Genomic DNA, 57,671 nt, shown 5'->3' on the forward strand with positions numbered 1-57,671 from the left:
TTCGGCCCGGTTGCCGCGCGAGACAGGTTCGGAGATAGCGCTCTACGACGCTGGTGGGCGACGAAGGGTACACCGCCGCGTTGGCCGCCGAGTTCTGATCAGTGGGGGACCGCGGAAGCAGTGGCGACGGGGAGGGGACGTTAGGCGGCGACGCGACTGGCGGCGAGACGGTGACACAGTTCTGGATCCCCAGTCACCTCGCCCTGCAGTCGGTGCTCTGGTTAGGAACGGACGAAGGGGGTCACCGTGCTGCTCTCGGACAGTCAGCGGGAACTCCTCTACCTCGGCACTGCGAGTTCCGACGCGTGGCGACTACTGAACGTCCCGAAAGTTGCACAGGAGATGGACATCTCGCTGCCCGCGTGGTACAGCGAGCAACTCTTCCGGTCACAACTGGCGCAGAATATCGGCCTCCTTCGCTCGTACATCGACGCCGCTCTGCTCTACCACTCTGAGCGCTCCGAAGCGAACCGTCAGGGCATCGTTCGCGTGTTGACGGACATCGTCTTCGAACTGGAGTTCCACGCGGCGGTTTTGGAGGGAATCAGAGCCGACACCTCGCTGGTCGGCCACTGGGTGTATCAGTTGCTCTGGCCGACGCCGCGACCGGAGGGGTTGGCAGAGGACGAACAGCCCGAACCGCGACAAGCGCCGGAGAACCGCGCTCCCCACCCCTCGATAGCGTCGCAGTTCCTCTCGTTCCTTCACAGCCAACAGTCGCTGGTCGATCGGTCGTGGACCGAGACGGAGGCGAGACGCGAGTTACTCGACCGGTTCGGTCGGTTCTTAGAGCGGAGCGTGAGCGGACCGCCCTCGGGCGACCAGCAGGTCCGTGACCAACCCGCAACGGCCAACACGCCGCCCATCCCGGCCAAGATGAGCGTCTCGCCGACACTCTCTGGCCCACCGGGTGGACCCCAGTTCGAGGCGTCCTCGGAAGCCGACTACCGCTTCGTCATGAGCATCCAGTTCCCGGACGTGTTCGCGGCGTTCCAGTCGTACTACTACGAGTGGAACTACGTTCGGATTCCCGAGGGCGAGCAGACGGCCTCGTTCGACGAACTCGACCCGCAGACCCCGTCGGGATGGGACGTCGCGGGCCAGCGATTCGGTCGCGCGACTCGATACGCGGAGGAGGACTTCGAGACGGTGTTCGAGGAACTCGGCCCGCCGGGCGTCGCGGCGACGTCCCTCGTCGCGGCGAACGCGATACTCCGGTACGTCGGCGAAGGCATCAGACTCGGCATCGAGATACTGACGACGCCGGCGAGCGAGAAGAACATCGCGTTCCCCGGCCCGGGCACCTACCTGGTCCGCTGTAAGGCGATTCCGTACACCGGTGAGAACGCCGAAGTCGTCCGCCCGCCGAGCGTCGCGTACTACCCCATCATCGTTCGCGACCCGGTCCAACTGGTCGAGAGTCGCAATCGAGAGCGGGGAGCGACCACTGCGTGGGAGCACGAGCGGATGGCGGAACTACGGGACCTGTTGAGTCAACCGGTCAGTCACCTGAACGAGGAACAGTTGCGGCAGGAACTGGACACGCTCGAACGGTCGCTGAGTTCTGTCGGTGGCGCGCTGAGCGTCCAACGCGAGAAGTTGGTCGAGTACCGAAACTCGCTCCCCGTCGGGAGCGCCGACCGGGCCCGGGTCCAGACGCAACTGGAGCGACTCGACGTCATCATCGCGTTGCGCGCGGACCGCGGCGAGGAGCGTGACCTCACGGCCGCCGAACCGCTGGTCGCCACGTTCGTCAGCGACAAGGGAGAGTCGATTCAGCTGACGATGGAAGCGCTCTACCGCGGTACCGAGGACGGTCAGGTCGAGTACTGGGTGTCGGACCTCACGACGGCGAACAGCGGTGAAGACTACGGCACCGGCCGCAACCGCGCCGAGGCTATCATGAACGCGGTGGTGGACATCCTGAGCGGCTACGCGGGGTACGGCCGCGGTTACGTCGCGGTTCAGATAGACGGCGAGACGGTCTCGAAGCGCATCAAAGCGAGCGCCGGGGCGTTGTTCATGGAAGCCGTCGAGAACGTCGCCATGGTCTTCTCGATAGCGGCCGTCGCGGCGGCCCCGTTCACGGCCGGTTCGTCGATCTCGCTGCTCCTTCCCATCGGTGCCGTCGGCGCGATTCCATCGGGCTACCGAGTTATCAACAGAGCGATAGACGACACCCTCCGATTCGACATGGCGACGGCCATGGACGTCGTCAACGTCGTCGGAGGGTTCACTGGCGTCGGACACGCTGTGACGCCGCTTCGGATGGTGAAGACCGGTCGGGCGTTCTACGTGATGGGTCTCGGTGCCGACGGTCTGAGCGGGCTGTTGGTTCCCGCCCAAATCGCCACTCAAATCGCCGCGCTGGAAGGTCTCCCGGAGGGTGAACGCACTGCACGAATCATGGAGATTCTGGGGCAGGCGATGCTCGAATCGGGCATCTCCGTGGGACGCGAACTGTCACAGCGTGCCCAGCAGCGTCGCATGGGGACTTCGGAAGCGCCGACCGTCGGGGAAAGCGTCTCCCGGCCGGAGACTAGGGACGTCGGACCATCCGGGGAGGCGGTCCGGCCGGGGGCGCGAGAACCCGACGTCGCCCCGGAACGCCGACCCGACGACGGCGAACCTCGACGGACGCCCGAGGCCACGGGGGGACGCTCACCGAGTCGAAGTCTCGGCGGCGAACCGGTGACCCGAAGGACGCAGGACGGCGACCACACGCTGACGCTCACGAAACGCGGACAGATCATTCGCTGCTCGAAGGTGTGTCAGACGTTAGGCGCACGGTACGCTCACATACTCGACGACCACCCGGAGTTAGTCCGTCGGGTGGCTTCGCTCGAAGAGCGTGCACGGGAGGCGGTCGCAGCGGACGACCGAGGGTTGGCCGACCAAGTCGCATCTGACGCGCGAGTGCTCGAAGCCGACCTGCGGGCGGTCGAACGCGCGTGGATGGAGGAACTCGGGTTTGACCCCGACCGGATAGAGTTACTCCAGCACTTGGCCGAAGAACGCGCGCTACCGGTCGGCTACGACCCTGCTGCGGAGGCGTTCGACGAGTTGGGCCTTCACTACACACGGATGGACCTCGACAAAGTGCCGGAGGTGTACGACAAGGAACTCGGTGCCAACGTTCCGATGGACATCTCCAGCGGCTATCCGGCGAAGCGGGGCAACCTGTTCGACGACCAGGTCGTCGAGAAACACGAAGCGGCCGAGGGGAAGGGCAGCATCCACGCGGAGGTGTACGTCGATACCGGGAGGAAGACCCGGAACGATCGGCCGCTCTACTGGCGTGCCGATAGCTGGGTTCCGGGCGAGGGGTCGCCCGCGGGAGAGGGGTCGTCGAGACCGCCCGAGATTCGCGAGCACAAGTTCACGCAGTTCTCCGAAATCGGCTACGACAGGGCCGTGGACTACCTCATGCAACTGTGGAGTAAGTATCCCCCGGGAGCCGTTATCGCGGATGTCCCCTCTTCGAGGGCCCGCCAGATCGAGGGAATGAAGCTCACTGGCCAGCAGGTGCTCATCGTCCCCGAGCAGATAGCGCCGATTCCGAGGGACGTCCTCGACGCCGCGGAGGGATTCGAGATCACGATCAGAGACATCGACGGTCACGTGTACACCTCGAAGTAGTCCGGAACCCCACGCACCCGACCGTCCCGATTCGAGACAGTTGGGAACCGGTGCCCGTCAATCGACTGCGTCCGTGGCCCGAACGACGGTCCGCGGACTCGAGGACCCGAAGTGTATATGACCGCTCCCCGACAATAGAACTCGTGAGGAAGACGAAGACCGTGGCGAGAGACTGAAGCTACCGAAGCGGTCACGTCGGAACGAACAGATGCCGACAGATACCACCGACATCGAACTACCGCGGGTCGCACGTCCGATAGCGGTCGGTCGGTGGCACCGCGACGAACGGGACGAACCGGAGGGAAAACCGAGAGCGACCGCTCGGTACGGAGTCGCTCGGTTGACTCCGTTCTTCGGCGTGTTGCAGGGACGGGTACCAACGACCAGTTGGCGACGGTCTGCGCTCTCGTATCTCGTCCACCGTCCGGTGGTCGCCGAGAGCACCGACCGGAGTCGGGACGTCCACCACACCTCGACCCGAGTCGTTCGGGAACGCCGCGAGGTCAGTAACTCGCGGACGAACTCACCCGCCACTCCGACGCTGGAGACGCGCGGACCGCTGACGCGCGAACAACAGGCAGGCGAATCGGAGAGGAACCGGCCGCAGACGCACGTTCTGGCGACCCACGAACTGACGAGGCGAACGGTCGGAGCGGGTGCGAGCGACTGGCGTGGGGCCACTCTGCATCCCGCCGGCCCACCGGGAGCGCCGTGGGTCTCCCGCGAGCATCGACGCCGTACCGACGACGGAGCGGAGTCTCCCCTCGCCGGCGGTGAACCGACGGCCCGACGGGTCGGACCCCGGCCGCGCCGCGACGGGCCGGCGGAGACGGGAGAGCGGCGTCCCCGTCCGGACGACACGTGGCCGCGCTCGGCGGCGGATTCGAGCAACCGCCTCTCGATTCACAGGGTCGTCGTCCCACGGAGTTCGGCGTCGCGGATTCCGCTCACCTCGTGACACGCGTCGGAGCACGGATGCACCTCGGAGAGGACACGACTACCGTCGCGTACGGGAGTCGGGAGCGCCCGCCCGCGTCACCACCCGCCCGGACATCGACGAGGGTCCGCGGTCCATCCGCGGCCGAATCGTCTCCGACGCAACCCGAACGTTCGCCGGTGACGGGACCGAAGCGCTCGCCGAACGCGGACGACCCGAGTCCAGCGAAAGCCTCACCGGCACCTCCAGAACGGCGGGTCCGGGAGGTGTTGGACAGACCCGCCGACGACTCCCTCGCTGCTGGACAGATGACTCCGCCGCGGTCCCCGGTTCGACGGCGCCTCGTCACGAGAACGACGAGCGCGGAGCGGCGAACCCCATCGACTCGCGAACGGCGTCGGTCCACCGTCTTGTCGCGTGCACCGCGGCTCTCGGTCACCGCTCGAAGCGACCAGCGGACCGGGGCCGTCGAAGCCGCGAAGCGAAGGGAGAGCCGGGGTGGTCTACGCTTCGGAGACCGCACGCTCCAGTGGACCGAGGGGGACGTGGGGTCACCTACGGGTGCCGAACTGACGGCCCAGTCGACACTCGTGCCGCCGGGTGGCGACACTCGACGGTTGACGTACAGACGGTCGGAGGCGTCGCAGTCGGAGTTAGCCAAGGGTACGACCTCCGATGTCGGAGGCAGCGACGTGGCAGCGACTGGAAAGGGGAAACCGACCGACCCGGGAACCGACCGACGTTACAGTTCACCAGAACAACATATATCACCTCTGGAATCGATTGTTAGCCGTCACATGGACGCGGACCCGACACTCGACAGATTGGTTGATACTCTGTTCGACAAGTTCGAACGGAAGCTCCGCATCGAGCGCGAACGGCGGGGGCGCTGACGGCGATGCCCGACGGGACGGACTCGAACCTGGTGAAGGCCGTCGTCGTCGCCGGCGGCGAGGAGATTCCCGTCCGGTTCAACCCGACGGAGTACAACCTCGACAAGTCGATTTCGTACGCCGACCAGTCGCTCCCGGGGTTCACCTCGCCCGTAACGCAGTTCACGAGCGGTGAGGCGGAGACGCTCTCGATGGAGTTGTTCTTCGACGCCTACGAGGAGGACGAACGGGACGTTCGGACGTACACCGACCGCGTGCGGGGGTTACTGGAAGTGGACGGCGACCTGCACGCGCCGCCCATCTGCCGGTTCGTCTGGGGCGGACTCGACTTCAAGTCCGTCCTCCAGAGCGCGAACACGCGCTTTACGATGTTCCTGCCGACCGGCGTGCCGGTCCGCGCGCGGATGGATGTGACGTTCAAGGAGTACAGACCGCCCGGCGAACAGGCCGAACAGGTCCGTCGGAGTTCGGCCGACAAGACGAAACTGCGCCGGGTGACCGAAGAGGAGACGCTGTGGTTGCTCGCCGACGCGGAGTACGGCGACCCGACGCGGTGGCGACCCATCGCGGAGGCGAACGACATCGACAACCCGCGCCGCCTCCGACCCGGAGACAGACTCGTGGTGCCGCGGGTGGAGCCGTAGATGAGTCTCGCCGACGTGCGCGAGAAGTACGGCGACTTCTACGTTCCCCGATTCGTCGTCGAAGCGGGGGATACCACGTTCACCGAAGCTAGCGGCGTCGTCTCACAGTTGTCCGTGAGCACGAGCGTCGACAGCGCCGAGCGGTTCTCGTTCTCGTTGAACAACCTGTACGACCAGGAGAGCCGGGAGTTCGAGGGCATCGACTGGGGGCTGATAGACTCGGACAGCCCCGTGACCGTCTCGTTGGGGTACGGCGACACGCTCGTACCGATGGTCGTCGGAACCGTCGAGTCCGCGGAGCCGAAGTTCCCGGCCGACGGCGTGCCCACCGTCGACGTGAGCGGCTACGGCCGCCTGCACGAACTCATGACGGGGACGAACACGGAGACGTGGGACCGTGATACGGTCGAGGACCGTGTGACCGACTCGAACGTCGTGAGGAAGGTGCTCGAACGTGGCGGCTACGGCTTCAGCGAGGTGGTGATAGACGAAACCGACCTGGAGTTCCCCCGCATCGTCCAGGACAACAAGACCGACTACCAGTTCGTCAAACAGCGCGCGAAGCGGTACAACTACGAGGTGTTCGTCACCACCGACGCGTTCCACTTCCGCGAACCCCGCGAGGACAGGCCAGCAGACTTCGAACTCGCGTACGGCGAGTCGTTGCGGTCGTTCTCGCCGCGGCTCAACCGAGCGCGCGACGTGAGTCGAGTGAACGTCCGGTGGAACGACCGGAACGGACGGGAGGTCATCGAAGGGTCGGCCGAGGGGGCGGACCCGAACGGCGACGCCCGGGACCTTCGGATGCCCGTCGAGTCGCCGGCGGAGGCGGAGACCGTTGCGGCGTCCGAAGCCGCGCGCATCCGTCAGGGCCGCCTCACCGGACGGGGCGAGACCATCGGCGTGCCCGAACTCGTCGCCGGAATCACCGTCGAACTCGACGGCGTGACCGAGACGTTCAACGGGCGGTACTACGTCGAGAGCGCAGACCACCAGATCAGTACGAGCGGATACACGACCACGTTCCAGGTCAGAAAGCGGAAGGGAGGAACGACGTGAGCTACAGCGAATTCACCGACGACGTCGACGACGCCATTCGCGGCGTCGCGACAGCTATCGTCACCGACAACGAGGACCCCGAGGGGATGGCGCGGGTGAAAGTGCGGTACCCGTGGCGCAACGAGGACGAACAGAGCTACTGGGCGCGCGTCGCCCGGACGATGGCCGGAGGGGACCGCGGCACGTACTTCCACCCGGAGGTGGACGACGAGGTGCTCGTCGCCTTCGAACAGGGCAACATCCACTACCCGTACGTCATCGGTGCGCTGTGGAGTTCCGCCGAGCGACCGCCCGAGGACAACGCGGACGGCAACAACGACGTGCGGATGATTCGCTCCCGGAGCGGTCACCAGATTACGCTGAACGACAACGGCACGGCCGGCAAAGTCGAGATTACGACGAACGCCGGTCACTCGATACTCCTCGACGACGCCAGCGGAAGCGAGAAAATCGTCGTCGCCGACAAGAGCGGACAGAACACCGTCGAACTCGACTCGAACAGCGGAGCCATCAACGTCTCTAGCGGGGCGACGGTGAGCGTCGAGTCGAAGCTTATCGACATCAAGGGACAGGGCAACGTCACCGTCGAAGCCGGCGGAATTCTGACGTTGAAAGGCTCACTCGTCAAGATAAACTGAACCATCATGCCACCAGCAGCACGCGTACTCGACCAGACCAGTCACGGAACACCGCTCCTCGGCGCGGGGAGTCCGACCGTCCTCATCGGCGGCATGCCTGCGTGGCGGGCCGGGGCGGACATGCACACGTGTCCGCTCGTCCTGCCGAGCACGACGCCGCACGTCGGCGGCGTCGTGGCGATGGGGAGCACGACGGTGCTGATAAACAGCATGCCCGCGGCGCGGCAGGGAGACACGATTCCGGAGGCCGGCCCCCCAAACACCATCGCGATGGGCTGTCCGACCGTCCAGATAGGGTGAGAACCAGATGAATCGCGAGTTCCTCGGCACTGGGTGGACCTTCCCCGTCGAAACCACGGACGCCGCGGACGTGGCCGTCTCGACCGGTGAGACCGACATCGACGAGGCGATCAGAATCATCCTCGGCACGGCGAAGGGAGAGCGCGTCATGCGACCCGACTTCGGGTGCGGCATCCACGACTTCGTGTTCGCAGCCGTCAACACGGCGACGGTGACGATGATTCAGACGAGCGTGGAGGAGGCACTGCGGAAGTGGGAGCCGCGAATCGAGGTCAGAGACGTCTCCGTCGACATCGACGACATCGGCCGGGGGCGACTGCTGGTGAGCGTGGAGTACAGGGTGCGGCAGACGAACGCCACCGGGAACCTCGTCTACCCGTTCTACATCAACGAGTGAACTGCGATGGAGTGACAGATGACAGATAGTGAGACGCCGACGATAGACGGACGCCGACGCGCGGCACTGCGGGCCGCCGCCGCCGAACGGGCACGAAGTTACACCCCTGCGTGGGACCCCGACGAAGGAGACGTCGGAACCGCGGTCCTCGACCTGTTCGCGGAGATAACCGAGGACGTCCTCGAACGCGTGGACCGCGCGCCCGAGAAGCACCGCTTCGCGTTCTTCGACGCGTTGCGTTCGACCGCGACCCTCCCCAACCGGCGAAACTCCCCCTCGTCTTCGACGTCGCTCCCGGACTCGACGCGAACGTCGGGATACGCCCGGGACGCAAGCGCTCGCACCGCCACCCGGCGAGGGGTCCGAGATAACGTTCGAGATACCCGACGGAGCGGGGTTCGAGGCGACCCCAGCGCGACTCGACTCCGTGGTCAGTGTCAGTCCGGCCGACGACGCGATATTCGTGCACCACGACGCACTCGCGGACGAGGCGGAGACGAAACTGTTCACCGGAGCAAACCGGCAGGAGCATCTGCTGTACGTCGGCCACGCGAACTTCTTCGAACTATCGACCGACACGGAGTTCGAGGTGACCGTCGAGGGTGTCGGGACGGGCGCGTTCGAATCGCTCGGCTGTCAGTTCTTCGGCGTGAAGGAGGTCGGCGGCGAGGAGGTCGAAGGGTGGCACTCGCTCGGGGAAACCGTGGACGGGACGGTGGAGACGGCCGACCTGAGCGATGGTGCCGAGGACGGCGTCCGGATTCGGTTCAAGCTGAGCGAGGCGGAGGCGGAGGCGTTCGCGGCGACGACGCTTCCGACGGACGAGTTGCGACTCGTCGGCGCGGAGGCCGAAGCCGCGGCGGCCGAGGCGGAACCGGCGGAATCGCCGCCGGTGACGGACGTGGAGACCATGTGGATTCGGTTCGTGGGGCCACCGACCCTCGGCGACGCACTGTTCGAAGCGTCGGTGTCGAAGCTGAGCCTGTCGCTCGTCGAATCGGACACCGGTGTGAAACCGCAGATGCTGCTAGCCAACGACGTACCGCTCTCGACGACGGGACCGATACGTCCGTTCGGAGAGATGCCGCTTCCGTTGGACACGTTCTACATCGCGTCCGACGAGGCGTTCTCGAAGACGGAGACGCCCGTCGAACTCGGGTTCGAGACGACGGACAGGCCGTCGCTCGCGGACCTCGCGCCGCCCGACTACTCGTGGGAGTACTGGAACGGGTCGGGGTGGGCGCGGTTGGAACTGAGCGAACGGAAAGAGGAGGTTGGCGAGGGGGCGGTTCGGTTCGTCGTCCCCGAGGACGCGGCGGCGACGTCCGTCTCGGGGCACGAACACCACTGGATTCGAGTTCGCCTCCTCGAGGACAACCCCATCCGGTTCCGACAGAAGAAAGACGACCAGGGCAACCCGGTCGACCCGGAGGAGTGGGAGATGATTCACGATGCGGTCCCGGAGTTCACGGGACTCACTATCAGCTATCCAGAACCTACCACCGCCGAGGAGGCGGTGAGTTCGAAGGCGAAAGAACCCGACCACGTGGTGGCCTTCAACAACCGCGGCTACGGCGCGGACGAGGCGAAGGGACTCTCCGCGGAGACGCAGGCGACGGCGATTCGCCCGTTCAGGCGACTCCCCGAGGCGCGGATGGCGGAACCGACGGAGGTACTCTATCTCGGCTTCGACGGACCGCTGGACGACGGACCGATACAACTGCTGTACTCGGTCGCCGACAAGCCGTATCCGGTACCGTTCTACCCGCGGGCGCGGTGGGAGTTCTGCGAGGACCCCGCAAGCGAGACGTGGACGCAACTCGACGCCGAGGACGGAACGGAAGGACTCCTGCAACGCGGTATCGTCTCGCTCGCGTTCCCGGAGGCGACGGAGGCGTTCGAGCGGTTCGGCCGGGTCCGCCACTGGATTCGCGCCCGGTTGGTCGGCGACCCGTTCGACGTGACCGTCACCGAGAACGCCGCCGTTCCGGGAGACGACCCACCGGACGAGGAATCGGCGATACAGATGCTCGTCGACCGGACGGAGAACGTCGTCGTCCTGGAGAACAGGGGAGCAAAGAGGTTCAACCTCGAACGGTTCTCGCTGTCCGTCGGCCCCGACTCGCCGTCGTCCGACCTGGCTGCGTCACTGGGTCCGAACGAATCGATAGCCGTTCCCATCTCGCGACCCACGGGTGCCGTCGAGTTGTACACGCCCGACTGGGAGTCCGTCCCGGTCAGCGTTCGGTACGAAGAGAGGGCGATAGACACGGTGGACACGACGGCGAAACGGAGTCTCAAAGAGGAATCTGCTGTCGACGGGGCCTTCGAGACGCCGAAACCGACGCCGGAACCGACTCCGACGCCGTGCGAGTCCCTCTCACCACGACTGTTGGAGACGGCGACGGAGGCGACGAGAGACCCGCCCTCGCTCCGCGGCATCTACCCCAACGCGGGGTGGGCGTACAACGTGGTGACCGTCACCGGCGAGGTTCTCGGTTCCAGTGACGGGACGCCGAACCAGGCGTTCGCGTTCGCGAACCGTCCGGTGGTCGACGAGTCCGTGTGGGTCGACGAACTGGCGACGCTCTCGGAGGCCGAACGAACGGCGGTAGCAGAGTCCGGGGTCGAAACGGCCGAACAGACCGACGACGAGGGTGCGCCGACGGCCTTCTGGGTTCGGTGGACGCGCGTGGACGACTTCACCGAATCCACAGACGAGGATCGACACTACGTCTTGGACCGAATCGACGGCCGCCTCACGTTCGGCGACGGGACGAACGGCGCGACGCCACCACCGGGCGAAGAGAACGTCAGCGCCGACTACCGAACGGGGGGCGGTGTCGCGGGGAACGTCCCCGCCGAAGCGATCGAAGCGTTGGTGACGGCGATTCCGTACGTGGAGGGCGTGTGGAACCCGGACGCCGGTGGCGGAGGGGCCGAGGCGGAGACGACCCCCGAGGCGACGAACCGTGCCGCCCGGACGCTGGGGGACCGGAACCGTGCGGTCACGGCCGACGACTTCGAGCGCATCGCCGCGTCGGCGTCCAGAGAACTGGCGCGCGTCCGGTGTGTCCCCGGGATGGACCGTTCGAACTCGCCTCGCGCCGGGTGGGTGACCGTACTGCTCGTGCCGCGGTCGACCGAACGCCGCCCCACTCCCAACGCCGAGGTGACATCCGTCGTCGCCGACGCCCTGCGTCGCCACGCCCCCGTGCCGACGACGACGGCGGCGGGCGACCCGGACGCGAATCGAATCACCGTCCGCGGACCAAACTACGTGGAAGCCGGCGTCGACGTCACGGTCGCCGTAGACGAGACCGTCGCGAGCAGCATCGCCGCGGTGGAGACAGCAGTTACGACTCGACTGACGGCCTTCTTCCACCCGCTGACCGGAGGTCCCGAGGGCGAGGGGTGGGCGTTCGGAGAACTCCCCTGCCTCTCGGACGTGTACGCCGCCCTCGAACGGGTCGGCGGCGTGGACCACGTCGTCTCGCTGACGGTCACGTACCACGGGAGCGAACGGGGCTACACCGTCGCCGACGACGAGCGACTCCCCACCGTCCCGCCGGACACGTTAGTCTGTAGCACCGCGCACACCGTGCAGGCGACCCGCGAACTGACGACGAACGACGAGAACGAGGACCAAACGTGAGTCTCGACATCCCCACCTTAGACGACAGACCGTACGAAACGATACTCAGAGACGCTCGGAACCGAATTCCGGTCTACTCGGAGACGTGGACCGACCACAACGCGTCGGACCCCGGGATAACCGTCCTCGAACTGCTGGCGTGGCTGGCCGAGACGTACACCTACCAACTGGACCGCATCACCGACGCGCACCGGCTGAAGTATCTCGCCCTGTTGGGTGAACGGCCACGGCCGCCGCGCCCGGCGACGGCGGCGGTCCGCGTCACGCTTCCGGACCACGCGGGAAGCGCGGCCGTGAACGAGGGAGCCAAACTGCTGGCCACGACGGGAGACGACCGGACGGTGGGGTTCGAGACGACTGTCGCGACGGCGGTGACGAGAGCGACGCTCGAACGCGTGGTCGTCGACGGGGCGCGCGGCCGCCGCGACCAGACGACGGCCAACCGGACGGCGGGGATGCAGTTCACCGCGTTCGGCGACGGCGCTGAGGGGGTGCTCTACCTCGGCTTCGCGGGGAACCCGTTCGGCGGCGAGGGCGAACTCGCCCTCTCCGTGAAACTGGCCGAAGACGACCTGCCTGCCCTCGCGAGGCACGGTGCAGGCGTGGACGCGTGGACCGAGGACGCGACGTTCGAACCGACGGTGGCGGTCGAGTGGGAGCACTGCCCGACGTACGAGTGGTACGACGAGGGTGCGTGGGAGTCGCTGCCGGTAGAGGCGGACGGGACGAACCAGTTCTACGAGAGCGGTCGCGTCGTGCTGAAGAAGCCCGATTCGTGGAACGTGGACGGCGGGACGATGTTCGACCACGCGACGTCGTATCGGTGGATTCGGTGCCGAGTGACCACTCCCGGCCACGAAATCGTGCCGAGAATCGACAGCGTGGCGGTGAACGTGCTCCCCGTCGAACGGCGGTGGACCGTCCGTTCGGAGGGCGGCGAACCGCTCCGTGACGGGCAGGGGAACACCGCCTCGACGGGGCTTCCGGACCAGCGTTTCGAGTTCGAGCACGGTCCGTTACTCGACACGGACGTGGCCGTGTGGGTCGGCGACGAGCGATGGCGGCGGCGGGACGACTTCGATGCGGCCGGCCCGTACAGTCGGTGTTTCGTCGTGGAGCCGTCGTATCGAGGAATCCGCTTCGGCGACGGTGCTCGAGGGACGATTCCGCCGCTGGACGCCCCGATTACGGCGACGCGATACGTCGGCACGGGGGACGCGGGGAGCGTCTCCGCCGAAGCGGAGTGGTCGTTCGCGGGGGCGGACGTCCGCTTCAGAGACCCCAAGGGGAAGTTCACGACCGCTGACCCGGCGAGTCTCACGGTCGAGCAGGTAGCCGACGTCACCGGCGGTGCGCCCGCCGAACCAATCGAGGACGCGTTCGACCGTCTCGTCGCCGACAGGCGGGTCCCGTACCGCGCCGTCACCGCCCCGGACTACGAGTATCTCGCCACCCACACGCCGGGACTTCGGTTCGGTCGGGCCGCGGTGTGGGTCGTGCAAGACGACCCGGTCGAACGGCCCCCGAGCGTCTGGTCGAAGGACGCCGCAGATGTGTGCCGCGGAGACGGTGACTCCGACCGACGCCCCGACGAGGACCGAGTGGTGTCGGCCGACGACGGGCGGCCCGTGAGACAGTTCGACGACGAGCGGATGCGGCAGAGGCCGAAAACGAAACAGCGCTCTGCGGCGGCATCTCGGCAGGCGTCGGAACTGTCCACCGAGTCGTCCGAACCGGCGTCGAGCGCATCGGCGGCGGGAGACGCGAACGCCGACGGGGAGGCCGAACCGTCCGACGAGTCGCCGAGAGAGTGCGAACCGCACCGGTCGGTCAACGTCGTCGTCGTCCCGTACTCGCGGTCCTCGCGGCCGGAACCGAGCACTGGCTTCCTCGATGCGGTGGACGCGCACCTCGACCGACACCGACTCCTCACCGACCGGGTGCGCGTCGAACCGCCGACGTACGTGGGGGTGGGCGTCGACGTGGAGGTCAGACTCGAATCGGAGTACGCCGTCACCGACCGGAGAGACGCTATCGACGCCGCACTCGACGAGTTCCTCGACCCTCTTCGCGGCTTCGAGGGTGACGGGTGGCCGTTCGGCCGCCCCCTCTACCGGTCCGAGTTGTACGAGGAGATAGAGAGCGTGCCGGGCGTCGATTGCGTCACCCGGTTGGACGTGCGAACGGACGGTCGCCTCGACGCGAACGGAGCGGTCGTCGTCGACGCGGACGCCCTCCTCACGCCGACGGACCACACCGTGACGGCCCGCGTCGGGACGAACGGACCGGCCGCAGGAGACTGTGACCGCCCATGACGAGAGACTTCACGGTCGTCGACACGGCGACGCCGGGCGAGTGGGAGGCGTGGACGCGCGAGAACGTCGTCCTGACCGACGAGGGGGTCGAACTCGCGCGTGCGGCGGCACCGACCTTCGTCGCACCGGCTCGAAGATGGACCGAGGCGTTCGCGTCCGCGCGTCCCATCGACATCGACGTGACCCTCACCGGCGACGAGTACGTGCTCACCGCAGACGGACGGTTGTTCCGGGCGGTCTGCGGGAGCGACTCGTTCCGCCCCGTGCGCTGTGAAGACCTGCGGTCCGACGGGAAGTCGCCGACCGGACTCTGCGTCGCCGGTGACAGCCTGTACGTGGTGGGTACCCGCAGGGTAGCGGCGACGGACGACGAATCGACCGACGATGGCGTCGAGCGACTGCGGACGGTCGGGTACGTTCACTCGCTCTCCGTCCACTCGCTGCAGACGCGGTGGGTGCTCACCGGAGACGAGTGGGCCGCGGACGACGACGCGCCAGGGACGACCGAGGGGTTCGTCGAGCCGACGCGTGTCGTCAACGGGCCGGACGAAACGGTGTACGTGCTCGACCGCGGGAGCGACACCGACCGCGGCTTCGTCGCTCGGGTGAGCGAACGGGCCGAGGTGAATCACCTCGTGCGAGAACTCCGAGCGCCCGTGGACCTCGCCGTCACCGCCGATGGTGCCATCGCCGTCCTCGTGGGGGGAGACAGCGAGGCCGCACTGTTCGGGTGGTACCCCGACGGGAGCGAACCCGACGGCGACCGCGACCCCGTCGAACTGCCGGTCGCGAGTGCGACCAGCATCGAGTGGCTCGGCGACGGAGCGTTCGTCCTCGGCGTCGGACCGGACGCGCCGTCCGAGAAGACGCTGTATCGGTACGACCCGGAGACGAACGCGGCCGACCCCCTCACGAGTTACAAGCACAGTTGCGTCCGACTCCGTCGCGGTCCGTGGGGGGCTGTCGACCCGCAGTTGTACGCCATCGACGGGGACGAGGGGGTCGTCTGGGTCCTCGACCCGGCGGAGACCGTCGAGATAGTCGGCGGAGCGTACGTCGGCCGCCTCACGACCCGCTACGACTTCGGCGCACTCGATGCCGACTGGTACAGGCTCGCTCTGGAACTCGGGACACAGCCGCCCGGAACGCGGGTCGTCCTCCGCTACGCCGCGACGAACGCCGACGCAGTCCCGGGCGACCCCGAAGGTGAGGGCGACGGAGTCGCGGAAGGTGGCGTCGACGGACCATCCGAAGACGGAGGCGGAGGGAGCGAGGACGCCGACGGGATGGGGGACGCTGACGGCCCCGTGTCCATCTGCGAACCGTCGAACGACGCGGACGACGAACCGGACCCGGTGTGGGCGACGGCCGACAGCGGGTATCCGAACCACGTACTCGTCGAGCCGAACGGCCGCCGATATCTGTGGGTTCGCCTCGAACTCCACGGCGACCGCTTCCACACGCCCCGAGTCGACCGCCTGAAGCTGTCGGTCACGCACGATTCGTACCTGGACTACCTGCCCGCGATATACGAGACGGACGAAGAGAGCGCCGACTTCTTGGCTCGCTACCTGACGGTGTTCGAGGATACGTACGCCGACATCGACCACCACGTCGCGACGTTGACCGAGTACTTCGACCCCGAGTCGGTGCCGTCGAGTCACCTGTCGTGGTTGGGCAGTTGGCTCAGCGTCGCCGAGGACGACGCGTGGTCGGACTGGTCGAGACGAGAACTCGTCGCCCAAGCGCCGAACCTGTTCAGAGAGCGCGGGACGCGGCGAGGACTCCGGAGACTCCTCGACATCTTCCTCGGGGGAATCCCCGTCGAATCGGGCGCGGAGTCGCCGACCGGAGCGGGTGAGGAGGCGGGCGTAGCGCGTCCGGCCGAACCACGGGTGAGCGGAGCCGAGGGCGACGAGGCGGGGCACGGCCACTTCGTGTGGCTCCTCGAGTACTGGGACGTGGCCGACGTGGCCGACGCCGATTCGGACTGCGACGCCGCCGAAGGGTCGTGTGAGGCGCTGCGAGCAGAGCGCGCGTCCGGCGACGACGCCGAGTCGCCGTTCGACGCGGTGCTCTGTTGTCCGCAGGAGTTCGTCGTCCTCGTGGGGCCGACCGTCGATGCGGACGCCCGAGCGGCGATTCGACGGCTCGTGGAGGCCCAACAGCCGGCACACGCGGTCGGTCGAACCGTCCACCTCAGACCGTGGAGTCGGCTGGGCGGGCACGTCCTCCTCGGCGTCAACAGTCGTCTCCCCGACCCCTCGTTCACCGTCGCGGAGTCGAACCTCGGCTGGGACTCCGTCGTCGGGACCGCCGAATCGGACGCCGAACTCGGCTGGCAGTCCAGACTCGGCAGCGACTTCGAACTCTCCTGACTCGCGAGTCGTTCGCGGTGAAAATCGGGTCGCGTCTCTCGGCCGTCCGGCTACTCTTCTTTGTCGCCGGACGCCGATTGCTGTCGTTCGGACCGTTGCTGTTTCGAGTCGGCCTGCTTTTCGATGACGATGTCGTCGTCGCAGCACTCTTCGAGGACGTGTTCGACCTGTTTTTCGAGTTCCCGGACCCTGCGTTCCAAGCGCTCGTACTCCACGCGTGTGACGTAGTCACCCTTCACGTCGATGTTGACCTGCTTCGCGTTCTGATCGGGGGCGATAGAGAGGGTATCGTTCGGTGAGTTCAGGTCGACGTTGCCGTTGGGATTACTCACCGTGTGGATGGATTTCAGCGCGTCGATCTCGTGGGGGTCGTCGAAATCCGTGACGTGCGAGGCGATGATGGCGTACAGCATGTCGTTCGTGTAGAGGAACGACCGCAGGTCCGGTGTGGGGTCGCGTTCCCACTCGCTCCCGGAGTCCTTCTCGAAGTGACCGAGGTAGACGGAGAACGGCTCTCCGTCGCAGTCTTCCGAGTGCTCGTCGTAGTAGGACCGAGCCATCTGCGTCAGCGCCTCGTGGTGTTCCCGCGCGGACCCCCCGTGTTTCGTCAGTTTCTCTTTGGCGGGAAACGTCACCGACGGCACCGTCTTGTAGTCGGTCGGTGCCTGCTCGCTGTAGACCACGTCGAACGTCTCAACGATTCGGTTGTGACAGCACCGTTCCTCGCACCCGTCGGCGCCGTCGGGAATCGGAACGGACTCCACGTGACACTCTCTGTACTCCAAGAAGACGTAGATATCTTTCCCGTCCGCGTGACACGGTTCCTCGGGGTCGGTGTCCCCGCCATCGCGTTCTTTGAGTCGGTACGGTCCGTTCGAGGGGACGACCATCAACTGACCCTGTCTATCGACGGCGAGGCCGGGTTCGATAGTCGCTTCCAGTCCCCGCCTATCGGTTTCGCTGATGGTGGTTCCGAGCCCGCAGACGAGGCCACCGCCCAGTACGTGATTCGAGATGGCGTTCGTCCGCTCTCGATGGTACGACTGCTCCGCCTCCATATCGCGAGCGGTCATCAATTTCCCGTGGAAGTACGCGTTCCGCTCGAATCGGTTCAACCTGGACCCATCGGTCCCCGCCCGCCGAATTTGTTGACTCATTTCGCACCGTCCCTCTACACTGAGGTCATCGTGTCGACACATAAACTTGTATTATCTTTCGAATTCATGTTGTTCGGTCATCTTCCATTATATCGCTTTCTTCGTGCCGAACCGAATGATAGTCATCGAACAGAAGATATGTCATACTACATATGATTATAAGTACGTCGCCGTCCCTTGTTGAGTATGGCGGGGAGCGACGACAACCACTGGTGCACGTTCTCGTTTGACATCGACGAGGTAGGCGAAAAGTACGTCCCACCGTCCGGGTCCGACGGTTGGGACTGGGACACAGAGGAAGACGAGGTCCACTGCACCAGAGAGAAGTGGCGCGACGACCGCTGTATCTGGCACGCGGAGGTCACGGATAAGCCGGTCGCGGAACTGGTCGAACGGTTGGAGGCCGAAGAGACTCCGGTCATCCTCGACAAACTGTACCTCGGCGGGGCGGACCTCGGCGACCGACTGTCGCTCGCCGACGTCCGGGCGACGAAGGCGGATCTCACCGACGCGAACCTCCGCGGGGCGGACCTGACGAACTTCAGCGCGCCGGACGCGAAGCTATCGGGTGCGAACCTGTTCGAGGCCACGCTCGACGGTGCGGACTTCTCGGAGGCGAAGGTCAAGGGCGGGTCGCTGGACATGCGGTCGGCGTCGATGACGGGGGGCGCTTCTCACGGGGGCAGTCCTCGACGGCGTCGACCTCGCGGGCGCAGACCTGACCGACACAGACTTCACCGGCGCGTCGCTGAGAGGTGCGGACCTCGCGGGTGCGACGCTCACGAACGCGAACCTCACCGAGACGAAGTTGGGCAAATCCGACGAGACGGTGCGCTCGAATCTCTCGGAAGCGACGCTGGAAGGCGCTTACCTCTCGAAAACCGTCCTCTCGGGGGCCAACCTCTCGAGGGCGAAGTTCCCGTCGGCGACGCTTCTGGGTGTGGATTTCACCGACTCCGACCTCCGGTTCGCCGATTTCACCGAGGCGAGAGTCGGCCCGAGTACGGAGGGCGGTCAGACGAAGAACACGAACATGTCGGGCGCGAAACTGTCGGAGGCCATCTTCTCGACGGCAGAGGTTCGTGACGTCGAACTCGGCTCCGCGGAGTCGAACCTGTACGGGTCGAAGTTCGACGGAGCGACGGTTCGAGGCGTGAACTTCGCCGACGACGACGTTCGAAACGCCGACTTCACCGCGCCCGGGTCGTGAACGCGACGTTCTCGGGTGCGAAGCTCTCGAAGGCGATGTTCACAGGTGCGACTGTCTACCGCGTCGAAGAGACGACAGCGTCGAGCAATCGAGTGGGAACGCCGCCACCTCGGTGGCGTTCGACGACGCGGAACTGGTCGAAGTGGACTTCTCGAACGCGACGGTGCGGCGGCCGAACTTCTCGGGGGCCAACCTCTCGAAGGCCGTCTTCGAGGGAGCGACCGCACCGGACGCGACGTTCGACGCCGACTCGAACCTCGCGGGCGCGAAGTTGGGCGGCGCGACGTTCACCGACGCGACGTTGGACGGCGCGTCGATGGAGTTCACCGACTGCACGGAGACCGACTTCGCCGGTGCGACGGTCGGCGCCGGAACCGACTTCGCCGGCGCGACGATGCCGAAGGTGAACTTCTGGAGCGTGAACGCGGACCAACGGGGAACCACGGGCGCGAGCATCGACGTGAACTTCGCCGACGTGACCCTCTCGGAGGTGAACTTCTCGCACGCCTTCCTTCCCGGGGCGACGTTCTCGGGTGCGAAGTTGGACGGCGCGACATTCGACGGCGCAACGCTGGTCGAGGCGGACCTCTCTAAAGCGGACCTCTCGGATGCCACCGCACGCGGCGCGGACCTCTCGTCGGCGTCACTCGACTACGCGACGCTTCCGGGAGCGAACCTTCGAGGCGCCACTCTCGAAGGGACCGAGATGCTGGAGGCGAAACTCGTGCAAGCCGACCTCGGGTACGCGAAACTCGTCGGTGCAAAACTGGAACGGGGGGACCTCACCGAGGCAGTACTGTTCCACGCCGACCTCACCGACGCCGAACTGCCACACGCGACGCTCTCGGACGCCGACCTCACGGAAGCGGCCGCGACAGGGGCGACGTTCGAGAACGCCACCTGCATCGGCACCGTGTTCAGAGACGCCGACCTCACGAGCGCAGCGTTCCAGAAGGCCGACCTCACCGACGCGGACTTCACCGGGGCGACGCTGACCGAGGCGAAACTGAACGAGGCGACGGCGACGGGCGCACACTTCAGAGCGGCCGACCTCGCCGACGCGGAACTCGACAAGGGAACTGGTTCCGCGGGTGCAGACCTCACCGGTGCGGACCTGCAGTACGCGGTTCTCACGAGGGCGGAGTTCCACGACGCGATTCTCGCCGAAGCGGACCTCAGACACGCTCACGTCTCCTCGAAGGCCGACTTGGCCGAGGCCGACACGACCGACGCGAAGTGTTGGTACATCGTCTGGGACGACGGTGAGACTCCCGACGGCGAGAGTTCACCGTACGAGGCCGCCTCGGAGCCCGCGACCGATGAACCGCCCGAGGACGAGGAGGACTACACCAGCGCGGAGGGAACCGACGAGGAGACTGGTCAAGCGTAAGCGGTCCTCACAGCGGCGGTATCGCTTCGGTGGGCGGTGTCCGTCGGAAAGCGCACAAGCGACGCCCCCGGTCGAACACCGACTCACGCTCCCGTACACGCTGGACGTACGACAGTCGGTCCGGACCGCTCTCGCCGACCACCGGACTCGGGAGGTGCCGTCTGTTTGGAGGCGGGCGCGGGTGTCGGTGACGCGGTCATACGGTTCTGCCGATCCGAACTCGTACGGTAACCGCCCGACTCCGTAGTGTTCGACGAAGCCCCGGATGTGAACTCGACTAACCGAACGAGTCTGGTAGCTACATCGATGCCCATCGCGACAGATACGTCGACTGATTTTGACCGTATAATATCCTATTACCCAAAACGTAACTCTATAAGAGCAAAGTGTCTTTTAAATATCCAATATAAATTCATACTTAGAGAATAGAAATAGAGGAGGCGAACTTCGTAAATATACTTGGCAAGATGATTTCAAAGTCAGTCGATAGAGGTATACTTCTGCGATGCTGTTAGACAGATCACAGACGAGTACGTTCCGAGAGGAGGTGCGACGAGGGAGGTGCAGAGTGACTGGTCTCGGTCATTCTGTCGTGTCTGTGACGAGAGGAAGAACGTACACAGTCGTCGTTCCCGTCGACGCAAGGTCGACGATTCGGTCGAAACCGGAGACGACTCCGAACCGATGACGTCACTACCCGACCGGACGGACGGTTCCAGTATCTGAAGTCGTTAGTCCGTCATGCCGACGACGGTGACGGGCAGGTCTGCGTTGAGTATCACACGTTGAGTCACGCTCCCGAAGATGGCTTTCCCCGCCGGACTCCGTCGCCGTCCGCCGAGCACGATGTGGTCGACTGCAAGGTCCGAAGCGATGTCGAGTATCCCCTCCGAGACGGGGAGATAAATTTCACGCGACTCGGCCTCGACCCCGGCCTCGGCGAGGCGATCCAACGCCTCGCTGACCGCTTTGCTCTGTTCCGGTGGTAAGTCGTCGTCGGCACCGTCGTCTCGGTAGGCGTGGACAACGGTCACACCGACGTCGCCGGGGACGCCCGGTAAACCGGTGACAAATTCTGCCTGTGCAACTGCTCTGCCGACGTCGTCGTCGACTGGTACCAGTATCTGGTACATGCAGTCACCAACGGAGACCATCTATTTGAATGGTCGCCCGAAACGCTCCCGTGTCCGGACTGTCTCTCCGGTTCCTCCGTCGGCGGACCGACGATGGCCACGCCGATGGCCGAATTTTATGTGACAGCGCGGACCAGATGTGTTCAATGGACCGCCGCAAGAAGTGGACGTTAGCCATCTTTCTGTTCGTTCTCGGAGACGGCATCGCCGTACAGACCCGCGGAGCCCTCCTCTCTACCTTCGAACAATCATTTGCCGTGTCCGAGAGCCTCCTCGGACTCGTCGCTCCGGCGGGCACTATCGGACTCGTCCTGACGGTTCTGATAGTCGGGATGTTCTCGGGAAGCCTCGACGTCAAGCGGTTCCTCGCCGTCGGTGTCGGTGTCACCATCGCGAGCCTCCTCCTGTTGGGTACGTCGGTGTCGTACCTCACGTTGCTCGGCGGGTTTCTCGTCCAAGGGGTTGCGTTCGGAGTGTTCAGAGCGTTCGACAGACCCCTCCTCGGTCACCTCTACCCCGACCAACGAGGCAGGATTTTCAACTTGTACGCTGTCTTGTGGGCCCTCGGGGCGACGGCCGGCCCCCTCCTCGTCAACGTCGTTCTCTCCCTGGGCGACTGGCGACTCACGTACCTCGTGTTGATCGTCGTCTTCCTGCCGACGGCGTTCCTCCTGACGAGACTCGAATTACCCGCAGAGACGTGGACGGAACAGCGACTGACTCTCGCCGAGTTACGGTCCGTGCTGCGAAAGCCCTCTGTCGTCGGGATGGTCTGCGCACTCGTTTTGACCGGCGGTATCGAGGGGACGCTCTTCACGTGGTTACCGTTCTACGCGACGCAGTTCGTCCCGCAGTCGACGGCGAACCTCCTGCTCTCGGGGTTTCTCGTGATGTACATCCCGGGTCGACTGGTGTACAGCCGTCTCGTCTCGCACGTCCGGTCGCTCACCCTCATCGCCACGCTCGCCGTCACGTCGCTTCCGCTTCTCTTCGTCGCCTTCGTCTCGCCGTCACCGATAGAGTTGTCCGTCGCTGTACTAGGGTTGGGTCTCCTCGTGTCCGGGTTCTACCCGACGATGTCCGCCTTCGGCGTCGACGCCCTCCCGGAACGGAGCGGTCCGGTGAACGCAGTCGCCGTCGCTGCGAACTACGTCGGTCTCTCCGTCCTCCCCGTCGTCGTCGGGACGCTCTCGGGGCAGTTCGGTATCTCGACCGGAGTTCGGGTGTTGTTCCCGGCGATGGCCGGCGTCGCACTCGTCGTGGTGGTCACTCGATTCCGCGTCGGCGGTATCGAGACGAGGACTCCCGAACGGAGCTGACGGATTCGCACGAGGGGAGGCGCCGTGGGACCGTAACACCTACTATCCGTGCTATGTATCGACAGGACGAATGCAACCAGTTCGCATAGCTGGTGTCGGACTGACACCGCTCGGGAGACATCCGAGTCGAACCGGACGCGACCTCTTCGGGGAAGCCGCGGAGGCGGCGTTCGCCGACGCTGACGTCCCACGTGCGGACGTAGACCGACTGTGTCTGGGCAACTTCGTCGGGGACGTCGCAGAGAACCAGGGCCATCAGGGGCCCCTCATGGCCGACGCAGCGGGGATTACCGCACCCGCCACGCGGTTCGAGAACGCCTGCGCCGCGGGCGGTTCGGCCGTCCGCGGAGCGGTCCGGTCGATCCGTGGCGGCGACGCGGACGTCGTCCTCGTCGGCGGTGTCGAGACGTTGACCGACCTCGGGACGCCGGGTGCCACCGAAGCGCTGGCGATGGCGGCCGACGACCTCTTCGAGAGTCGGATCGGCGTGACGTTCCCGGGAGCGTACGCGCTGATGGCACGGGCCTACCTCGAAGAACACGGGGGGACGCGTGAGGACCTGGCCGCCGTCTCGGTGAAGAACCACGCCAACGCCGTCGACAACGAGTACGCGCAGTTCCGCCGCGAGATAAGCGTCGGCGACGTCCTCGACGCACCGACCATCGCCGACCCCCTCGGCCTGTACGACTCGTGTCCGGTGACCGACGGTGCGGCCGCGGCCGTCCTCGTCAGTGAGTCGTACGCGGCCGAAAAACGACCTCTCGGCGCCAGTCAACGTGACGGGATCCGGACAGGGCGGGGATTCGCTCGCCCTCCAAGACAGGGCGGACCTCACGCGGACGCCCGCCGCGGAACGGGCGGCGGCGGACGCGTACGAGGAGGCCGGTATCACCGCTGGCGACGTGGACGTGGCCGAGGTCCACGACTGCTTCACCATCGCCGAGGTACTCGCCATCGAGTCGCTCGGCTTCTACGATTCGGGAGGTGGAATCCGGGCCGCCGCCGACGGCGAGACCACCGCCGACGGCGCCCGTCCGGTGAACCTCTCCGGCGGGTTGAAAGCCAAAGGGCACCCCGTCGGCGCAACCGGCGTCGCCCAACTCGTCGAACTAACGCGGTTGCTCAGGGGCGACCACCCGATGAGTGACGCCGTCGCCGACGCCAGCGTCGGCGTCGCACACAACGCGGGCGGAACCGTCGCCAGCGCCGTCGTCCACGTCGTGGAGGTGGACGCGTGACCGCTGACGCGTCCCGCGAGGCCGGCGGCGCGAAGCCCGTCGACCACGAGACGTGGCTGGACGCCGTCGCGTCGGGCGACGGGTTCTCCCTCGTCTGTCCGGAGGGACACGGGTGGCTCCCGCCGCGACGGGTCTGCAAGACGTGCGGATCGACCACCCTCGAACGGATGCCGTTGCCGGCGTCGGGGACGGTCGAGACGTACACCGAGATAACCGTCCCTGCGCCGCGCTTCTCCCACGAAGACGCCGTCGCCGTCGCCATCGCGGACTTCGGGACGGTGCGCGTCACCGGCCGACTGCGCGGCGTCGAGTACGACGACGTCGAACGCGGGACCATCGTGGAACCAGGCGTCGAACGCTCCGGACAGGAAGACGAGCGAATCGTGGTCCTTCGGCCTCGGTGATCATCCGATGAACGACGAGACGGAAACCAACGATACAGAGCCCAAGACGGAGACACAGACGATGCGAGAGAGACTCTACGGAGAAGAACCGTTCGTCGCGGACTCGGCGTTCACGTCGAAGAAGGCGTACCTGATCGGTGACGTGGCTGTCGGCCCGCGAGCGAGTCTGTGGCCGTTCGTCTGCCTGCGGGGAGACGGTGGCCCGGTGACGGTGGGTGAGGAGACGAACGTCCAGGAGTTCTCGATGCTGCACGGGGCGACGTTGGGCGACGAAGTGACCGTCGGTCACAACGTCGTCGTCGACTTCGCTACCGTCGGGGACCACTCCCTCGTCGGGATGCAGAGCGCCGTCCTCAAGGGCGCGACGGTGGAGTCGAACTGCATCGTCGCCGCCGGGTCCGTCGTCCTGCAGGACCAGACGATTCCCGAGGGTCACCTCGCCTACGGCGCGCCCGCGGAGACGAAACCCCTCAGCGACGCTCAACGCGACGAGATATCGCGCGTGCACGAACACTACGTCGAACTCGGGCGAGAGTACAAATCGACCGGTCGGTTCGAGTAGTCCTCCGAGCAGGGCCGGAGGCTGCTCTCCTCGACGAACGTCGCTTTCAGTCCGATAATTTATATTGGATGCTGCGCGAGGTTGTCTCACGCGCAACCATGCCAGCCGAGCCTCCCGAAGAGACATCAGTAGTGCACGAACCGTCCGACGAGTTCGTCGAATCGACGAACGTCTGGCGGTTCATGCAGGAGTACGGCATCGACGACTACGACGACCTACTCGAGACGACGAACGGCGACGTCGAGTGGTTCTGGGACGAACTCGTCGACTACCTCGGCGTCGAGTTCTACGAGGAGTACGACGCGGTCCGAGACGACTCGGAGGGCCCGCAGTTCACCGAGTGGTACCCCGGTGGGAGGATGAACATCGCCCACAACGTCCTCGACAGACACGCCGCCGTCGACAGCGAGACGCGGAACAAAGTCGCCACCATCTGGGAGAGCGAACAGGGAGACGTCCGCGAGGTAACCTACCACGAACTCCACCGGCAGTCGAACAAGGTGGCCAACGCGCTGGAAGAACGGGGAATCGAGACGGGCGACACCGTCGGGTTGTACATGCCGATGGTGCCCGAAGTCGTCTCCATCCTCTACGGCTGTTTCAAAGTCGGAGCCATCGCAGTCCCCATCTTCTCCGGCTTCGGCGTCGACGCCGCGGCCACCCGAATCGCGGACTCGGAGTGTTCGGTCCTCTTCACGGGCGACGGGTTCTCCCGCCGCGGGAGCGAACTGACGCTCAAAGGGACCGCCGACGACGCCATCGAAGCGGCGGGCTACGTCGAACACACCATCGTCTTCGACCGACTCGGGGTCGACGTCCCGTGGGACCAAACCCGCGACGAGTGGTGGGACGACGCCGTGGAGTCGCAGGCCGGCGCGTACGAGACGAAGGAACTCGACGCGAACCGAGAGTCGATGCTGCTGTACTCCTCCGGAACGACTGGCACGCCGAAAGGAATCGTCCACACGCACGCGGGCGTGCAGATGCAGACGGCCAAGGAGATACACTTCGGCTTCGACCACGAGCCCTCGGACCGGTTCTTCTGGGTGTCGGACATCGGCTGGATGATGGGGCCGTGGACGCTCATCGGCAACCACACCTTCGGCGGGACCATCTTCATGTACGAGGGCGCACCGGACTACCCGGACCCGAACCGCTTCTGGGAGATGATCGACCGCCACGGCCTCACCGTGTTCGGTGTCTCGCCGACTGCGATACGCTCGCTCCGAAAGCACGGCGACGAGTACGTAGAGGCACACGACCTCTCGTCGCTCAGACTCCTCGGATCCACCGGGGAACCGTGGGACCCCGAGTCGTGGATGTGGTTCTACGAGAACGTCGGCGGGGGCGAAGCGCCAATCATCAACATCTCCGGAGGGACCGAAATCTGCGGGTGCTTCCTCATGCCGATGCCAATCCAATCGCTCAAGCCGTGCACGCTCGGCGGGCCGGGACTCGGGATGGACGTCGACATCGTCGACGACGACGGGGAGAGCATCGCCGACGCGCACGAACGGGGCCACCTGGTCGCGCGCGACTCCTGCCCGTCGACGACGAAGTCGCTGTGGTCGGGTGACGACCGCTACCTCGAGGAGTACTGGTCGACGTGGGAAGGTCTCTGGGACCACGGCGACTGGGCGCAGAAGGACGAGGACGGCCTCTGGTTCCTCCACGGCCGGGCGGACGACGCTCTCAACGTTGCCGGTCGGAAGGTCGGCCCCGCCGAGATAGAGGGCGTCCTCATCGAACACGACGCGGTGAACCAGGCGGCTGCCGTCGGCGTCGACGACGAGACGACGGGGACGGCCGTCGTCGCCTACGTCGTCCTCGAAGACGGCGTCGAGCCTTCGGACGGACTCCGCGCGGAACTCCGCGAACTCGTCGGCGAGGAACACGGGAAGCCGTTCCGTCCGCGGGAGTTGTTGTTCGTCTCGGAGTTCCCGAAGACGCAGTCGGGGAAGATCATCCGCCGCGCCATCTCCGCCATCTATCAGGGCGAGCAATTCGGCGACATGAGCAGCATCGAGAACCCGGAGGCGCTCGAAGAAGTGGAGTCGGCGCGGTAGATTCCCGCGTTCGGCTCCGGCCCGTCCCTTCCGCTCTCGTTTCGGTACCTGCTCCGCGACTCGCACCGGTCTCCACTCGACGTATATTCGCCGCGCGCACGAGAGACGGCGATGCCACTACTCCTGAATCGTCGTCGCCGCAGAAGGCCTCGACACGGGAATCGAGGACCGTGAGCTCTCAGTCGTCGGGACAGACGCTGCGACTGAGTCCGTCAGTTGGTTCGTTTCGCGTACGGTTCGATGCCCGCCTCCTCCATGCGCGTCCGGAGTCGTTCGCGGCGCGTCTGTCGTTCGTTCTCCGACATCCGGTCGGGCGTCCACACCTGTCCGCTCGTGTCCTGATGGACCTCCACGCGCTCGATTCCCTCTAACCCCTCGACGCGCTCTACGATCTCGTCGCTCATGTCGAGGAAGTACGTGCACAGCTGTGAGGTCAAGAGCAAGTCGACGTGGACGACGTCGCTATCTACGTCGATGTTCTCGACGAGTCCGAGGTCGAGGATGCTGATGGGATGGTCGCTCATACAGCTACACGGGTCGAGGACCTTCCCGAGTTCGTCCTTGATTCGCTCCTTGCGTTCGTTCGTGAACTCTTCGTCCGGGGTGACGTGGCTGCTGGAACTCATGCTTGTGGGGCGGGAACGTCGTAGCTAGACCACGGTTCGGCGGGGTACTGGTCGAGTTCCTCGCGCGCCTTCGCCCACCGGTCGTCTTCGATGTCGCGGCGAAGTTGGTCGGGGTCCTTGCCGAGGAGTTCGAGGGCGTTCTTCCCGAGGATGTTCTCTTTGTCCTCTTGGGTGATGTCGGGGTAGTCGTACTGTGCCTGCAGGTCTTCGGGCATCTCGAGGTCCCAGATACCCTCGATGGGTGGCTGTGGATGCAGTGCCGTCGCACCGCTGGCGAAGAGGATGCGGTCCGAACCGACCCAGTAGAGCAGTTCTCCCATTATCTTGGCGAACTTCCGCGGACGGGTGTTCACCAGACACGCGGTGTTTTCGAGGTTCGCGTAGACGTTGTCGTTGCTCGCCATCGCCCAGATGGTCTCCTCGAGGAAGGAGAACCCGACGTGGATGACCTCGAAGTTTAGGTCGGGGTACTTGTTCGCGGCTTCCTCCACGTCGTCGATGCGGAAGTACTTGGTCGGGGCCTTCGCGAACGGGATGAACTTGTGGATGCCGACGGTGTCGACGTCGAGTTCGTCGGCCTTGTCGAGTATCGGTTGGACGGAGCGCTCGTTCAGTTGGAGCGAGAGGTCCTGACCGTTCTGGTACCGGGCGGGGTAGAGTTTGATGCCGTCGACGTCTTTCTCGTTGACGTAGTACTCGACCTGGTCGACCGCGTCGTCTTCGAGCGGGTTGATGTCGACGTACATTCCGACTCGCTCGGGGTTCTGGTCGCGGAACTCGAAGCCCTTCTCCCGGGAGACGTAGCCGTCGTGGAAGTAGTCGTCCAGCGGCAGCGAGTGGTACACCGTGTAGTCGATCTGACTCTCGAGGAAGAGCAGACGAGCCAGTTCCTCGGGTTGGTGGTCGCGGTAGAACACCTCCTCGGAGGGGACGTGACTGTCGGGCAGGAGTTTCTCGCCGAGGTCGAACGTCTCGTCGTCCCATCGTTGAGCGTTCGCGTGCTTGTGGTTCTCCGGGGTGTGGTTGAAGCAGTGGGAAACAGAGTCCACTACCAACGTTCCGTTGTCTAACATCGCACTCGAACCATGTATATAATGAATAATAAGGATTTGGGTCGGTACAACACCTCCACTCTCGAACACTCCCCCAACTCGCTCGGACGAAACCACCCTACGGTGCCGTCGACTCGGGGCGGGAGGGGTGGGGACGGAACAAGACGGGGAGGAACGGGCGGAAGCGAGACGCCGTTCGGCGGGTCCTCACAGAGCGGAATCAGCGGGGCGAACGACGTCCGAACGGCCGTAGAACGACGCGTTCTGAGGGACGCCCGCGCGCGTCTCGGCCGGGCAGACACGTCGCTCCCCCGTCGGTGAGGAAGCAACGTTTATGTGACCGCGATAGCCAACGTTTGGTACAGTATGACAGGCAGACTCGACGGGAAAGCGGCGGTAGTGACAGGTGGGTCGTCGGGCAACGGTCGGGCGATCGCTCGGCGGTTCGCCGAAGAAGGAGCGGCGGTGACTGTTGCGGACGTCCGAACCGACCCGCGACTCGGCGGGGAGCCGACGCACGAGGTGATTCGCGACGCGGGCGGCGATGCGCAGTTCGTCCAGACGGACGTCACGTCCATCGAGGACCTCCGTGCGGCCGTCGACGCCACCGTCGACGCGTACGGGTCGCTCGACGTGATGGTGAACAACGCCGGCGTCGAACGACAACTCCCCATCACCGAGGCGACGGTCGACGACTTCGAGTGGTTGATGGGTATCAACGTCCGGGGCGTCTACTTCGGCTGTCAGGCCGCCGTCGAGGTGATGCGAGTCCAGGGAAGCGGCTCGATAATCAACATGTCCTCTATCGGGGGAATCAGAGGGTTGGAGAACTCCTCGCTGTACTGCACCTCGAAGGGAGCCGTCACGAACCTGACTCGGCAGGTAGCGGTCGAAACGGGGCCGGACGGCGTCCGCGTGAACGCAGTTAACCCCGGCATCATCGAGACGGCGATGACGAAGGAGGACGGCGACACGGCGGGTGGACTAGTGGCACAGACTCCGCTCGGGCGGGCAGGACAACCAGAAGAAGTCGCGGACGCGTACTGTTCCTGGCGAGCGACGAGTCGTCGTACGTGACGGGGCACAATCTCGTCGTAGACGGCGGCGTGACCGCCTGACCGCAGCGAGCGACGTTCCTCCGGGTCCGATTGCTAGGTATTTTTAATACGGAGTGTGCGTGTTGTTCTCGTATGCTACACGTCTCTGGACCGTTGTTGACGGTCGACGTTGGAGCGAGAACGACCGAAGAGACCGACGTCGACGACGTCCTCGAATCGTTCATCGGCGGGCGCGGCGTGGCGACCCGCCTCGCACACGACCGAATTCCGTTCGACGCCGACCCCCTCGGCCCGGAGAACAGCTTGTTCTTCTCGACCGGACCGATGCAGACGTCGAACATGAGCTTCACCGGACGGATGAACTGTACTGCGGTCTCACCGCTCACGGGTGGCCTCTTCTCGTCGAACGCTGGTGGGTTCATGTCGAGAAACTTCGCCGACGCGGGATACGCCGCCGTCGAAGTCACTGGCGAGAGCGACGAGTTGGTCGTCGTCCACGTCACCGACGAGGGTGTCGAGTTCGAGGCCGTCCCGGACCTCGAAGAGGCGACGGTGCCGGAAATCACCGAGTACGTCGAGGAGACGCACGGCCTCTCCGAAGAGCACGTCGCCTGTATCGGGCCCGCCGGTGAGAATCTCGTACGGTTCGCGTCCATCATGACGACCGAAAGCCGCGCATTCGGACGAGGTGGCCTCGGCGCAGTTCTCGGCTCGAAGAACGTGAAGGCGGTCACGTTCGAGGGAGACTCTCGGCGCGAGGCTGAGATACCGCCGATTCAGATGGACGTCCACCGCGAGGCGGCGACGAGCGACCACATCATGAAGCAACAGGGGACGACGAGCGTCACCAGCCTCGCCAACGAGGTGTCGGCGTTGCCGACTCGCTACTTCTCGGAGCTACAGTTCGAGGGCGTCGAGGGAATCAACGGCGACCGAGTGGGCGAGAAGAAGTACAAGCGCGGAACGTGCTCGTCGTGTGCGTTCGCCTGTAAGCTCCCCACCAAGGACGAAGAACGCGGCGTGGAGACGGAGGGCCCGGAGTACGAGACGGTGATGTCGTTCGGATCGAACTGCAGCGTCGACGACGTCGTCGACGTGATGAAGTCGAACGAACTCTGCGACCGCTACGGCGTGGATACCATCTCGTGCGGGAACGCCGTGGCCGCGTACTTGGCGGCCGAAGACGAGTTCGGCAACGCCGACTTGATTCACGAGATGGTCGAGAAGATAGCCTACCGCGAGGGAGACGGCGACGTCCTCGCGGAGGGTATCGCTCGTTTCCACGACGAACTGGGCGTCGATAACTGGACCGTCAAGGGACTCTCGTTCGCCGCGCACGACGGTCGGACCCTGAACGGACAGGGTCTGAGTTACGCCGTCGCGAACCGCGGGGCCGACCACATGTTCACGACGCTGTACGCGTGGGAGTATCCCCTCGTGGACCGCGAGAGCGCGTTGGACCCGACCGGTCTCGACGGCAAAGCACCGCATATCGTCGAACAGGAGAACGCACGCGCGCTGGAGGACTGCGGCATCATCTGTCGCTTCTCACGGAGCTTCATGACCCCCGAACGGTACGAAGGACTGTTCGAGGCGGACTACGACGATCTCCTCGCCGTCGGGTCGAGGGTCGTGGAGCTAGAGCGGCACTTCAACAACCAGCGAGGGTTCGACCGTGCCGACGACACCCTCCCGTACGACCTCCCGGACTTCGAAGCCGCCCTCGACGACTACTACGCACAGCGTGACTGGAACGCGGACGGGACGGTCCCCGACGACCACGTGAACGAGCCACAGTCGGCCGACTGACTCGCTCCGACTCGTACGGGGTGCAAGCCGCTCGATTGCGTGCGTCCACCGAGAAGACGGCTGTGCGTCGGCGAGCGTTCGTCCCAACTGAGGAGTAGTGGTTCGCCGACCGGACGAATTTTTATACCGATACACCGTGTTGAGTAGTGACAATGCGGGTCGCAAACTACTACGGTCGAGAAGACCTTCGTGTAGAGTCCGTCGAAGAACGAGCGCTCGCCGCCGACGAAGTCCGAATCGACGTCGAGGCGTGCGGTATCTGCGGTACAGACATCCACGAGTACACCGCCGGTCCGGACCTCACACCGAGCGCGGACGCCGAACATCCCTTGACGGGCGTCGGTCTCCCGGTGCCACTGGGCCACGAGTTCAGCGGCATCGTTACCGAAGTCGGGACCGACGTCACGTCTGTCACGGAGGGAACAGCGGTGACGGTCAATCCGGCCATCGTCTGCGGAGACTGTCGGTACTGTGCCGAGGGGCGGCACAACCTCTGTGAATCGGTCGCGAACGTCGGCCTGTCGGCGGACAGTGGTGGGTTCTCGGAACGGGCCGTCGTTCCGGCGGCCAACGTCGTCTCGCTCCCCGAGGAGATTCCGGTCGCGTACGGCGCGCTGGTCGAACCGTTCGCCGTCGGCGTGCACGCCACGCGCCGGTCGGGACTCGAGGCCGGCGACGCCGTGGCGGTGTTCGGGTCGGGACCCATCGGTCTCGCCATCGTCCAGGCGGCGAAGGCGGCGGGCGCGACGGAGATTTTCGTCTCCGAACCCCGGACCACGCGGCGAGAGATCGCCGCCGAAGTCGGCGCGACGACGACGCTCGACCCGACGTCGACGGACGCGGTGAAAGCGATTACCGACGCGACAGACGGCGGCGTCGACGTGGCCTTCGAGGCGGTCGGAATCGAACCGACGTTCACCGCCGCGATAGAGAGCACGAAGCGCGGCGGACAGATCACCGCCGTCGGAATTTCGAACAGTGACGTCGGGTTGACGCCGAACGACCTCGTCGTCGTCGAACGGACCATCAACGGGTCCAACGGCTACCTCAGCGGACCCCTCGCAGACCGCGAGTTTCGAATGGTCACGCGGTTCTTGGCGGACGGCAGGTTCGACCCCGAGCCGATGATAACGGCACGCATCGACCTGGAAGACATCGTCGAAGACGGCTTCGAGGACCTCGTCGACCCCGAGAGCGACCACGTGAAGGTCCTCGTCGAACCGTAGCGCGTCGTTGTCGGCGAGTCGACCCTCTCGGCTGCGATACTGTTTTTACGCCCGTTCGAGATAGAGGAGCATGCCTCAGTACGAGCTACCGAGACTCGGCTTCGGGACCGTCGGTGTCACCGACCCCTCGACGATCGTGACTGCGCTAGAGACGGGATATCGACACGTCGATACGGCCCAGTGGTACGAGAACGAAGACGTCGTCGGACGCGGTCTCGAACGGAGCGAGGTCCCCCGAGAAGACGTGACCATCGCCACGAAAGTCCTCCCGCGGAACCTCGGTGCCGAGGACGTGAAACGAACGGCCGCGGAGAGCCTCGACCGACTCGGTGTCGAGACGGTCGACCTGCTCTACGTCCACTGGCCGACGAACGCCTACGACCCCGAAGAGACGCTCGGCGCGTTCGACGAACTCTACGACGAGGGGAAGATTCGAGGCGTTGGTCTGAGCAACTTCACGCCGGCACTCCTCGACGAGGCACGCGAGCGGCTCACAGCGCCGCTCGTCGCTCACCAAGTCGAGATGCATCCGTTCCTCCCGCAGACCGAACTCCGCGCGTACGCCCGGCGCCACGACCATCACCTCGTGGCGTACTCTCCGCTCGCACAGGGGGAGGTGTTCGGCGACCCCGTCCTGCAAGCCGTCGCCGACGACCACGGCGTCAGTGTCGCACAGGTGACGCTGGCGTGGTTGTTCGAGAAAGAGAACGTCTGTGCGATACCGAAGGCCTCCGGCGACCACATCCGGGACAACTACGGGTCGCTGGCGCTGAAACTCTCCGAGGAGGAGTGTCGACGCATCGACGACATCGAGGAGGAGTTCAGGACGGTCGACCCGAGCGAGGAAGAGAGGGTGGACGGCGTCCCGTGGGCGGAGTAAACGCTCTCTGCTGCCACCAGACAGTCCTCGCTCGGCATCGCCGAACTCGCGACACGCTATTCTCGAACGCCCGTCGAACCGCAGAGAGCGGTAGCGGTGCGCCTCGCTGTCCGTCCCGAGTTACTCGTACGATGGTTCGGTCACGCACACCGCGGCGGAAAGTATATTACGCAGATAGACAGTCATTCACAAGCATGTCTCGACAGCAGTACCCCCGGGGCCTCGCCCACGTCGGCCTCACGGTGCCGGACATCGACGAAGCTATCGACTGGTACACGACCGTCCTCGGATTCTCCCACGTGAGGGGGCCGGAAACCGTCGTCGCCGACGAGGGATACGCCGGTCGCAGGCGGCGAACCTCCTCGGAGACTTCGAGGAGATGCAACTGGCCCACCTCGCGACGGGGAATCAAATCGGCGTCGAACTCTTCGAGTTCGAGTCGACTGCGGGCAACTCGGACGCGGATCCGACGAACCCGGGTCTGTTCCACCTCTGCGTGATAGACCCCGACGTGGAAGCACTCGCCCGACGAATCGACGAACACGGCGGCGACCACTACTCGGAGGTCTGGGAGATATTCGAGGACGACGACACCTACACGCTCACGTACTGCCGTGACCCCTACGGAAATCTCCTCGAAATATACTCGCACAGTCACGAACGGATATACAGTAACTCTGAAGCGTAGTCGCCCGCCGAGTAGTGCGTCCGTTTTTCATCCGCAAACCGTAGAAGGTGCGGCCCGAGGGCGCGTCGAACTCAGCGCCGGAGGGGAAGTCTCCGACGCGGACCGTCCAGCGACGTCACTTCACGACGTCTATCTTGCGACGGTCTATCGACAGAGCCACCGCCGCGACGACGACGACGCCGAGGATTATCTCCTGGACGAACGGGTCGACGGCGGTGAGATTCATCCCGTTCTGTAGCACGGCGATGACGAGCACCCCGAGGATCGTTCGGTGTGGACCACCGACGCCTCCGGTGAGGGCGGTCCCGCCCATGACGATGGCCGCGATGCTGGGCAGTAACATCCCTTCGCCCATGCTCGCAGACCCCGACGAGATTCGAGCCGCCAACAGCGCACCGGCAACGCCACAGAGCAAGCCCGAGAGGACGAACGGATAGATCTTGTACCGGTCGACCTTCGCGCCAGCGAGTTCGACGACACGCTCGTTCTCGCCGAGGGCGAAACAGTAGCGTCCGAACTTCGTCCGCCACGCGAGGAAGACGGTGAACACGTAGAACACCAGCCCCCACAGCACGAGGTTCGGGACGAACGGAATCCACTCCCCGGTGGCGATGTCGCGAACCATGTCGTTGCGGAACGTTATCGAGGACCCGTCGGTGACGATGAGCGAGAGACCGCCCATGATCGAGAGCGTCCCGAGCGTCACCAGGAAGGACGGAACTTTGAGCTTCGTGAAGACGAGGCCGTTGAACGCGCCCGCCATCATCCCGACGACCACCGCGATCGGAAGCGCTAGGACGCCGAAGTCGGGAATGAGCACCGCGGTGACCACGCCCGTCAGCGTGACCAACTGCGCGACGGACAGGTCGATACTCTGCTGTAGGATGGGGAACGTCCCCGCCAACGCGACCAAGAGGAGGAACGCGCTGTTCTTGGCGACGTTGTTGATGAGGTTGCCGTAGGTGAAGAAGTTCTCCGACAGTGCCGTGAAGAGGACTCCCAGAACCAACAGCATCGCGAACGGACCGACGTCGATGATCCAGTCCTGTCTCGTGCGCTTCTCTCGCTGTTCGTCGATCCAGACGGCTATCGGGTTCGTGTTCGTGCCTGAACTCATTGTTAGATCATCTCGGCTATCAGTTCTTCTTCGGTCGGCTTCGCCTCCGGCGACGCGTTCACGACCTTGTCCGACATCTTCCCTTTGCGCATGATTCCGATCCTGTTCGACATTCCGATGACCTCCTGCAGTTCGTCTCCGATGAACACGATAGAGACTCCCTTCTCGGTGAGTTCACGGCAGAGGCGGTACACCTCCTCTTTTGCGCCGACGTCGATTCCGCGGGTCACGTTGTCGACCACCAGCACCGGCGAGTCGCGCGCCAACCACCGCGCGAGGACGACCTTCTGCTGATTGCCGCCACTCAGCCCGTGAACGAGTGCGTCCGCACCCGGCGTCTTGATGTTCAGTTCTTCGATGGCGTCGGCCGTCACCTCGGTCTCGAGGTCGAGGTCGAGTAACGGGAGTCGTCCGTTCATACCCTGAATCAGCGCGAGCGACGTGTTCCTGAGGACCGACTGGTAGAGGAGCAGCCCCTCCGATTTCCGGTCTTTCGGAACGTAGCCGACGCCCGCGTCGACCATCGACTCGACGGAGTTCGCGCTGCACTCCTGACCCGCCACGGTAATCGTGCCTTCGGTCGGGGAGAGGTCCCCGGCGAGGATTCGGCCGAGCCTCTCCTTTCCGGACCCTTCGACGCCGACGATGCCGAATATCTCGCCTTCGCGCAGGGAGAACGAGACGGGGCCGATCTGGTCTTGATACTGGACCCCGTCGACGGACAAGACGGTCTCGCCGAGCGAATCCTCCGACCGCTGGTCGGGAATCTTGTAGTACTCCGCCGATGACTCTCGTCCGACCATGCTCTGTTGGAGTTCGTCCGGTGTCGTCTCTGACGCAACTCGCTCGTCGACGAGTTCCCCGTCTTTGAGGACGTAGATGCGGTCCGAGATGCTGAGAACCTCGTCGAGTTCGTGCGAGACGAAGACGAACGTCGCCTGGTCCCGCAGTTCGTCGATTCGCTCGAAGAGGATCTCACGACCGGCCTCCTCGAGACCGGCCGTCGGTTCGTCGAGGAGGATGACCGGGTGGTCGGACTTGCTCGACCGGTGAAACGCCTTCGCAATCTCGAGCATCTGGCGTTCGTTGAAGCTGTAATCTTTGACGAAGGCGTCCACGTCGAGGTCGATACCGAGTCTGTCGATCACGTCTTCGGCGGCCTCGCTCATCGCCGTCCGGTCGAGGACACCGAGTGTCGACCGCTCGTCCCCGAGGAAGAGGTTCTCGTACCCCCGGAGGTTGGGAATCACGTCCTGCTCTTGGTGCACTAACGAGACGCCGTGTTCTGCGGCGTCGCTCGGCCCCGAGAGTTCCACCGGACGTCCGTCGATTGATATCTCACCGCGGTCTGGGTCCAAGACGCCCGTCAGGATGTTGAGCAGGGTGCTCTTTCCCGCGCCGTTCTCCCCGACCAAGCCGACGACCTCTCCACGGTCGATGCGTAGCGAGACACCGTCGAGTGCCGTCACGTGTCGAAACGACTTCGAGACGTCGTCTACGAGGAGGCTCGTCTCTCTGTGCTCTGTGGCGTCGGACTGACCCGTTTTTTCGGTGCGTTGTGGCATTTTCTGTGACATGTGTGAACGTCGAGCTCTCGTCTCAAGACTGAGTGAGCGGGTTGTTCTGGAAGTGGTCCGCGTACATCTGCTCGACTTCGTCGAGGGCCGCGGTGTCGGAGTACGCGTCCGGAATCTCGTATCCGCTCGGTTTGTTTTTGTCCTTCCACTCCAAGAGACCGGGTTCGACCATGTCCTCTTTTCGGATGGGCACGAGCGAGTTCTGCGGGTCCCAGTTGTCCTCGCCCGCCTCGGTGACCGACATCTTCTCCCAGTCGTACGGCGTCGAATCGCCCTCGAAGATGAGTTCGTTGAAGTTTCCGGCGTCGAGGACCGGGAGCGTCTCGATCATGTCGAAGTCGCTCGTCTCCTCCACGCAGAGCGGACTCCCGTGGAGCATCATTCGCTCGCCGTCCTTGGGACGCCAGCCGTTGGCGAAGTCGTGCGCTTTGACGAGGCACCAGCCACCTTGCCACGGACCGAGCGACGAGACTGTCGCCGTGAACCGACCCTCTTCGACCAGGCCGAGCGCCTCCGGAATCCCGTCTATACCCACCACTTCGATGTCTAAGTCGTTCTCCTCGGCGATGGTCAACGCGCCGAGTCCCACGGCGTCGTTCTGTCCGAACACGCCGTCGATATCGTCGCCGAACTGGGAGACGAAGTCGGACATCACCTTGCGCGATTCGGACTTCACCCATCGGCCCTGCTGCGGCGGGGCGAGGAGTTCGATGTCGGGGTACTCCTCCATCGCCTTGTCGAGCCCGATGTTTCGGCCGGTGTTCGCCGCGTTTCCGCGCACACCTTCGATGTGAACGATGTTCCCAGATCCGCCCATCGCCTCGAAGAGCGCTTTCGCCGCCGTGTACCCGTTGTTGATGGCGTTGGGCATGAAGAACTGGACGAACTCGTCGCCCGCGTCCTGCGGCGTGTACCACTTGTCTATCGTCCACAGCATGACGAGGGGGACACCGGCGTCGACACACGCCTCCGCGAGTGGGGGAACGCCCGAGTTGGTGAAGGCCTGTCCCATCACGAGGTCGGTCTGGTTCGCGATGGCGGTGTCCACCTGTTGGATCTGTTTACTGAGCTTCCCTTCGTTCAGTTGGACGTTCGTATCGTAACCGAGTGCTTCGGCGGCCTCTTCGTACCCCTTGACCCAGGACCCCCAGTACGCGTTCGAGAGTCGAGTTATCGTGGCCATCGAGGTTCCGCCGTCCGAGCTACCGCTCCCGCCCGAACCGGTCTCGTCCGAACTGCCGTTCTCTTGGCCGCCGGAGCCCGATCCTCCAGCACCAGTACAACCGGCCAACCCACCGAGGGTCGCTGCCGTACCTGTTGCTGCGGTCGTTTTCAGAAATTTCCGTCTAGACTGATTGTTGCTATCCCGAGCCATATCGCTTCACTTCGTCAATTTCTACCAAGGTATAAATAGATTTGGGTATTCGTCATGGTCTTTTGTATAGTATGGCGTGTATTCGCGACTCGTCGACCCTGAACGTCCGCCGAGAGTCGGAGACGCGGACACGAGCGGTGAGCGATTTCGACTCGTTCCTGTTCAGTACATCACTTTGCCCGCAGAGACGTTGAGGTCTTGGCCAGTGATTCGCTTCGACTCTTCGGAGCAGAGGTACGCGACTGCGTCTGCGATGTCTTCGCGCTGAACGAGTTCGTTCCGCGGACTCTGGCACTCCACTTCGGAGCGGACTTGGTCGTACGTTCGTCCGGTCGCTTCCGCCTGTTTCTCGAACACCCGGTCGATTCGAGGCCCGTCTACCGACCCCGGACAGACGGCGTTCACGTTGATGTCGTGGGTTCCCAATTCGAGTGCGAGTGTTCGAGTGAGGCCGATGAGGCCCATCTTCGCCGCCGCGTACGGCGTCCGGTTCAACAGCGGTTTCTTTCCGGTTACGGAGGCGATGTTGACGATTCGTCCGTACGATTGTTCCTTCATCGTGGGGATGACTTCGCGACAGAGCAAGAACGGTCCACGTAAGTTGACGTTCATCGTCGCATCCCACTCAGACGGTTCGACGTCTTCGCAGGGGTTCGTCGGCCCGGCGATGCCGGCGTTGTTGACGAGTATCTCGATCGAGCCGAACTCGTCGAGAACCGTTTCGACGAGGTCCGATACGTCTTCTTCGTTGCTCACGTCGGTTTCGACGCTGAGCGCGCGTTGGCCTCGTGCCTCTACGAGTTGCTCGGTCTCACCCGTCACTCCTTCGTCGATGTCGGCGACGACGACGTCTACGCCCTCCGACGCGAGTTTCTCACAGATGGCTTGGCCGATACCGCGACCCCCCGCCGGTCACGATTGCTGTGCTATCTACGACCATGGACTGAATCACATACTCTCCGTGATAAAACTACTGCTACTCGAACCATCATTCGTGATGGATGTGCGCAGTCTCACGTGAGAACGTCGAGGGAAGAAGACAGTTCGAGACAGCGAAACGATACCCGACGCGAGAGTCGGAAGGACTCGCTCGCCGCCGCGACCTACATTTACAAAAATTATAAATACGTGATGGCGGCATTCTCAGACGAATGCCCTACGAAGGATACAGCGACTACTTCGAGAAGAAGCTGATAATCAGCGTCGCGACGACCGGCGGACACCACGGGAAGGAGGCGAATCCGAATCTCCCGGAGCAACCCGAAGAGATAGCGCGGGACCTCAAAGCGTGCGAGGAGGCCGGGGCGTCTATCGCGCACATCCACGCTCGCGACGACGACGGTAACGGGACGAAAGACGTCGCTCGGTTTCAGGCCATCCGCGACGCAATCGACGAGTACTGCGACGACATCATCGTGAACTTCACGACCGGCGGCGGGGGTATCTGGTCGCGCGAGGAGCGAATCGCGCCGATTCTGGAGACGGAACCGCGCCCGGACATGGCGACGGTCGACCTGGGCCCCATCAACTTCGGGCAGACGCGGACCGCGGTGAACACGCGAGAACAGAACGAGGAGTACGCACGGGCGATGCTCGACGCCGACGTGAAGCCGGAACTCGAACTCTTCAATCCGGGTCACATCCCGGAGATGGAACACCTCGTGGAGAACGACCTCCTCGAACCGCCGTACTGGTGCACGACCATCTTCGGGATGCAGAACGGAACGCCCGCACATCCGAGAAACGTGATCAACTTCGCCGACAATCTCCCCGAAGAAAGCGAGTGGCAGGTGCTCGCACTCGGACGACACCAACTTCCACTCACGACGTCGTCTATCGCCCTCGGGGGACACGTCCGCGTTGGCATGGAAGACAACATCTACTACCGGAAGGGAGAACTCGCAGAGAGCAACGCCCAGTTGGTGCGCCGGACGGCGCGTATCGCCGACGAGATGGAACGACCAGTCGCGACGCCCTCCGAGACGCGAGAGATACTCGGCCTCTAGTTCGCGTCCGTTGCTCGCAGACCACTCTCGTGGCTGCCATCGGGCGACTCGGAACGAATCCTGTGATTCGTCATCGCCGAATCGTACACGAACGTCCCTTAACGTCGAGCGACAGAACAGGCGGTTTCGAACGGGAATCGCTCACCGGTGTACGTTCAGCAGGTGTTCTCGGAGCTTCTTCTGACGCTTTCGGGCGTATCCGCGGATGCTCGCCGAGAGATTTGGAAGCGGGGGCTCCGCGATGTGAAGTATCGACGTCCACTCAGTCGTCGATAGCGAGAATACCCCTACGTATCCACACTTTCTAACGGTGATGCTGGAACGAAGTAGCGAAGATTCTCGGGAGAATCGACCGAAGTCATCAGTTCGCGAGGGACGGATATTATATACTTCCCGGCTCGGATTTCGGCCTCGCTTCCGAACCCACGAGAGAAATTGTCACACAATCCACGATTATCTTACGTCGTGGTCCGTCGGAAGAATCGACGATTCGGCGAGAGTGAATTTTATATACACACTCGTGGTACCAAGTGCCATGAGCACAGACGGGAGCCGAACGCTGAAGTCGACGAAGACGACCTTGGAGATAATCGACCACCTCCGCGAAGTGGACGGAGCGCGGGTCACGGAACTGGCCGACGACCTGGGGAAAGCAGCGAGCACGGTTCACGGTCACTTGTCTACACTCGTCGAAGAGGAGTACGTCGTCAAGGAGGGAGACGTCTACTCACTTGGCCTCCGCTTCTTGGATCTCGGTGACTACGTGCGCAACCGCAAAGAGTCGTACCGAATCGCGGAGTCGTACACCGAGCAACTCGCCGCCGAAACCGAGTGCCGCGCCGTGTTTGTGGTCGAAGAGAACGGCCGCGGTGTCTACCTCCATACCTTCTCGGGAAAGCACGCGGTGTGGCACTACTCGACGGTCGGGAAGCGGTTCTACCTCCACCAGACGGCTGCCGGCAAAGCCCTGTTGTCCCGTCTCTCTCCGCCCGAAGTCGAGGAGATAGTGGATCGATGGGGACTTCCGGCGCGGACCGAGAACACCATTACCGACCCGGAAGAACTGTACGAGGAGTTAGACGTGATCAGAGACCGAGGCTACTCCTTCAACCGCGAAGAGCAACTGCAAGGCGTGAAGGCAGTCGGAGTTCCCGTCACCGGCCCGGACGGCCGTGTCATCGGGGCATTCAGCGTCGCCAGCCCGGCGAACCGGATGAGCGACGAGTGGTTCGAAGAGAAACTCCCGAGCATCGCGCTGGGGGTAACGAACGAGTTCGAACTCGAGTACTCGCTCTCGTGACGAGATAGTAGTATTACAGTTCTAAAAGCGTAAAGAATTAATGATATAGGTCTGACGATGACGCTCGTTGCCCCACTAAGCGGCATAGGCCACCGATGAACCAGCACTGCGTGATAGTAACCGGGAAAAACGGCGTCTCGTCCGAAACACGGAATCGGAGAGATGCCTCGAAACCCCGAACGAGCGGGTGTCGCTCGTGCTGAGACGCAGACTGCTACAGGAACGGAGAGGGCCGGACGAGTACGTAACACCCGTCGAACACTCCGGTATCCAGCTACCGTATCCCATACCGAAGAGCAAGTAAACACCTCGTAGCGTTGTCCTGCACTCGCTCTACCGTCACAAATTTAGAGTTGTAACGCCACGTGTGTTGGCACATACATGATAAACGATGATAATAACAACACAGTTGAAGAAAGCAATCGAAAACGTACGACCCGAGACTGGTTACGAAATCACACTCGGGTCGTCCTCCCCCGATGACGGCCTAATGGGTTTCTCGATGGTCCGTCGAGTAGGTGTGGCGAGACTGACGTGTCCACGACTGTCCGTCGAGAGAGCACTTTCGAGGCGGGGGTGTCATCGGGGAATTTTCTCGTGCCTGGTCGAGAACGAACGCGAGTCGTCGGAACGAGGGCCTCATCGTGTGATTACGGACCCCGGTCGTTCTTCGTCGTGTTCGCGGAGTGCCTGTACGATACCGGGTGACTCGCTGGTTTCCTGTTGAAAGCCGCTGTCGGTGATCAGATAGCTACGCGCCGATACCGACTCCACGAGAATCTGTCGAATTAGTCTCTTCGGCACGTTTACCAGCAAACTGAGACTGGATAAGGCCATAATATCTCCATTCGCGGAAATAACACTGTTACTATTGGCTACTGCGCACTATATGCGGATATACTACGCTATACGGGTTGCAAAGAGAACCAGCTACCAACTGTCGATTATCAGTGACTCTGGACGAACCACGTCACGAGTGCGTCAGCGTCGACAGATGCGTGACACCGACGAAGAAATCAGCCGTAATATGCGGGGTGGAGTGAAGCCCGTTCCACGGTTCTCACGACTCATTGATACGGCACTACCCCCTCGGAGACAGCGTTGGTGAATCGGACACCACACTCTCTTGCTCGGCAACTCTGGTTCGGTTTTTATACCCCGTCGCCGCCCGATCGGTATCGTGCAGGTCCCTCCAATCCCGACCGATTGTAGATACGCTCGAGATGGAGGCGTCGACGGTGCCTCCGGACCGACATCACTCCATAGCCAGTTACACCCATGAAACTCGACATCGAAGGCGTCGAGAAACGCTACGGCGACGCACGGGCCCTCAGCGACGTGACGCTTCGATTCACTGACGGCGTCGTCGGCTTACTCGGCCCGAACGGTGCGGGGAAGTCCACGCTGTTGCGCATCGTGACTGCGCTTACCGAACCGACCGATGGCACCGTTCGCTGGAACGGTACCGACATCGTCGAGACGCCGCGTGCGATCCGTGAGGCTGTCGGATATCTCCCCCAAAAATTCGGCGTCTATCCGAACCTCACCGCCGAGGAGTTCCTCTCGTACCTCGCGGGCATCCGCGGCGTCCGAAACCCGGACGATCGAATCGAGGACCTCCTCGACCTTGTCAACCTCTCATCCGACCGCAACCGACGGCTCGGGACGTTCTCCGGAGGGATGCGACAGCGAGTCGGTATCGCGCAGGCCCTTCTGTCCGACCCGTCACTACTCGTCGTCGACGAACCGACCGTGGGTCTGGATCCCGAAGAACGAATCCGCTTCCGGAACATCCTCGCCGAACTGGGAGAGGAGCGAATCGTCGTCCTCTCGACGCATATCGTGCCGGACGTAGAGGCCACCGCAAGCGACATCGCCGTTCTCGACGGCGGACGCGTCGTCGCGCACGAACCGCCGAGTGACCTGATCGACCGGAGCCACGGTGCCGTCTGGGAACGAGTCGTTTCGGACGCGGTACTCGACGACGTACGGGCGGCGCACACCGTCTGCAGGACGACCCGATGCCGCGACGGCGTCCGCGTCCGCATCGTCAGCGATGACCGGCCAGCCGACGCCGACCCCGTCGAACCGACCCTCGAAGACGCCTACCTCCACCTCCTCGACGGGAGGCCCCGGCAATGACTCGGGTCGGGGTGATATACAGCGTGGCGCTCGCGGACTTCAGAGCGCGTTCCAGAACGTCGAAACTCCTCGTCGTCCCGGTTCTGATCGCCTATCTGGCAAAGGTACTGACCGTCGACTCGATGCTCGTCTTCGCCGGAGAGTACACGGGCGCGCCGACGGCGGCGTGGTACGGCGGGATGGTCGCGTGCGCCGGAACGACAGTCCTCCTCGTGTTCGGCGGTGTTCTCGTCGACGGAAGCATCGAACGCGACCGGACGACCGGCGTCGACCACCTCGTCGCGACGGCACCGATCCCGACGTGGCAGTACATCGTCGGCAAGTGGCTGAGCAACGTCGCCGTTCTCACTGTCGCCACCGGCGTCCTTGCGGCGGCGACCGCCGCGTCTTTCCTCGTCGAGGGCACCGGGGCGTTCGATCTCGTCGCGTTAGCGTCGCCGTTCGTCCTCCTGACGCTCCCGGCGGTGACCGTCGTCGCCGCAGCAGCAGTCTGCTTCGAGACGGTTCGACCCCTCCGTGGGTCGGTCGGGACGGCCGTGTACTTCGCCCTTGCACTGGCCGCCATCGCAGTGAGCGTCGCACCCGACCCGCTGGTCGATATAGCGGGTATCGCACTGCTCCGTGACAGTGTGGCGACGTCTATCGCCGCGCAGTTCCCCTCGTTCGGGGGCGACATCCGCATGCTCGCGTATCAGCCGACACAGTCGGGACTCCAGTCGTTCCGGTGGGACGGCCTCGAGTGGTCGCTCGACCGACTCGCAGGGCGGGCGCGCGTCCTCGCCGTCGCCGTCGGGTTTCTCGGCGCCGCGACCGTCACCTTCGACCGGTTCGACGACGGGGGCCGTCGGTTCGCGTTCGGCAACCGGTTCGGAGACGGAGACACGGGTGCGACGGACGACACAGAATCGAAACGGCGCGAGCCATTGGTCTCGGTCGAGACCCTCACGCCGGTCGAGAGCGGCGGGTTCGCCATCGGCCGGGTACTGGCGGCCGAGTTTCGCATGGCCCTGCGCGGACGACGGTGGTGGTGGTACCTCGCGTTCGTCGGCGGGGTCGCGGCGACGGCCGTCGCACCGCTCGACGCGCTGCGCGCGTTCGTGTTGCCGATTGTGTTGCTACTTCCGCTGCCCGTCTGGTCGCGCCTCGGCGCCCGCGAACGACTCTCTCGAACGACGGAACTCGTGTTCGTCGACGTCGACGTGACGCGACTGTTGGCGTGTACGTACGTCGTCGCGGTCGGTCTCGGTGCCGTACTGGTACTCCCCGCACTCGTTCGCTTCGCGGCGGTCGGTAGCTGGGATTCGTTCGTGGGGGGCGTCGCCGCGGTGGCGTTCCTCCCGAGCCTCGCCCTCGCGCTCGGCGTCTGGACCGGCCGTCCGCGCCTCTTCGAACTGCTGTATCTGGTCGCGTGGTATCTCGGCCCCGTGAACGGCGTCGTCCCGCTCGATTACACCGCGACGATGCCGGCGACTACGGCGGCGGGAGTTCCGGCCGTGTATCTGCTCTCGACCGCCGTCGCGTTCGGCGTCGCAGTCGCCGGACGCCGTCGCGAGGCGACGATCGAGTGAGAACGCGCCCGTGGGGAGGAACGTCAGTCGGACTCTCTCCGGTGTTGTCCGAATACTCACGGGTCAGTTCCTGCCTCGGAACAGCGCGATAGAGGACGGAATCAGTAGTGTTTACAGTCGTCGTGGAGGTGCTGTTCGACTGTCTTTTTCTCGAACTCGAACAGCGTCGAGATCGCTTCCACCGTGTATCCGAGTTCGTCTGCACGATTCATTTCAGTACACTCGTCAGCATCTACGGGCTCGGGACCGTCGTCGAGTTCCGCTTTCGTATACATACCTGTTCATCAGTTCCTGCGGGAATGGAGCCTGTGGATAGATACATAGCCATTCCCGATTTCCGTTACTATGCACTAACATCATCGTGCTTGCCCGATATTCGTCTACTAGGTACATACTGAGAAAGCGGAAGTTACGGGATGGTGGTATCTGAGCAAATCAGCCTGCACCACACACGGTTCTTGTCTCAGTGACGTTGTCAGTCTGATGGTGATTTTGGAATACTGGTCTGCGTAGTCCCGCCAGTTCGTGAGCGAGTCTTCGCGCGCTTCCTAAAGGAGATGATTCGCGGAGTGGGCATGCTCACTCGGTCCTGAAGGGCATCATCACTCGAACGGTGTTCATCTCGGTGCGCTCGCGCTGAACCGGCGGTCAGTAACGCCTGCAACTAGAGAGGCCTGTGAGGGAGAGTGCGACGCGAAGGGGACGTTTCGAACGACGACGTCCCCCGACCGGTGCGAGGACGACAGCGAGCGCTCGGTCACCAGCCTCGAGTCGCCGTGACTGCGCCTGTTCGTCCCAACGGACGAACACCCGATGGTCACTCATTTCCACGGGTTCGGCACGAGGTCGGCCTGTACCTCCGCACCCACCTCGATACGGCAGTCCGAGCGCGGTTCGGCCACACAGAGCAGGACGTAACCGGCCTGTCGGTGTCGGGGTTTCAACCCCCGCGGGCGTTCGACGTGGACGAGGTCACCCTCCAGCAGGCGTCCGGTGCAGGTGGCGCACGCACCGTACAGACAGCCGTAGGGGACGCCGAGGCCTGCACGCTCGGTAGCGTCGGTGACCACCTCGGCTTCCCGGACCTCGATGGTCGCCTCCCGGCCGTCGCGCCACTCCAGAGTGACTGCGTGGGGCATCGGCGGCTACTGCCAGACGTCGCTGGTACAGTCGCCGCCGGGCCAGCGAATCTCGTGGGCGCGGGCCGGGCCGCCGGGGGCGTCTCCGAAGTCGACGACGAACTCCTCGTCGAGTTCCATCCGCCCCTCCTCGGGATACACGTCCGCTTTCATCATCAGCGACCCCCGTTCCCCGATTTCGGGGTAGAACTGGTTGTCCCACGAGGAGAACAGGGAGGTGGTCCAGTAGAGCCGTCGGCCGTCCCGGGAGAGCTGGAGCATCTGGGGCGCACCGCGGACGTCGTGGCCGCCGACGGACTGGCGCTCGGCGAAGTTGCCTCCGACCCAGCACTGGTCGACCAACCGCGGGCTCCCCGTGTCGCTGATGTCGTACATCCGCACGTCGCCGTGGAGCCAGTTCGAGAAGAACATGTACTGGTCGTCGAGCGACAGGAGGATGTCCGTCACCAGTCCCGGCACGGGCATGTCCCAGTCGGGATGTTCGCGGTCCTCGACGTCGATGACTTTTTCCCACTCCCAGCGGCCGTCTTCCGCCTCCCAGAACCGGAGGATGTTCGAAGAGAGCGCGGCACCGACGTAGCCTTCGGTCTCCTCGGGGTTGTGGGGCATCCGAATCTCGAGTGGAATGAGCCCCTCCTCGCCGAACGTCAGCGTCTGCTGGTGTTCTTTCGTCTCCCAGTCCCAGACGTGGATGCTGTCGCCGTACTTACCGTCTTCGACGTCGTCCAAGTCGAATCCCGGATAGTAGGTTTCCGGCGCCGCCCACTCCGTCGACAGCATCACGCCGTGGCGGGGCTGATACCAGTAGTCGTAGTTCATCTCCATGTCACCGCGGTCGATCTCCCAGTGGCCGTCGATGGAGAAGTCGTCCTGGTCGAGTTGGAGGAAGCCGCCCGGGAGTTCGCCGTCGGCGTTCCCGAGCATACTGATGACGATTTTTCCCTCGGGAACGCAGTGGACCGTGTGCGGCGCCGAGAGGTCGTGCTCGAACACCTCCTCGGGTTCGATGACCTTCTCGATTGCCGGGCTGCGCGGGTCGGAAGCGTCGACGATGTGGATGCGCGAGGAACGCTGGCCTGGGACGATAAGATGGTCCCGGACCAGCCCCTCGGCGTGGCAGGAAGAGGAGCAGGTATTCCAGCCGAAGTGGTGGAGTTCGTCGCCCTTGTTCGGCATCTCGACCGTGTCGATCAGTTCGCCGTACGTCTCGGAGTCCGGGTCGACATCGACGACGCCGACGAAGTCGGGTTCGTCCACGTCCATGCCGACCCGGAGCCCCATGACGAAGGCGGTCTCCTCGTGTTCCGACTCGGTGCGCATCGCCGCTGGCGTCGGATACCCCGGCCCCTCTACTCCGTGATGTTCGTGCCCATGTGTGTCGGTCGACTGATTGGGTTCGTCGGCGCTCATGGTGTGTGTCAACATGGTCAAGTCCAGAATTAATAATGATTATGTTTCCAAAAGAGAATATGCGCCGAGCGGGAATTCTTTCGCGCTCGCCGGCGGAGTTCGATGGTGTGTCGTCGAGTCCCCGTGACGAACCGGAGGATGCGTGATGCGCGAATTCACGTTCGGCATCGACTTACGACACGTCTACGTAGCTAAGCGCGTTCGACAGAGACATTCGCCCCCTGTATTCAGCACGACTGAGGAAATACATCACCGACTGGGGGTTTCAACATGGCGTCACAGGGCTATGACTGGGACGTGTGACCGCCGTGTTTCCGGTACCAGACACGCTCGCCGACGGGTGACTCCCCCTCGTCGATATCCAGCCGACTCACGAACAGGTCGCGAACGGCGAGCGTGACGACGAGGTCTATCGTTTCGCCCTCCTCAGGAGTGACCGTGACGACACAGTGGCCGTCCCGCTCTGCGACCGACGCGATAGTCCCGACCGACCACCGATCACGGCGGTGAGTGGGCTCCCGTGCGTGAATGCGGTCGTGATTCATGCTGGGGGAGTCAGACGCACCCGGGGCAGTCCCATCGCCGGCCGCGACGGGCTGTCGGTCGCGTTCCGCCAGTGGCTCCTCGATGTCGAGTAGCGTTGCGCTCTCCGACCAGAGCCGCCGGGAAGCCTCGCCGTCCCGGGCGGCCTCGGAGGGGGTCCGCGGCCGCTGGTTCGTGAAGTACCGCCCGGACACCTCCGCAGCGCGTGGCGAGACGGCGACGAACAAGATCTCTGCGGCCCCGTCGGCGACAGACGTCACTCCAGGGACCGCTTCGAGTCGCTGGAACAGGCCTGGGAGCGGGCCAGGGAGGAACCGACTGAACCCACTCCCCGGAATCGCGCCCGGGTGGATGCTGTTGGAGGTAACCTCGCGACCGGTTGCGTCGAGTCGTCTGGCGAGTTCCGTGGCGAAGAGGACGTTCGCGAGTTTCGAGTGGCTGTATGCGTTGAATCCGGTGTATCGATCGGCGCCCCGCACCCGGTCCAGATCCAGCGAGGCCCCCTTGTGAGCGTCGGAGGCGGTCGTGACTATCCGAGCGCCCTCGCGGAGGTGGCCGAGCAACTCGGTCGTCAGCAGGTATGGCGACAGGTGGTTGACGTGGAAGGTGTACTCGACGCCAGCGTCGGTCAGCCCCCCGTTCCGGAACAGCCCGCCAGCATTGTTGACGAGGAGGTCGAGCCCCTCGGTCTCTTCGCGCACAGCGACCGCGAGAGCTCGGACCGCATCGAGATCCGCGAAGTCCGCTTGGACGAACGTCGCGTCGCCACCAGTCCGGGAAAGTTCCTCGACCACCTCCGCGCCGGCTCGTGGGTCCCGGCCGTGGACGACGACGTCCGCGCCGAGTCGGCCGAGCGCCAGCGCGGCGGCGCGGCCGATTCCGCTCGTCGATCCCGTGACGAGAGCCTGTAGTCCGGTACAGTCGACGTCGGACACACCCGCGAGGGTTTCTGGGAGTTCACTCATTATGCGTTACAGGAGGTCGACAGACAAAACACCCCAAGCCCGACCCGAAGCACTGCGGGTCGCCAGCGGTTCCGCACTTTCAGTTCTGGAAGTCTTGTAACATCCGTTTCATCTGCTCCAGATTGAGGGAGACGGCGAGACCGAGTATCGTCGCCGGCCACAGCCCGACGAACTGCCCTCGCTGTGTTTCACCACGGACGTAGTAGTAGTACAGAGCGAGCGCAACGGAGCCCGTTGCTGCCATCGTCCCGGAGCCGAGGCCGCTCTCGTCCGGTTCTCGTGCGACTCCTGTCGTTTCGTCAGTCGATTCACCTATAGGTCAGCTAGCACCCGGAAGTTGATTATCGGTTGATATATCCACGACTGCACGATCTTTGATTAGGTGGGTGACTCTTCCTGACGATGGTCGAGAGAGACACCTGCTCGGCACTTCGAAGCCGTACCCGTGCGAGAACAAACGCGTAAGGCCACAACACCACAGCGGGTTGTTCCGCCACTGTTCTCCCCTCGCCGACGTGGACAGAGTTGCTCTCGACGAGGATGAACGCGAAGGGCGACGTCGACCAAACCGTGCGAACTGCGCCCGTCCCCGTGATTACTGTCGCCCGTGAGACCGAACACGTTCACTGCGGCCGAGTGCATATCCGATCGAGCGACCCGCCGCTTTAATCACCCCGCGTCCGTAGTTGTACCATGATCTCACGGATTCTCGTTCCGATGGACGGCTCGGAGATGGCCCAGCGAGCGCTCGAGTACGCCCTCGAGAACCATTCCGACGCGGAGATCACCGTCTTGCAGGTCGTGGGCGAACCGTCGCCGTGGGGGGGGAACAGCCACGTCACTCGCTCTCGAGGAGGACCTTGAAGAGGCCGCCGAGGAACGCGCGAAGGAAGTATTCGACGGCGCCCGGGAGTTGGCCGCCGAGTACGACGTCGAGATCACGACCGAGGTTCAACTGGGCCAACCGGCTCGGGCGATTTTGAACAGAGCCGACGATTTCGATGCGGTCGTCATCGGGAGCCACGGCGGCTCGTTGGTCGATCGACTGGTCGTCGGGAACGTCGCCCAGAAAGTGTTCCGCAACTCGCCCGTCTCTGTAATCGTCGCTCGGTAAGTGGTTTTCACTAAGATCGGCGGAAAGACGGGGTCAGACAGAGGTAACGGTTTAGACTGGTTGGTGAACAGCACCACGAGTCGACGGATATACGACCCAAAACTAGCCTATCCTCCGAGCTGCGGAACTTCCAAGAGCGACATTTTGTATAGCTATATACAGTATATGATGTGGTATTTCCCGTCTGAAACCCCGAATACTGGCGTTTCAGGAGTTCTCTGTATTGAATCGAGTCGAGGCGCTTGCACTTTGCTTTAGATTAGTAAAGCCAAGTGGATTGTACGGGGTCGACGCCGTCCATCCGTCTGTAGCCACGACAGCGGCGAATCTCCGTGCTTCGAGAGGGAGAGAAGGCCGGGCCACCGCAATCGGGGGTGGTCGCACCCTACCGTGAACGACGAACGTCTCGAGTTTCGGTACGCGTCCGATAATATCTTATATTCTTATACTGAAATTTATGCCGTGTAGTCGTCATGTCAACGTAGTCGATGTCCCTACAGCAGACCAGACGCGCGTTACTCAAGACGATCGGTGGCACGGCGACTGCGGCCGGGTTGATGGGCACCGCTAGCGGACGACGACAGCAGTCGGGAAGCCGGAATCGTCGTCGCGGGGCGCGCTACGCGGCCTTCAACGTGATCGAACTGGAGACGGAGCAGGTCCAACAGCAGGGCGACGAGCAGGCGGAAGCGGCCGCCCGAGTCGTCCAAGAGGTCCAGCCGGATATCCTCGTCGTCAACGAACTCACGAACAACCTCCAGGAAGGCGAACACACCGACACGGCGAACATCGACGCGTTCGTCGAGAACTACCTCAGCGTCCCGCAACGGGACGGTCTCGACGGTATCCACTACGAGCATACCCTCCAGCCGACCAGCAACACGGGCGTCCTTCCCGAGGAGGACTACGACTTCAACAAAGACGGAGACGCCGGCGCACTACCCGGTGACGCGTTCGGGTTCGGGGAGTTTCCGGGACACTACGCGTTCGCAATCGCGAGCAAGTATCCCATCGCCGAGTCGGAGATCCGGTCCTTTCAGACGTTCAAGTGGGCAGACATGCCCGACAACCGCATTCCGGTCGCGGGCGAGGAGGGCGTCGTCACCGACCCCGCGGACGACGAGACGGCAATCTACCTCACGGAAGCGGAACTCGACGTCTATCGGCTCTCCTCGAAGACGCACGTCGACGTCCCGTTCCGGGTGAAGGGAGGAACGGTTCACGGCCTGTTCGCGCACCCGACGCCGCCGGGCTTCGACGGCGTGAACAACTTCAACGGGAAGTGGAACCACGACGAGGTCCGGTTCTTCGCTGACTACGTCGCCGGCGAGGAGTACATCTACGACGACGACGGCAACCACGGGGGTCTCGACGACGACGCCTCGTTCGTCCTGATGGGCGATATGAATGCCGGGCCGGGTCGAAATCGGGACGAGCGTCCACTCCAGCCCGCTCAGAAGTTCTTCGTCGACAACGACGACTTCAACACCGACCGTCTCCCGACGAGTCCGGGCGGGTTCCACCGCGATCTCCCCACCGCGACGCGTTTCGGCGGCGACGTGGAGGGCGTCGTCGAACTGATCGACTACGTCCTCCCTTCACCGGACCTCTCGCTGCGGGACTCGGGAGTCGTCTGGCCGAGCGAGGCAACCACGGAGAACGGCCTCTTGGAGGCCGTCGAAACCGCCTCGGACCACCGACTCGTCTGGGCCGACGTCGCGACGAACCCCGGCGACTGAAACGGACGACGAGACCGGTCGGAGCGCCGTTCGCTTACAGGCCCGCGTACGGTCCGCCCTTCGCCTCGGTCAAGCGGTCGACCTGGTCGTCCGAGAGGTCAACCGTCGCCGCCGCGAGGTTCTCTTCGAGTTGGTCGATGGTGCGCGCGCGACGATGGGTGCCGTGACGCCCTCGCGGTGCATCAACCACGCGAGGGCGGTCTGTGCGGCCGACGCACCCACTTCGTCGGCGACGGCGTCGAGTTCGTCGTGCACGTCGAAGTTCTCCGCCGTGAGGTAGGCGTCCTCGAACCGACTGGACTCCGCGGCGCGCGACTCGCCGGTGAGTCCCTCTTCGCGCGAGTACTTACCGGTGAGAAAGCCCTGACCGAGCGGACTCCACGGACAGACCGCCATGCCGTACGACCGCGTCATCTCGAGGTAGTCGCCCTCTACCTCGCGGTCGACGAGGTTGTAGCGCGGTTGGGAGACGGTGAACGGTTCCCACCCGTTCTCGCGGGCGATCTCGTTCGCCCGCGCCACCTTCCACGCGTTCGGCCGGTGCGTCGAGGCGCCGAGGTAGTGGACCTTCCCGTCTTCGACGAGTCCGTTCAGCGTCTTCATCATCTCCCGTGTGGGCGTCTGGTCGTCCCAGCGGTGGATGTAGAGCACGTCGACGTAGTCGGTGTCGAGGCGGTCGAGCAGCGCGTCGATGCGGTGGCGGACGTTCTTGCGGTTCGTGCCGCGACTGTTCGGGTCGCCGTCGCGAATCTGCCAGTAGATCTTCGAGGCGATGGTGTACCGTTCACGGTCGCGGTCCGCCAGCCAGTCACCGATCCACCGCTCGCTCGCGCCGCCGCCGTACACGTCGGCGGTGTCGATGTAGCGTCCGCCCGCCGCGTCGTACGCGTCCAACAGTTCGTGCGCGCGCTCTTCGTCTATCTCGACGTTCCCTTCTTCGGTCTCCTTTCCGAACCGCCACGTACCGAACTGGAGTTCGCTGGTCTGGATACCCGTGTCGCCGAGTCGAACGAATTCGAGGTCGACGTCCGTCCTGTCGCTCATACCATCGGCAACTATCCGCGGGTCGATAAACCCGTGTGATGCCCTCGTCGGTCGCCGGTTCTAACCGCGGCCCCGGAACCTCTGTGGCCTTCCTCCGTCCCGTTCCTCTCGGCGGAGTCTCGGGCGCACTACTCCGTCGGGTCGACCGGTACGAGAGTGCCCGGGAGTGAACCGGAGAGAGCGGCGTCGCGTTCGACCTGTTCGCCGCACACGCGTAGGCGAGCGGTCAGTCTGCAGACGCGGTGGTCGCCAGATACCGCTCGACGGCGGCGTCGACGACGTCGGTCCGGGTCTCGAAGGCGTCGTGGGTCTCGTGGACGGCGCGGAGGAGTGACGCACAGCGCCCGAGGTCGGTCGTCACCGTCGTCTGAAGGTCGTCGGCGATGGTAGTCGCGATGTGGTCACGGACGGCGGCGTCGAGGTCGCCGGGGTCTGCCGTTTCGACGGCGTCAGTCAGCGTCTCGTCGAGGAGTCCGTCGACGGTGACGCTCACGGTGGTCGTGGTCGCCGAAGGCGTGAGTTCGTCGCGGAGGACGGCGTCGAGGTATGCTTCGACGGCGTCGGCGACGACGGTTCCGAGCGACCGGTCGTCGTCGGTCGTCGCGCGGTGGCGTTCGAGGAGTGCCGCGAGTATCGGGTCCAGTTCGACGTCGAGCGTCGTAGTCGCTTCGAGGCCGTCGTCAGTTCTCGTGAACGACTCCACCTTGGGCGAGTCGCCAGAGTCGGAACTGGTGTCTGCCTCCGCGCCGTCGGGTGTGTCAGGTGCGGTCTCAGTGTCGCTGGTCGTGTCGGGTGCAGTATCGGTAGCGGTAGTCGTGTCGTCGGGTTCGTCGACCGTGGACTCCTCGTGCTCGTCGACGACGGGTGTAGCCGTCTCCTCGTCTTCGTCGCCGTCGCCCCCGAGGACCCGTCTCCGTGCGCGCGCGGAGATGATGTCGTTCGGGGACGGGAGCGTCTCCTCGAAGTCTGCCGGAACCTCGATGTCGACGTCGGCCCCCGCCGTGCGGTACAGTTCGTGGTCGGTACCGTCGTCGCTGGTGTCTGCGTCACTCATAGTGTCTGAATCAGACGTACTGGTCGCGGTCTGGTCGTCTCGAGGCGGTTCGGCGTCGGGACTGCCGTCGGTGCTCTCGGAGTGACCGACAGTGGTCGTGTCCGGTCGGCCGGCCAGTCGGTCAGCGAGTCGGTCGGCGTCCACGCCTTCGGCGGCGAGGTTCGGGGTCGAGACCCGGTCGAGACTCGGGAGCGAGAGGTCGGCGAAGGCGTCGCCCGCGAACGCGCCGAGGCGGGTCGTCTCACTGGTATCTCGGCGCCGAACGTTGGACATCCACGGCGGCGGGCACCACGAGTCGTCTCGGTAGAGCGGGTACACCGTATCGTCGCCGGGCGACCAGACGCACGTCGCAGGTCGTTGTACTCGTCCGTGCCGCGGCAGTGCGTCAGGACCGTCTGGATGGGTTCGAGGTCCGTGACGACCGACCGAAGTCCCGACTCCGTCGGGTGCATCGAGAGTTCGTAGTGCGTGCTGACGCACCCGCCCGTCTGCACGGGCGGCGAACCGCTCGTGACGAGTTGGACGAGTGCGGCGTCGGCGTCGTCTTTGAGTTCGCCGTACAGGCGTTCGCTGCTGTCGTCGACGGGGACTTCGGGACCGGCGATAGTGACCGTCCCGGGCGTCAGACACGTCCGGGGGTCGTCGAACACCGGGACCGTCTCGACGGCGTCGTGGTCGTACCCGAGGGCGTCGTACAGCTTCGCCGTCTGCCCGACGAGTCGGACCGGAACGGAGACGTCGAGTTCCGCGTTCGCGGCGGCCACGAGCGTCGCGACGTGTACGCCCACGAGTGCGCCCGCGGTGACGAGCGTTCGACCGCCCGCAGTCGCGCGTTCGAGCGCGTCGCCGAGTGCATCTGTCAGCGCGTCGCCGGGGTCGCTGGCGGTCGCTGCGGTGAGGAACAGCAGTTCGACATCCGTGGCGAGGTCCGTCTGGAAGCCGGGCGCACCCGCGCAGTCCGTGTGCGTGAAGTCACCGGTGACGACGACGTCGTGGTGGTCGTCGCCGTCGTCGAACCTGACGAGGAACCCGACCGCACCCGGAGCGTGCCCCGCCGGGAGCGGGTGGAGGCGGACGCCCGGACAGACGGTCGTCCAGCCGTCGACGCCGACGAGTGCGTCGGCGACGCCGCGGTCGGTCACGTCGTGGCGTTCGCTCGCCACGTCGAGGACGTCGCCGGCCATCGCCGTCGTCGCCGGCGACGCGTAGACGGGGACGTCCTCGTCGAGACACGTCGGGAGCGAGCGGTAGTGGTCGAGGTGCGCGTGCGTGAGACAGACCCCTACCAGTCGGTCTTCGGGTCCGAGCAGTCGGTCCGGTGAGACGTCGGCACCCGCGTCGACCAGCAGACAGGCGTCGCCGTCGCGGCCCTCGTAGCCAAACCGCAACAGGACCGACTCGTTCCCGGCCGACGGATTCGCGTGCTGGTACGAGAGTTCGACCGGGTGGTCGTCGAGTCCTGCGAATTCGGGGTCGGTCGCGGGCTCTGTACTCACGCCCGGCCTCCCGTCTGTCGGTCGGTCACGCGGTTAGCGTCGCCCCTGCCGGTGCGGGTCGCCTCGGTCCGCAGGTCCTCGGCGACGAGGACTCGGGCGACGAACTCCGCGGCCACGTTCGTCTCCCCGCATCCATCCGCGTGGACGAACCGATACACCGCCCCGTCGAACGGTCCGTCGAGGTCGAGGCGTTCGACCGAGGAGGCGAACCGGGGCGTGGACGGACCGACCGACAGGTGGAACTCGTAGTCTGCGTCCGGCGCCGTCTCCGAGAGGAACGCGTCTAACTCCTCCGGGGACGACGGCGAGACGGCCAGCGGATTCGACCTCACCGTCTGGCCTCCGCACCGCGCACCGCCGCTTGGAGGACCTCCAAGACGTCCAGTTCCCGCGACAGCGACGGGTCGTCGACGGCGTCTCGCTCCTCGCGGAGGTACGACGCGAGAACCTCGAACGTCGCCGCGTCGTCTGGCGAGACGCGGAGGGGGACGGACCCGCGTTCGTGTCGCGACCGCCGCGACGCTCGTTGGCCCTCCCGACTGCGCCAGTCGTCGACCGGTTCGTCGGCGTCGCGCCCGCGTACTCGGTCGGCCCACGCACGGAGAGTCCGGGCGTACCGGGCGAGTGCGACGGCTTTCCGGACTCCGTCGTCGTCGTGTCCCTCATCGCGAAGGGGCACAGTGACGGTCGTCTCGTCATCGGTCCCGTCGCGTTCGGTCCACGAGGCGTGCAGGCGTACTTCGGCGTCGTCCGCCACCGGGCCGACCGGGTCGAGTCGGACGAGGACGACGCCGCCGCGAGACTCCCCGTCCGCCGTCGGCGAGGGGAACAGCGTCTCGACGTGGATGGCCCGCCCCTCCTCGGGGTCGGCGTTCGGCGACCCGTAGACGCCCGCGACCGCGTGGTCGTCGGCGTCGACGTCCACCGAGAGGTCGAACGCCAACGGCGAGACGAAGTAGTCGAACTCCTCGCCGAGGCGGCGTTCGAACTCCGCCGACGAGTGGACGAAGTAGTGGTTCGCGCCGCGGACGGCCGAGAGGTCGCTCGTCAACTCGGCGTTCGCGTCGATGCCCATCCCGACGAACGTCGTGTGGACGCCCTCGTCGGCGGCGTCGGCGACGAGGTCGGTGAGCGCCGCCGACCCGGTGAGACCGGTGTTCGGCATCGCGTCCGTCGTGAAGACGATGCGACGTTCGCGGTCCTCGTCGGCGGGTGCGTCGGCGAGGAGGTCTCGGGCGGCGTCGAACCCGGCGCTCATGTCGGTGCCGCCGCCGGCCTGCACGTCGCGGATGTGACCGCGAATCGCGGCGAGGTCGGTCTCGTCGACGCGGCCGAGGGGTTTGGCGACGTGTGCGTCGCCGTTGTAGAGGACGACGCCGAAGCGGTCGTTCGGGGCGAGGTGACCGGTG

Annotated in this window: 42 protein-coding genes and 7 pseudogenes (1 of these 49 running past the window's edge); 30 read left to right on the plus strand and 19 right to left on the minus strand. The window is 64.5% G+C overall.

Going from position 1 to position 57,671, the window contains the following annotated elements:
• The first annotated feature begins 246 nt into the window (after positions 1–246).
• From GJ632_RS00005 to GJ632_RS00045, 9 genes are all read left to right on the plus strand, one after another.
• Positions 247–3,639 carry a hypothetical protein gene (locus GJ632_RS00005; RefSeq protein ID WP_191451410.1) on the plus strand — a complete coding sequence of 1,131 codons (3,393 nt, stop codon included), beginning with the start codon at positions 247–249 and terminating at the stop codon, positions 3,637–3,639.
• Positions 3,640–5,474: 1,835 nt separating this feature from the next.
• A complete protein-coding gene (locus tag GJ632_RS00010; protein ID WP_089810096.1) occupies positions 5,475–6,113 on the plus strand; it encodes a LysM peptidoglycan-binding domain-containing protein in 639 nt (212 codons plus the stop codon).
• The gene (locus tag GJ632_RS00015; RefSeq protein ID WP_191451411.1) at positions 6,114–7,172 is read left to right on the plus strand and encodes a phage late control D family protein; all 1,059 of its coding nucleotides are present in this window, start codon (positions 6,114–6,116) and stop codon (positions 7,170–7,172) included.
• Positions 7,169–7,810: a phage baseplate assembly protein V gene (locus GJ632_RS00020; protein WP_197427738.1), complete on the plus strand. Its 642-nt coding sequence runs from the start codon at positions 7,169–7,171 to the stop codon at positions 7,808–7,810. The genes GJ632_RS00015 and GJ632_RS00020 overlap by 4 nt, the downstream gene beginning before the upstream one ends.
• Positions 7,811–7,816: 6 nt before the next feature.
• Positions 7,817–8,110: a PAAR domain-containing protein gene (locus GJ632_RS00025; protein WP_089810090.1), complete on the plus strand. Its 294-nt coding sequence runs from the start codon at positions 7,817–7,819 to the stop codon at positions 8,108–8,110.
• 7 nt (positions 8,111–8,117) lie between these two features.
• Positions 8,118–8,507, plus strand: a complete 390-nt coding sequence (locus GJ632_RS00030) for a GPW/gp25 family protein (protein WP_191451412.1) — start codon at positions 8,118–8,120, stop codon at positions 8,505–8,507.
• Between the two features lie 463 nt (positions 8,508–8,970).
• Complete coding sequence (locus tag GJ632_RS25045) at positions 8,971–12,162, plus strand: putative baseplate assembly protein (protein WP_191451413.1); 3,192 nt, start codon at positions 8,971–8,973, stop codon at positions 12,160–12,162.
• On the plus strand, positions 12,159–14,477 hold the full coding sequence (locus tag GJ632_RS25050) for a baseplate J/gp47 family protein (protein WP_191451415.1): 2,319 nt from the start codon (positions 12,159–12,161) through the stop codon (positions 14,475–14,477). Before GJ632_RS25045 ends, GJ632_RS25050 begins: the two co-directional genes overlap by 4 nt.
• Complete coding sequence (locus tag GJ632_RS00045; RefSeq protein ID WP_191451417.1) at positions 14,474–16,855, plus strand: phage tail protein; 2,382 nt, start codon at positions 14,474–14,476, stop codon at positions 16,853–16,855. Before GJ632_RS25050 ends, GJ632_RS00045 begins: the two co-directional genes overlap by 4 nt.
• Positions 16,856–16,905: 50 nt before the next feature.
• On the opposite strand, the gene GJ632_RS00050 is transcribed toward GJ632_RS00045, so the two are convergent.
• Positions 16,906–17,928 (minus strand): hypothetical protein, encoded by a 1,023-nt coding sequence (locus GJ632_RS00050; RefSeq protein WP_191451419.1) that lies wholly within the window; start codon positions 17,926–17,928, stop codon positions 16,906–16,908.
• Positions 17,929–18,198: 270 nt separating this feature from the next.
• On the opposite strand from GJ632_RS00050, the pseudogene GJ632_RS25660 reads away from it, so the two are divergent.
• From GJ632_RS25660 to GJ632_RS00065, 4 genes and pseudogenes are all read left to right on the plus strand, one after another.
• A pseudogene (locus tag GJ632_RS25660) lies at positions 18,199–18,627 on the plus strand (pentapeptide repeat-containing protein); the annotation flags it as partial.
• Between the two features lie 58 nt (positions 18,628–18,685).
• A pseudogene (locus tag GJ632_RS25665) lies at positions 18,686–18,820 on the plus strand (pentapeptide repeat-containing protein); the annotation flags it as partial.
• Positions 18,821–19,222: a pentapeptide repeat-containing protein gene (locus tag GJ632_RS00060; protein ID WP_197427748.1), complete on the plus strand. Its 402-nt coding sequence runs from the start codon at positions 18,821–18,823 to the stop codon at positions 19,220–19,222.
• A gap of 112 nt (positions 19,223–19,334) precedes the next feature.
• Positions 19,335–20,612, plus strand: a complete 1,278-nt coding sequence (locus tag GJ632_RS00065; RefSeq protein WP_191451423.1) for a pentapeptide repeat-containing protein — start codon at positions 19,335–19,337, stop codon at positions 20,610–20,612.
• Positions 20,613–21,343: 731 nt separating this feature from the next.
• Here the strand turns inward: GJ632_RS00065 and GJ632_RS00070 are convergent.
• Complete coding sequence (locus GJ632_RS00070) at positions 21,344–21,745, minus strand: universal stress protein (protein WP_089810076.1); 402 nt, start codon at positions 21,743–21,745, stop codon at positions 21,344–21,346.
• Positions 21,746–21,891: 146 nt separating this feature from the next.
• On the opposite strand from GJ632_RS00070, the gene GJ632_RS00075 reads away from it, so the two are divergent.
• From GJ632_RS00075 to GJ632_RS00095, 5 genes and pseudogenes are all read left to right on the plus strand, one after another.
• Positions 21,892–23,064, plus strand: coding sequence for a sugar MFS transporter (locus GJ632_RS00075; protein WP_197427749.1), 1,173 nt, complete (start codon positions 21,892–21,894; stop codon positions 23,062–23,064).
• Between the two features lie 70 nt (positions 23,065–23,134).
• Positions 23,135–24,302: pseudogene (locus GJ632_RS00080) on the plus strand (thiolase domain-containing protein).
• Positions 24,299–24,706 (plus strand): OB-fold domain-containing protein, encoded by a 408-nt coding sequence (locus GJ632_RS00085; RefSeq protein ID WP_343160931.1) that lies wholly within the window; start codon positions 24,299–24,301, stop codon positions 24,704–24,706. Before GJ632_RS00080 ends, GJ632_RS00085 begins: the two are co-directional and overlap by 4 nt.
• Positions 24,707–24,767: 61 nt before the next feature.
• Positions 24,768–25,268, plus strand: a complete 501-nt coding sequence (locus GJ632_RS00090; protein ID WP_191451428.1) for a gamma carbonic anhydrase family protein — start codon at positions 24,768–24,770, stop codon at positions 25,266–25,268.
• 98 nt (positions 25,269–25,366) lie between these two features.
• The gene (locus GJ632_RS00095) at positions 25,367–27,334 is read left to right on the plus strand and encodes an AMP-binding protein (protein ID WP_191451430.1); all 1,968 of its coding nucleotides are present in this window, start codon (positions 25,367–25,369) and stop codon (positions 27,332–27,334) included.
• Between the two features lie 212 nt (positions 27,335–27,546).
• On the opposite strand, the gene GJ632_RS00100 is transcribed toward GJ632_RS00095, so the two are convergent.
• Together GJ632_RS00100 and GJ632_RS00105 are read right to left on the minus strand one after the other, a co-directional pair.
• The gene (locus GJ632_RS00100) at positions 27,547–27,960 is read right to left on the minus strand and encodes an iron-sulfur cluster assembly protein (protein ID WP_089810066.1); all 414 of its coding nucleotides are present in this window, start codon (positions 27,958–27,960) and stop codon (positions 27,547–27,549) included.
• Positions 27,957–29,009 (minus strand): amidohydrolase family protein, encoded by a 1,053-nt coding sequence (locus tag GJ632_RS00105; protein ID WP_343160932.1) that lies wholly within the window; start codon positions 29,007–29,009, stop codon positions 27,957–27,959. The genes GJ632_RS00100 and GJ632_RS00105 overlap by 4 nt, the downstream gene beginning before the upstream one ends.
• Positions 29,010–29,378: 369 nt before the next feature.
• On the opposite strand from GJ632_RS00105, the pseudogene GJ632_RS00110 reads away from it, so the two are divergent.
• The 6 genes and pseudogenes from GJ632_RS00110 to GJ632_RS24515 form a co-directional block, all read left to right on the plus strand.
• A pseudogene (locus GJ632_RS00110) lies at positions 29,379–30,064 on the plus strand (SDR family NAD(P)-dependent oxidoreductase); the annotation flags it as partial.
• Positions 30,065–30,202: 138 nt separating this feature from the next.
• Entirely contained in the window at positions 30,203–31,879 is a 1,677-nt protein-coding gene (locus tag GJ632_RS00115) for an aldehyde ferredoxin oxidoreductase family protein (protein ID WP_191451434.1), read from the plus strand.
• 152 nt (positions 31,880–32,031) lie between these two features.
• Positions 32,032–33,105 carry a 2,3-butanediol dehydrogenase gene (locus GJ632_RS00120; protein ID WP_191451436.1) on the plus strand — a complete coding sequence of 358 codons (1,074 nt, stop codon included), beginning with the start codon at positions 32,032–32,034 and terminating at the stop codon, positions 33,103–33,105.
• Positions 33,106–33,175: 70 nt separating this feature from the next.
• Entirely contained in the window at positions 33,176–33,985 is an 810-nt protein-coding gene (locus tag GJ632_RS00125; RefSeq protein WP_191451438.1) for an aldo/keto reductase, read from the plus strand.
• 194 nt (positions 33,986–34,179) lie between these two features.
• Positions 34,180–34,485, plus strand: a complete 306-nt coding sequence (locus tag GJ632_RS25670; protein ID WP_394351764.1) for a VOC family protein — start codon at positions 34,180–34,182, stop codon at positions 34,483–34,485.
• On the plus strand, positions 34,371–34,673 hold the full coding sequence (locus GJ632_RS24515; protein WP_394351765.1) for a VOC family protein: 303 nt from the start codon (positions 34,371–34,373) through the stop codon (positions 34,671–34,673). The genes GJ632_RS25670 and GJ632_RS24515 overlap by 115 nt, the downstream gene beginning before the upstream one ends.
• 115 nt (positions 34,674–34,788) lie before the next feature.
• Here the strand turns inward: GJ632_RS24515 and GJ632_RS00135 are convergent, their stop codons facing one another.
• From GJ632_RS00135 to GJ632_RS00150, 4 genes are all read right to left on the minus strand, one after another.
• A complete protein-coding gene (locus GJ632_RS00135; protein ID WP_191451502.1) occupies positions 34,789–35,688 on the minus strand; it encodes an ABC transporter permease in 900 nt (299 codons plus the stop codon).
• Between the two features lie 104 nt (positions 35,689–35,792).
• Positions 35,793–37,259 carry a sugar ABC transporter ATP-binding protein gene (locus GJ632_RS00140; RefSeq protein WP_343160933.1) on the minus strand — a complete coding sequence of 489 codons (1,467 nt, stop codon included), beginning with the start codon at positions 37,257–37,259 and terminating at the stop codon, positions 35,793–35,795.
• Between the two features lie 130 nt (positions 37,260–37,389).
• A complete protein-coding gene (locus tag GJ632_RS00145) occupies positions 37,390–38,742 on the minus strand; it encodes a sugar ABC transporter substrate-binding protein (protein WP_191451440.1) in 1,353 nt (450 codons plus the stop codon).
• 162 nt (positions 38,743–38,904) lie between these two features.
• Entirely contained in the window at positions 38,905–39,636 is a 732-nt protein-coding gene (locus tag GJ632_RS00150) for an SDR family NAD(P)-dependent oxidoreductase (protein WP_343160937.1), read from the minus strand.
• Positions 39,637–39,893: 257 nt separating this feature from the next.
• On the opposite strand from GJ632_RS00150, the gene GJ632_RS00155 reads away from it, so the two are divergent.
• The 4 genes from GJ632_RS00155 to GJ632_RS00170 all read left to right on the plus strand — a co-directional run bounded on the left by GJ632_RS00155 (position 39,894) and on the right by GJ632_RS00170 (position 45,758).
• Positions 39,894–40,748 (plus strand): 3-keto-5-aminohexanoate cleavage protein, encoded by an 855-nt coding sequence (locus tag GJ632_RS00155; protein WP_191451442.1) that lies wholly within the window; start codon positions 39,894–39,896, stop codon positions 40,746–40,748.
• 535 nt (positions 40,749–41,283) lie between these two features.
• The gene (locus tag GJ632_RS00160; protein ID WP_191451444.1) at positions 41,284–42,048 is read left to right on the plus strand and encodes an IclR family transcriptional regulator; all 765 of its coding nucleotides are present in this window, start codon (positions 41,284–41,286) and stop codon (positions 42,046–42,048) included.
• Positions 42,049–43,326: 1,278 nt separating this feature from the next.
• A complete protein-coding gene (locus GJ632_RS00165; RefSeq protein WP_191451446.1) occupies positions 43,327–44,190 on the plus strand; it encodes an ABC transporter ATP-binding protein in 864 nt (287 codons plus the stop codon).
• The gene (locus GJ632_RS00170) at positions 44,187–45,758 is read left to right on the plus strand and encodes a hypothetical protein (protein ID WP_191451448.1); all 1,572 of its coding nucleotides are present in this window, start codon (positions 44,187–44,189) and stop codon (positions 45,756–45,758) included. The genes GJ632_RS00165 and GJ632_RS00170 overlap by 4 nt, the downstream gene beginning before the upstream one ends.
• A 101-nt stretch (positions 45,759–45,859) precedes the next feature.
• On the opposite strand, the gene GJ632_RS00175 is transcribed toward GJ632_RS00170, so the two are convergent.
• The 6 genes and pseudogenes from GJ632_RS00175 to GJ632_RS21730 all read right to left on the minus strand — a co-directional run bounded on the left by GJ632_RS00175 (position 45,860) and on the right by GJ632_RS21730 (position 50,059).
• The gene (locus GJ632_RS00175) at positions 45,860–46,033 is read right to left on the minus strand and encodes a hypothetical protein (protein ID WP_177232684.1); all 174 of its coding nucleotides are present in this window, start codon (positions 46,031–46,033) and stop codon (positions 45,860–45,862) included.
• Between the two features lie 546 nt (positions 46,034–46,579).
• Positions 46,580–46,897, minus strand: a complete 318-nt coding sequence (locus GJ632_RS00180; RefSeq protein WP_089810042.1) for a 2Fe-2S iron-sulfur cluster-binding protein — start codon at positions 46,895–46,897, stop codon at positions 46,580–46,582.
• Positions 46,898–46,903: 6 nt separating this feature from the next.
• The gene (locus tag GJ632_RS00185) at positions 46,904–48,307 is read right to left on the minus strand and encodes a selenium-binding protein SBP56-related protein (protein WP_191451450.1); all 1,404 of its coding nucleotides are present in this window, start codon (positions 48,305–48,307) and stop codon (positions 46,904–46,906) included.
• Between the two features lie 284 nt (positions 48,308–48,591).
• A complete protein-coding gene (locus GJ632_RS21725) occupies positions 48,592–48,852 on the minus strand; it encodes a hypothetical protein (protein WP_197427762.1) in 261 nt (86 codons plus the stop codon).
• 342 nt (positions 48,853–49,194) lie between these two features.
• A pseudogene (locus tag GJ632_RS22715) lies at positions 49,195–49,815 on the minus strand (SDR family NAD(P)-dependent oxidoreductase); the annotation flags it as partial.
• A 79-nt stretch (positions 49,816–49,894) separates the two neighbouring features.
• Positions 49,895–50,059 (minus strand): hypothetical protein, encoded by a 165-nt coding sequence (locus GJ632_RS21730; RefSeq protein ID WP_197427754.1) that lies wholly within the window; start codon positions 50,057–50,059, stop codon positions 49,895–49,897.
• Positions 50,060–50,508: 449 nt separating this feature from the next.
• Here GJ632_RS21730 and GJ632_RS00195 point away from each other — a divergent pair.
• Positions 50,509–50,929: pseudogene (locus GJ632_RS00195) on the plus strand (universal stress protein).
• Positions 50,930–51,417: 488 nt separating this feature from the next.
• The gene (locus GJ632_RS00200; RefSeq protein WP_231751203.1) at positions 51,418–52,668 is read left to right on the plus strand and encodes an endonuclease/exonuclease/phosphatase family protein; all 1,251 of its coding nucleotides are present in this window, start codon (positions 51,418–51,420) and stop codon (positions 52,666–52,668) included.
• Positions 52,669–52,702: 34 nt separating this feature from the next.
• On the opposite strand, the pseudogene GJ632_RS00205 reads toward GJ632_RS00200, so the two are convergent.
• The 5 genes and pseudogenes from GJ632_RS00205 to GJ632_RS00225 all read right to left on the minus strand — a co-directional run.
• Positions 52,703–53,712 (minus strand): annotated as a pseudogene (locus tag GJ632_RS00205) (aldo/keto reductase).
• A 226-nt stretch (positions 53,713–53,938) separates the two neighbouring features.
• Positions 53,939–54,766 (minus strand): hypothetical protein, encoded by an 828-nt coding sequence (locus tag GJ632_RS00210; RefSeq protein ID WP_191451454.1) that lies wholly within the window; start codon positions 54,764–54,766, stop codon positions 53,939–53,941.
• Complete coding sequence (locus GJ632_RS00215) at positions 54,763–56,262, minus strand: MBL fold metallo-hydrolase (protein WP_191451455.1); 1,500 nt, start codon at positions 56,260–56,262, stop codon at positions 54,763–54,765. Before GJ632_RS00215 ends, GJ632_RS00210 begins: the two co-directional genes overlap by 4 nt.
• Positions 56,259–56,594 (minus strand): hypothetical protein, encoded by a 336-nt coding sequence (locus tag GJ632_RS00220; RefSeq protein WP_191451457.1) that lies wholly within the window; start codon positions 56,592–56,594, stop codon positions 56,259–56,261. Before GJ632_RS00220 ends, GJ632_RS00215 begins: the two co-directional genes overlap by 4 nt.
• Positions 56,591–57,671 carry the 3' portion of a VWA domain-containing protein gene (locus GJ632_RS00225; RefSeq protein ID WP_191451459.1) on the minus strand. It continues 119 nt past the right edge of the window, so the window shows 1,081 of its 1,200 coding nt (coding positions 120–1,200); the start codon falls outside the window, past its right edge; it ends in the stop codon at positions 56,591–56,593. The genes GJ632_RS00220 and GJ632_RS00225 overlap by 4 nt, the downstream gene beginning before the upstream one ends.

The organism is Halogeometricum sp. CBA1124 (genome assembly GCF_009741955.1).
Taxonomy (GTDB): domain Archaea; phylum Halobacteriota; class Halobacteria; order Halobacteriales; family Haloferacaceae; genus Halogeometricum; species Halogeometricum rufum.

What these genes read in the sequence shown, in the direction of transcription:
- GJ632_RS00010 (WP_089810096.1), top strand. Translation starts at nt 5,475, where the DNA reads ATGCCCGACGGGACGGACTCGAACCTGGTGAAGGCCGTCGTCGTCGCC.
- GJ632_RS00015 (WP_191451411.1), top strand. Translation starts at nt 6,114, where the DNA reads ATGAGTCTCGCCGACGTGCGCGAGAAGTACGGCGACTTCTACGTTCCC.
- GJ632_RS00025 (WP_089810090.1), top strand. Translation starts at nt 7,817, where the DNA reads ATGCCACCAGCAGCACGCGTACTCGACCAGACCAGTCACGGAACACCG.
- GJ632_RS00030 (WP_191451412.1), top strand. Translation starts at nt 8,118, where the DNA reads ATGAATCGCGAGTTCCTCGGCACTGGGTGGACCTTCCCCGTCGAAACC.
- GJ632_RS00045 (WP_191451417.1), top strand. Translation starts at nt 14,474, where the DNA reads ATGACGAGAGACTTCACGGTCGTCGACACGGCGACGCCGGGCGAGTGG.
- GJ632_RS00050 (WP_191451419.1), bottom strand. Translation starts at nt 17,928, where the DNA reads ATGACCGCTCGCGATATGGAGGCGGAGCAGTCGTACCATCGAGAGCGG.
- GJ632_RS00070 (WP_089810076.1), bottom strand. Translation starts at nt 21,745, where the DNA reads ATGTACCAGATACTGGTACCAGTCGACGACGACGTCGGCAGAGCAGTT.
- GJ632_RS00075 (WP_197427749.1), top strand. Translation starts at nt 21,892, where the DNA reads ATGGACCGCCGCAAGAAGTGGACGTTAGCCATCTTTCTGTTCGTTCTC.
- GJ632_RS00090 (WP_191451428.1), top strand. Translation starts at nt 24,768, where the DNA reads ATGCGAGAGAGACTCTACGGAGAAGAACCGTTCGTCGCGGACTCGGCG.
- GJ632_RS00095 (WP_191451430.1), top strand. Translation starts at nt 25,367, where the DNA reads ATGCCAGCCGAGCCTCCCGAAGAGACATCAGTAGTGCACGAACCGTCC.
- GJ632_RS00100 (WP_089810066.1), bottom strand. Translation starts at nt 27,960, where the DNA reads ATGAGTTCCAGCAGCCACGTCACCCCGGACGAAGAGTTCACGAACGAA.
- GJ632_RS00115 (WP_191451434.1), top strand. Translation starts at nt 30,203, where the DNA reads ATGCTACACGTCTCTGGACCGTTGTTGACGGTCGACGTTGGAGCGAGA.
- GJ632_RS00120 (WP_191451436.1), top strand. Translation starts at nt 32,032, where the DNA reads ATGCGGGTCGCAAACTACTACGGTCGAGAAGACCTTCGTGTAGAGTCC.
- GJ632_RS00125 (WP_191451438.1), top strand. Translation starts at nt 33,176, where the DNA reads ATGCCTCAGTACGAGCTACCGAGACTCGGCTTCGGGACCGTCGGTGTC.
- GJ632_RS25670 (WP_394351764.1), top strand. Translation starts at nt 34,180, where the DNA reads ATGTCTCGACAGCAGTACCCCCGGGGCCTCGCCCACGTCGGCCTCACG.
- GJ632_RS00135 (WP_191451502.1), bottom strand. Translation starts at nt 35,688, where the DNA reads ATGCTGTTGGTTCTGGGAGTCCTCTTCACGGCACTGTCGGAGAACTTC.
- GJ632_RS00145 (WP_191451440.1), bottom strand. Translation starts at nt 38,742, where the DNA reads ATGGCTCGGGATAGCAACAATCAGTCTAGACGGAAATTTCTGAAAACG.
- GJ632_RS00155 (WP_191451442.1), top strand. Translation starts at nt 39,894, where the DNA reads ATGCCCTACGAAGGATACAGCGACTACTTCGAGAAGAAGCTGATAATC.
- GJ632_RS00160 (WP_191451444.1), top strand. Translation starts at nt 41,284, where the DNA reads ATGAGCACAGACGGGAGCCGAACGCTGAAGTCGACGAAGACGACCTTG.
- GJ632_RS00165 (WP_191451446.1), top strand. Translation starts at nt 43,327, where the DNA reads ATGAAACTCGACATCGAAGGCGTCGAGAAACGCTACGGCGACGCACGG.
- GJ632_RS00170 (WP_191451448.1), top strand. Translation starts at nt 44,187, where the DNA reads ATGACTCGGGTCGGGGTGATATACAGCGTGGCGCTCGCGGACTTCAGA.
- GJ632_RS00175 (WP_177232684.1), bottom strand. Translation starts at nt 46,033, where the DNA reads ATGTATACGAAAGCGGAACTCGACGACGGTCCCGAGCCCGTAGATGCT.
- GJ632_RS00180 (WP_089810042.1), bottom strand. Translation starts at nt 46,897, where the DNA reads ATGCCCCACGCAGTCACTCTGGAGTGGCGCGACGGCCGGGAGGCGACC.
- GJ632_RS00185 (WP_191451450.1), bottom strand. Translation starts at nt 48,307, where the DNA reads ATGAGCGCCGACGAACCCAATCAGTCGACCGACACACATGGGCACGAA.
- GJ632_RS21725 (WP_197427762.1), bottom strand. Translation starts at nt 48,852, where the DNA reads ATGAATCACGACCGCATTCACGCACGGGAGCCCACTCACCGCCGTGAT.
- GJ632_RS21730 (WP_197427754.1), bottom strand. Translation starts at nt 50,059, where the DNA reads ATGGCAGCAACGGGCTCCGTTGCGCTCGCTCTGTACTACTACTACGTC.
- GJ632_RS00200 (WP_231751203.1), top strand. Translation starts at nt 51,418, where the DNA reads ATGTCCCTACAGCAGACCAGACGCGCGTTACTCAAGACGATCGGTGGC.
- GJ632_RS00210 (WP_191451454.1), bottom strand. Translation starts at nt 54,766, where the DNA reads ATGAGTGACGCAGACACCAGCGACGACGGTACCGACCACGAACTGTAC.